The 57,375-nt window shown below is 72.3% G+C and carries 47 protein-coding genes (1 of these 47 only partly in view); 23 read left to right on the top strand and 24 right to left on the bottom strand.

What is annotated here, in order from left to right; translation table 11 throughout:
* Positions 1-561: 561 nt before the first annotated feature.
* Positions 562-1,029 carry an RICIN domain-containing protein gene (locus tag AC061S_RS31370; RefSeq protein WP_478689257.1) on the bottom strand — a complete coding sequence of 156 codons (468 nt, stop codon included), beginning with the start codon at positions 1,027-1,029 and terminating at the stop codon, positions 562-564.
* A gap of 149 nt (positions 1,030-1,178) precedes the next feature.
* Between AC061S_RS31370 and AC061S_RS31375 the strand changes: the two genes are divergently transcribed.
* Positions 1,179-4,964 (top strand): NACHT and WD repeat domain-containing protein, encoded by a 3,786-nt coding sequence (locus AC061S_RS31375; protein WP_478689258.1) that lies wholly within the window; start codon positions 1,179-1,181, stop codon positions 4,962-4,964.
* A 100-nt stretch (positions 4,965-5,064) separates the two neighbouring features.
* Positions 5,065-5,730, top strand: a complete 666-nt coding sequence (locus AC061S_RS31380) for an HAD family hydrolase (protein WP_478689259.1) — start codon at positions 5,065-5,067, stop codon at positions 5,728-5,730.
* Between the two features lie 361 nt (positions 5,731-6,091).
* On the opposite strand, the gene AC061S_RS31385 is transcribed toward AC061S_RS31380, so the two are convergent.
* Positions 6,092-6,406 carry a 4a-hydroxytetrahydrobiopterin dehydratase gene (locus AC061S_RS31385; RefSeq protein ID WP_478689260.1) on the bottom strand — a complete coding sequence of 105 codons (315 nt, stop codon included), beginning with the start codon at positions 6,404-6,406 and terminating at the stop codon, positions 6,092-6,094.
* A gap of 1 nt (position 6,407) precedes the next feature.
* Entirely contained in the window at positions 6,408-7,673 is a 1,266-nt protein-coding gene (locus tag AC061S_RS31390) for a Twin-arginine translocation pathway signal (protein WP_478689261.1), read from the bottom strand.
* A 126-nt stretch (positions 7,674-7,799) separates the two neighbouring features.
* On the opposite strand from AC061S_RS31390, the gene AC061S_RS31395 reads away from it, so the two are divergent.
* A complete protein-coding gene (locus tag AC061S_RS31395) occupies positions 7,800-8,270 on the top strand; it encodes a DUF6415 family natural product biosynthesis protein (RefSeq protein ID WP_478689262.1) in 471 nt (156 codons plus the stop codon).
* 662 nt (positions 8,271-8,932) lie between these two features.
* Here the strand turns inward: AC061S_RS31395 and AC061S_RS31400 are convergent.
* The 5 genes from AC061S_RS31400 to AC061S_RS31420 all read right to left on the bottom strand — a co-directional run bounded on the left by AC061S_RS31400 (position 8,933) and on the right by AC061S_RS31420 (position 14,869).
* Entirely contained in the window at positions 8,933-9,940 is a 1,008-nt protein-coding gene (locus tag AC061S_RS31400) for a LacI family DNA-binding transcriptional regulator (RefSeq protein WP_478689263.1), read from the bottom strand.
* Positions 9,937-11,553, bottom strand: a complete 1,617-nt coding sequence (locus AC061S_RS31405; protein ID WP_478689264.1) for a glycoside hydrolase family 13 protein — start codon at positions 11,551-11,553, stop codon at positions 9,937-9,939. Before AC061S_RS31405 ends, AC061S_RS31400 begins: the two co-directional genes overlap by 4 nt.
* Before the next feature lie 76 nt (positions 11,554-11,629).
* Positions 11,630-12,478 carry a sugar ABC transporter permease gene (locus tag AC061S_RS31410; RefSeq protein ID WP_478689265.1) on the bottom strand — a complete coding sequence of 283 codons (849 nt, stop codon included), beginning with the start codon at positions 12,476-12,478 and terminating at the stop codon, positions 11,630-11,632.
* Between the two features lie 62 nt (positions 12,479-12,540).
* The gene (locus AC061S_RS31415; protein WP_478689266.1) at positions 12,541-13,587 is read right to left on the bottom strand and encodes a carbohydrate ABC transporter permease; all 1,047 of its coding nucleotides are present in this window, start codon (positions 13,585-13,587) and stop codon (positions 12,541-12,543) included.
* A gap of 7 nt (positions 13,588-13,594) precedes the next feature.
* On the bottom strand, positions 13,595-14,869 hold the full coding sequence (locus AC061S_RS31420) for an extracellular solute-binding protein (protein ID WP_478689267.1): 1,275 nt from the start codon (positions 14,867-14,869) through the stop codon (positions 13,595-13,597).
* 220 nt (positions 14,870-15,089) lie between these two features.
* Here AC061S_RS31420 and AC061S_RS31425 point away from each other — a divergent pair, with 220 nt between their 5' ends.
* From AC061S_RS31425 to AC061S_RS31435, 3 genes are all read left to right on the top strand, one after another.
* Positions 15,090-16,712, top strand: a complete 1,623-nt coding sequence (locus AC061S_RS31425) for a glycoside hydrolase family 13 protein (protein WP_478689268.1) — start codon at positions 15,090-15,092, stop codon at positions 16,710-16,712.
* Between the two features lie 26 nt (positions 16,713-16,738).
* Positions 16,739-17,779 carry a LacI family DNA-binding transcriptional regulator gene (locus AC061S_RS31430; RefSeq protein WP_478689269.1) on the top strand — a complete coding sequence of 347 codons (1,041 nt, stop codon included), beginning with the start codon at positions 16,739-16,741 and terminating at the stop codon, positions 17,777-17,779.
* A 212-nt stretch (positions 17,780-17,991) separates the two neighbouring features.
* The gene (locus AC061S_RS31435) at positions 17,992-18,897 is read left to right on the top strand and encodes a phosphatase PAP2 family protein (RefSeq protein ID WP_478689270.1); all 906 of its coding nucleotides are present in this window, start codon (positions 17,992-17,994) and stop codon (positions 18,895-18,897) included.
* 21 nt (positions 18,898-18,918) lie between these two features.
* On the opposite strand, the gene AC061S_RS31440 is transcribed toward AC061S_RS31435, so the two are convergent.
* Positions 18,919-20,520: an amidohydrolase gene (locus AC061S_RS31440; RefSeq protein WP_478689271.1), complete on the bottom strand. Its 1,602-nt coding sequence runs from the start codon at positions 20,518-20,520 to the stop codon at positions 18,919-18,921.
* A 197-nt stretch (positions 20,521-20,717) separates the two neighbouring features.
* Positions 20,718-22,250, bottom strand: coding sequence for an APC family permease (locus AC061S_RS31445; RefSeq protein ID WP_478689272.1), 1,533 nt, complete (start codon positions 22,248-22,250; stop codon positions 20,718-20,720).
* Between the two features lie 121 nt (positions 22,251-22,371).
* On the opposite strand from AC061S_RS31445, the gene AC061S_RS31450 reads away from it, so the two are divergent.
* Together AC061S_RS31450 and AC061S_RS31455 are read left to right on the top strand one after the other, a co-directional pair.
* On the top strand, positions 22,372-23,019 hold the full coding sequence (locus AC061S_RS31450; RefSeq protein ID WP_478689273.1) for a TetR/AcrR family transcriptional regulator: 648 nt from the start codon (positions 22,372-22,374) through the stop codon (positions 23,017-23,019).
* A 198-nt stretch (positions 23,020-23,217) separates the two neighbouring features.
* Complete coding sequence (locus AC061S_RS31455) at positions 23,218-23,958, top strand: PP2C family protein-serine/threonine phosphatase (protein WP_478689300.1); 741 nt, start codon at positions 23,218-23,220, stop codon at positions 23,956-23,958.
* Between the two features lie 15 nt (positions 23,959-23,973).
* On the opposite strand, the gene AC061S_RS31460 is transcribed toward AC061S_RS31455, so the two are convergent.
* Positions 23,974-24,384, bottom strand: a complete 411-nt coding sequence (locus AC061S_RS31460; RefSeq protein WP_478689274.1) for a winged helix-turn-helix transcriptional regulator — start codon at positions 24,382-24,384, stop codon at positions 23,974-23,976.
* Positions 24,385-24,493: 109 nt separating this feature from the next.
* On the opposite strand from AC061S_RS31460, the gene AC061S_RS31465 reads away from it, so the two are divergent.
* The 3 genes from AC061S_RS31465 to AC061S_RS31475 all read left to right on the top strand — a co-directional run bounded on the left by AC061S_RS31465 (position 24,494) and on the right by AC061S_RS31475 (position 27,665).
* Positions 24,494-25,369, top strand: coding sequence for an NAD(P)H-binding protein (locus AC061S_RS31465; RefSeq protein WP_478689275.1), 876 nt, complete (start codon positions 24,494-24,496; stop codon positions 25,367-25,369).
* 186 nt (positions 25,370-25,555) lie between these two features.
* Positions 25,556-27,229, top strand: coding sequence for a ribosomal protection-like ABC-F family protein (abc-f, locus tag AC061S_RS31470; RefSeq protein ID WP_478689276.1), 1,674 nt, complete (start codon positions 25,556-25,558; stop codon positions 27,227-27,229).
* Between the two features lie 151 nt (positions 27,230-27,380).
* Positions 27,381-27,665, top strand: a complete 285-nt coding sequence (locus AC061S_RS31475) for a hypothetical protein (protein WP_478689277.1) — start codon at positions 27,381-27,383, stop codon at positions 27,663-27,665.
* 27 nt (positions 27,666-27,692) lie between these two features.
* On the opposite strand, the gene AC061S_RS31480 is transcribed toward AC061S_RS31475, so the two are convergent.
* The 5 genes from AC061S_RS31480 to AC061S_RS31500 all read right to left on the bottom strand — a co-directional run bounded on the left by AC061S_RS31480 (position 27,693) and on the right by AC061S_RS31500 (position 32,698).
* Positions 27,693-27,977, bottom strand: a complete 285-nt coding sequence (locus AC061S_RS31480; RefSeq protein WP_478689278.1) for a hypothetical protein — start codon at positions 27,975-27,977, stop codon at positions 27,693-27,695.
* 78 nt (positions 27,978-28,055) lie between these two features.
* Complete coding sequence (locus AC061S_RS31485) at positions 28,056-28,475, bottom strand: hypothetical protein (RefSeq protein ID WP_478689279.1); 420 nt, start codon at positions 28,473-28,475, stop codon at positions 28,056-28,058.
* A 96-nt stretch (positions 28,476-28,571) separates the two neighbouring features.
* On the bottom strand, positions 28,572-29,078 hold the full coding sequence (locus tag AC061S_RS31490; protein ID WP_478689280.1) for a helix-turn-helix domain-containing protein: 507 nt from the start codon (positions 29,076-29,078) through the stop codon (positions 28,572-28,574).
* The gene (locus AC061S_RS31495; protein WP_478689281.1) at positions 29,044-29,628 is read right to left on the bottom strand and encodes a cupin domain-containing protein; all 585 of its coding nucleotides are present in this window, start codon (positions 29,626-29,628) and stop codon (positions 29,044-29,046) included. The genes AC061S_RS31490 and AC061S_RS31495 overlap by 35 nt, the downstream gene beginning before the upstream one ends.
* Positions 29,629-29,710: 82 nt before the next feature.
* Positions 29,711-32,698: a bifunctional [glutamine synthetase] adenylyltransferase/[glutamine synthetase]-adenylyl-L-tyrosine phosphorylase gene (locus tag AC061S_RS31500; protein ID WP_478689282.1), complete on the bottom strand. Its 2,988-nt coding sequence runs from the start codon at positions 32,696-32,698 to the stop codon at positions 29,711-29,713.
* Positions 32,699-33,273: 575 nt separating this feature from the next.
* On the opposite strand from AC061S_RS31500, the gene AC061S_RS31505 reads away from it, so the two are divergent.
* On the top strand, positions 33,274-35,367 hold the full coding sequence (locus tag AC061S_RS31505; RefSeq protein WP_478689283.1) for a PIG-L family deacetylase: 2,094 nt from the start codon (positions 33,274-33,276) through the stop codon (positions 35,365-35,367).
* Between the two features lie 22 nt (positions 35,368-35,389).
* Here AC061S_RS31505 and AC061S_RS31510 read toward each other — a convergent pair whose 3' ends face one another.
* Together AC061S_RS31510 and glnA are read right to left on the bottom strand one after the other, a co-directional pair.
* Positions 35,390-36,133, bottom strand: coding sequence for a hypothetical protein (locus AC061S_RS31510; RefSeq protein WP_478689284.1), 744 nt, complete (start codon positions 36,131-36,133; stop codon positions 35,390-35,392).
* A gap of 161 nt (positions 36,134-36,294) precedes the next feature.
* Positions 36,295-37,656: a type I glutamate--ammonia ligase gene (gene glnA / locus AC061S_RS31515; RefSeq protein ID WP_478689285.1), complete on the bottom strand. Its 1,362-nt coding sequence runs from the start codon at positions 37,654-37,656 to the stop codon at positions 36,295-36,297.
* Positions 37,657-37,828: 172 nt separating this feature from the next.
* On the opposite strand from glnA, the gene AC061S_RS31520 reads away from it, so the two are divergent.
* The 4 genes from AC061S_RS31520 (at position 37,829) to AC061S_RS31535 (ending at position 40,443) form a co-directional block, all read left to right on the top strand.
* The gene (locus tag AC061S_RS31520) at positions 37,829-38,230 is read left to right on the top strand and encodes a hypothetical protein (RefSeq protein WP_478689286.1); all 402 of its coding nucleotides are present in this window, start codon (positions 37,829-37,831) and stop codon (positions 38,228-38,230) included.
* 73 nt (positions 38,231-38,303) lie between these two features.
* Entirely contained in the window at positions 38,304-38,957 is a 654-nt protein-coding gene (locus AC061S_RS31525; RefSeq protein WP_478689287.1) for a DUF3105 domain-containing protein, read from the top strand.
* 23 nt (positions 38,958-38,980) lie between these two features.
* Positions 38,981-39,658, top strand: coding sequence for a DUF305 domain-containing protein (locus AC061S_RS31530; RefSeq protein WP_478689288.1), 678 nt, complete (start codon positions 38,981-38,983; stop codon positions 39,656-39,658).
* Between the two features lie 365 nt (positions 39,659-40,023).
* Entirely contained in the window at positions 40,024-40,443 is a 420-nt protein-coding gene (locus AC061S_RS31535; protein ID WP_478689289.1) for a CBS domain-containing protein, read from the top strand.
* Between the two features lie 11 nt (positions 40,444-40,454).
* On the opposite strand, the gene AC061S_RS31540 is transcribed toward AC061S_RS31535, so the two are convergent.
* Together AC061S_RS31540 and AC061S_RS31545 are read right to left on the bottom strand one after the other, a co-directional pair.
* A complete protein-coding gene (locus AC061S_RS31540) occupies positions 40,455-41,270 on the bottom strand; it encodes an alpha/beta fold hydrolase (protein ID WP_478689301.1) in 816 nt (271 codons plus the stop codon).
* A 68-nt stretch (positions 41,271-41,338) separates the two neighbouring features.
* Positions 41,339-41,989: a DUF998 domain-containing protein gene (locus AC061S_RS31545; RefSeq protein ID WP_478689302.1), complete on the bottom strand. Its 651-nt coding sequence runs from the start codon at positions 41,987-41,989 to the stop codon at positions 41,339-41,341.
* Positions 41,990-42,567: 578 nt separating this feature from the next.
* Here AC061S_RS31545 and AC061S_RS31550 point away from each other — a divergent pair.
* Both AC061S_RS31550 and AC061S_RS31555 read left to right on the top strand, forming a co-directional pair.
* Positions 42,568-43,869, top strand: coding sequence for a DUF4352 domain-containing protein (locus tag AC061S_RS31550; RefSeq protein ID WP_478689290.1), 1,302 nt, complete (start codon positions 42,568-42,570; stop codon positions 43,867-43,869).
* A gap of 49 nt (positions 43,870-43,918) precedes the next feature.
* A complete protein-coding gene (locus AC061S_RS31555) occupies positions 43,919-45,673 on the top strand; it encodes an NAD+ synthase (RefSeq protein WP_478689291.1) in 1,755 nt (584 codons plus the stop codon).
* Between the two features lie 101 nt (positions 45,674-45,774).
* Here the strand turns inward: AC061S_RS31555 and AC061S_RS31560 are convergent, their stop codons facing one another.
* Positions 45,775-46,695: a hypothetical protein gene (locus AC061S_RS31560; protein WP_478689292.1), complete on the bottom strand. Its 921-nt coding sequence runs from the start codon at positions 46,693-46,695 to the stop codon at positions 45,775-45,777.
* A 38-nt stretch (positions 46,696-46,733) separates the two neighbouring features.
* A complete protein-coding gene (locus AC061S_RS31565; protein ID WP_478689293.1) occupies positions 46,734-47,762 on the bottom strand; it encodes an endonuclease/exonuclease/phosphatase family protein in 1,029 nt (342 codons plus the stop codon).
* 285 nt (positions 47,763-48,047) lie between these two features.
* Between AC061S_RS31565 and panB the strand changes: the two genes are divergently transcribed.
* From panB to AC061S_RS31580, 3 genes are all read left to right on the top strand, one after another.
* Positions 48,048-48,908, top strand: coding sequence for a 3-methyl-2-oxobutanoate hydroxymethyltransferase (gene panB, locus AC061S_RS31570; protein ID WP_478689294.1), 861 nt, complete (start codon positions 48,048-48,050; stop codon positions 48,906-48,908).
* Between the two features lie 124 nt (positions 48,909-49,032).
* Positions 49,033-50,064 carry an ATP-binding cassette domain-containing protein gene (locus AC061S_RS31575; RefSeq protein ID WP_478689295.1) on the top strand — a complete coding sequence of 344 codons (1,032 nt, stop codon included), beginning with the start codon at positions 49,033-49,035 and terminating at the stop codon, positions 50,062-50,064.
* Entirely contained in the window at positions 50,061-50,912 is an 852-nt protein-coding gene (locus AC061S_RS31580; RefSeq protein ID WP_478689296.1) for an ABC transporter permease, read from the top strand. The genes AC061S_RS31575 and AC061S_RS31580 overlap by 4 nt, the downstream gene beginning before the upstream one ends.
* 64 nt (positions 50,913-50,976) lie before the next feature.
* On the opposite strand, the gene AC061S_RS31585 is transcribed toward AC061S_RS31580, so the two are convergent.
* On the bottom strand, positions 50,977-54,903 hold the full coding sequence (locus AC061S_RS31585; protein ID WP_478689303.1) for an AfsR/SARP family transcriptional regulator: 3,927 nt from the start codon (positions 54,901-54,903) through the stop codon (positions 50,977-50,979).
* A 72-nt stretch (positions 54,904-54,975) separates the two neighbouring features.
* On the opposite strand from AC061S_RS31585, the gene AC061S_RS31590 reads away from it, so the two are divergent.
* On the top strand, positions 54,976-55,800 hold the full coding sequence (locus tag AC061S_RS31590) for a site-2 protease family protein (protein ID WP_478689297.1): 825 nt from the start codon (positions 54,976-54,978) through the stop codon (positions 55,798-55,800).
* Between the two features lie 40 nt (positions 55,801-55,840).
* Here AC061S_RS31590 and AC061S_RS31595 read toward each other — a convergent pair whose 3' ends face one another.
* Positions 55,841-56,035, bottom strand: coding sequence for a hypothetical protein (locus AC061S_RS31595; protein ID WP_478689298.1), 195 nt, complete (start codon positions 56,033-56,035; stop codon positions 55,841-55,843).
* Between the two features lie 182 nt (positions 56,036-56,217).
* Here AC061S_RS31595 and AC061S_RS31600 point away from each other — a divergent pair, with 182 nt between their 5' ends.
* Positions 56,218-57,375 carry the 5' portion of a TerD family protein gene (locus AC061S_RS31600; protein ID WP_478689304.1) on the top strand. Its footprint extends 897 nt past the window's final position, so 1,158 of the gene's 2,055 nt are visible here — the first part of the coding sequence; it begins with the start codon at positions 56,218-56,220; its stop codon lies off the right edge, out of view.

The raw sequence follows: 57,375 nt of genomic DNA on the forward strand, positions 1-57,375 counted from the left end.
GCCGCCGGCCCCCCTTGACGGCCCGTCCCACCACGGAAAAACACAAGACTTCCGGGATCCCCCCGGGGAATGGCCGGGGGGAGGAGTGGGGAGGAGCGGCCTGGTCTGAGATGCGCAGCCCTTCTTCGGCGGCGGTCATCCGCACACGGCCCCGGCAGGACCGGCAGCTCAGCCGGAACGGACGCGCGGGGCGGTCAGAGCATCCAGGGCCAGGCGCCTGGGCACCCTTCCGAGGCCGTCGACCGCCGGTATGGGCGTGCAGACGCCCACCAACCCGTCAGGGTTGGTGGGCGCATCAGATCGCTACGCACTGCCGCTCGGCTCGGCGACTACCGGCCGTCTTTGGCCGGACAGGGGAGAAGCGCCAGTTCGGCTGGTTCTCCAGGGCGTTGGATTCCTTCGCCGAAGCGGGGGCGGTGAACGTGCCCGCCGCCGCCGCTCCGACCAGACCGGCCGTCATACTGAGCGCCCTGGACAGGAACGTCCGCCGGTCCGAACCCTCGGTTCCGGAGTGCGGAGGGGACCCAGTCCGGCACGGGATGTGCCGGACCGGGCCTGCGTTCAGAAGTCCCAGCTCTGGCTGCGTGCGCCGTTGCAGCCCCAGCTCACCAGGAGCTGGCCGTTGTCCGCCCGGCCGGCCAGGATGTCGAGGCACTTTCCGTTCACCCGGTTGCGGATCTCGCTGCCGTTGCGGAACCACTTCTGGTGGCGGCCGCCGTTGCAGTCCCACATGCTCACCGAGCCCTGGTCCTCCATGTGGGGGCCGTAGATCTCCAGGCACTTTCCGTTCAGGTTGGAACGGATCTGCTCGCCGTCCCAGTACCACTGCTGGTTGGAGCCGCCGTGACAGTCATACGTCACGACGGAGGCGCCGTTCTCCTGGTGGTACATGAAGATGTCGGCGCACCTTCCGTTCAGGTTGGACTTGAGGAGGGGCGCCGCGGCAGACGCGGGTGTGCCCGTCAAGGTGGCGCCGGCCAGCAGCCCGGTAGCCGCCAGCAGAAGCGTCAGTCGCCGTACAGGCCTCATGGGTTCTCCTTCGTGTCGCCCTTGCGCAGGTTGCGCTGGGCCATGTCTAGCCGCCGGTTGATGTCCGGTGCCGGAACGGGGATTCCGGACATCAATAGCTGGACAAACACCACCCATCGCGACTGCGCAGAGGCGCAGGAAGGAAGGTCATGCCCCGCCCCGAACGGCCGCTCGACCCGGACGTCAGTCCGCTGACACAGTTCGCCGCCGACCTTCGAAAGCTGCGCGAGGCGGCGGGACGGCCGCCCTATCGGGCGCTGGCCAAGAGGGCGCACTATTCGTCCACGACGCTGTCGGACGCCGCGGGCGGGCACGCGTTTCCGAGCCTGGGTGTCACGCTCGCGTATGTCGAGGCGTGCCAGGGGGACCGGTGCGCTTGGGAAGCCCGATGGCATGCGGTCGCCGCCGAGATCGCCGCGAGCGCGCAGGGGGCCGAGCCCGGGAAAACCAGCGGGCCGGGCGCACCGTACGCGGGCCTGTCGGCGTTCCAGCCGGAGGACGCCGACCGCTTCTTCGGGCGCGAACGGCTGACCGGCGAGGTGCTCGCGAAAGTGCGCGAGCGCCGGTTCCTGGCGGTCTTCGGGCCGTCGGGATCGGGGAAGTCCTCGGTGCTGCGGGCGGGGCTCGTGGCCCGCGCGCGGGCATCGGGGTGGCCGGTGATGCTGTTCACGCCGGGCTCGCGTCCCGTGGAGGAGTGCGCCGTCCAGCTGGCCGCGGAGACGGGCGCGGCTCCCGGCGCGCTGGTGGCCGAGCTGCTGGACGATCCCGGGGCGCTGCACCTGAGGGTCCGGCAGACCGTCATCGACCGCGCACCGGACATCGACGCGCTGATCGTGGTCGACCAGTTCGAAGAGGTCTTCACCCTCTGCGGGGATCCCGCCGAACGGGACGCGTTCATCGCCCTGTTGACCACGGCCGCCACGGCGGCGACCAGCCGGACCCGGGTGGTGATCGGCGTGCGCGCCGATTTCTACGGGCACTGCGTCAAGGACCCCCGGCTGGTCGAGGCGCTGCGTGACGCGCAGATCGCGGTCGGCCCGATGAGCAGCCAGGAGCTGCGCGAGGCCATCACCCGACCGGCCATGCTCGCCGACTGCACGGTGACCGGCCCGCTGCTGGCGGCCGTGATCGCGGACGCGACCGGTCAGCCGGGTGCGTTGCCCCTGGTCTCGCACGCGATGGTCGAGACCTGGCGCCGTCGCAGCGGCAGCCGTCTGACCCTGGACGGGTATCTGGCGGCCGGCGGCATCCAGCACGCGCTCGCGCAGACCGCGGAGGCCGCCTACCGGGGGCTGTCGCCCGTGCAGCAGGACCTCGCCCGGTCACTGTTCCTCCGGCTGACCGCGCTGGGTGACGGTACGGAGGACACCAGGCGCCGCATCACCAGGGACGAGCTGGACCCGAACCCCGACACCGCCTTCGTGCTCGAATCCCTCGCCCGGCAAAGGCTGGTGACGCTGGACGAGGGGTGCGTCGAGATCACCCACGAGGCGATCATCCGGTGCTGGCCGAGGCTGCGCGGCTGGCTGACCGAGGACCGGGACCGGCTGCTCCTGCACCGGCAGCTCACCGACGCGACCGCCGGCTGGGAGCTGCGCGACCGTGACCCGCACGCCCTCTACCGGGGGGCTCGCCTGGCCGCGGCACTGGACCTGGCCGCCGAGGACGGCAGCCGGCTGACCTCCAGGGAACAGCGCTTCCTCGACGCGAGCCGGGAAGCGCAGGCCGGCGAGACGGCGGCGGCCAGGCGGCGGACGGTCCGCCTGCGGCAGCTGGTCACGCTGCTCACGGTGCTGATGATCATCGCGGCGACCGCGGGCGGGCTGGCCGTCGACTCGCGCGACTCCGCCATCCGGCAGCGCAACGTGGCCATCGCGCGGAAGGCCGCCGCGGACGCGGCCGAGGTGCGGCCGCAGGACCCCTCGCTCGCCGCGCAGCTGAACCTGGCCGCGTACCGGCTGGCACCCACCGACGACGTCCGCGACCAGCTCATGAGCGCCTTCGCGACGCCGTACACGAGCCGGCTCACCGGCCACACCTCCGACGTGGTCTCGGTCTCCTTCGCCCCCGGGAGCCGGGTCCTGGCCACCGCGAGCTGGGACCGCACGGTCCGGCTGTGGGACGTCGGGGACGCCCACCACCCCGTTCAGCTGGCCGTCGTGAAGCAGCCGGAGCCGATGTGGTCGGTGGCGTTCGGTGAGGGCGGCCGTGTCCTGGCCACGGTGAGCGAACGCTCGGTGCGGCTGTGGGACGTGGCGAACCGGCGTGCGCCCGCCGAACTGAGCACGCTGCCGGACCAGCGGTCCGGGCCGACGTGGGTGGCGTACGGGCCGGGCGGCGTCCTCGCCACCGGCCACGCCGACGGCGCGGCGCGGCTGTGGAAGGTGAACGATCCCCGCCACCCACGGCTGCTGGCCACCTTGCCGGGCCACAGCGCCGCGGTCACCTCGGTGACCTTCAGCCCGGACGGCCGAACGGTGGCGACCACCGGCGACACCACGGCCAGACTGTGGAATGTCAGCGACCCCGCGAATCCCCTCCTCCTCGACGTCCTGCGCGGACACACCGACACGCTGACCTCGGCCGCGTTCAGCCCGGACGGCCGGATGGTGGCGACCGGGAGCTGGGATCGCACCTCGCGGGTCTGGGACATCGGCAGCAGCCCGCGGACGAAGCCGCCGGCCGTCCTGCTCGGCCATCCCGCGATCGTCTGGTCGGTGGCGTTCAGCCCGGACGGCGGCACGCTCGTCTCGGTAGGGGGGTCCACCCAGTTCTGGGATGTCGCCGTCCCTGCGAAGCCGAAGCGGACCAGCACGATCCAGGGCGGCTTCTACCAGGCCGCGTTCAGCCCGGACGGCCACGTGTTCGCCCACTCCGACCGACTGCTGGACCTGCGGGACCTGTCCCTCGCGACCCACGACGACGTGGTCACGTCCCTGGCGCACGGCCCCGGCGGCCGACTCCTCGCCAGCGCCAGCTGGGACGGCACCGCACGGCTGTGGCAGGTCACCGGCGGCCGGGCCCTGTGGCCGCTGTCGGTCCTGCACGGGCACACCAGGTTCGTCCGGTGCGTGGCGTTCAGTCCGGACGGGCGCACCCTCGTCACGGCGAGCGAGGACGCCACCGTCCGGGTCTGGGACGTGGCCGATCCCCGCAAGCCCCGGCTGAGATCGGTCCTCAGCCCCGGCGCCGGCGAAGTCGGCGGCGTCGCCTTCGGCGCGGGCGGCCGCCTGCTGGCCGTGTGGGCCCTGGGCACGGCTGGACTGTGGGACCTGACCGATCCTGCCCGACCCAGGCGGCTGAGCCGGATCGCGGAGGACGGCCCGGACGTCACGATCGCCTCGTTCCGTCCGGACGGCCGCACGCTGGTGACGAGCAGCGGCGAGTCGGGTTCCCTGCGCTTGTGGGACGTCAGCGATCCCCGCACCCCCCGGGAACTGCCGCCCCCGTTCCGGTCCGAGCCTCTGACCGGCGGCGTTTTCAGCCCCGACAACCGGAGACTGGCCGCCTTCCACCGTACGGACAAGACGGTGTGGCTGATGAACATCGACACCATCGGCCGCCCGACCAAAGTGAGGCGGCTGCCGGCGTCCGGCTCCTGGCTCTACCGGCTGACCTTCGACGCGGACGGCCGCCGCCTGGCGGCCGGTGCCTCGGACGGCAAGGCCCTGCTCTGGGACGTGGCCGGAGCAACGACCCCCACCGTCCTCACCGGCCACGCGAACCCCGTACCGGCCGTGGCGTTCAGCCCGGACGGCACCACCCTGTCCACCGGCGGCAACGACTTCACGATCCGCCTGTGGGACACCGACCTGGCCAGGGTCGGCGCCCGCGTCTGCGACAGCGCGCACCCGCGGATCACCAGAACCCAATGGTCCCGCCACTTCACGGCGGTCGCCTTCAACCCACCGTGCCCCGCCACATCACATCGGTGACCATCCATCACCGTCGGGCTATTTGATGCGGTCGAGGAAGTCGAGCACGCGACGAAGGGGGCGGTTTCGTGCGTCCGTCCACGTGGCTAGGGTGCTCCGCATGACGATTCGCGCTGTGGTTTTCGACGTCGGCGAGTGCCTTGTGGACGAGACCCGGGAGTACGGCACCTGGGCCGACTGGCTGGGTGTACCGCGCCACACCTTCGCGGCGATGTTCGGAGCGGTCGTGGCGCAGAATCGGGACTATCGCGAGGTGTTCCAGGAGTTCCGTCCCGGCTTCGACCTCACTGAACAGCGGGAGGCCCGTGCTGCCGCCGGCCAGCCTGAACACTTCGACGAGTCCGACCTGTACTCAGACGTACGCCCCGCGTTCGCGCAACTCCGCGCCGACGGCCTGTGGCTCGGGATCGCCGGGAACCAGACCGTCCGGGCAGGTGGCCTGCTCCGCGATCTCTTCACGGACGACGTCGACCTGATCGGGACCTCGGACGACTGGGGCGCCAGCAAACCCGACCCTGAGTTCTTCGTCCGTGTGGCCAAGTCCCTTCCATTCGCGCCGGACGAGATCCTCTACGTCGGCGACCGCGTCGACAACGACCTCCGCCCCGGCAAGCAAGCGGGGATGTGCACCGCGCTCGTCCGTCGGGGCCCCTGGGCCACGATCCAGTGGGACACCGTCGAGGCCCGCGAGCTGCCGACGTTCCGCGTAGAGAGCCTCGCCGACCTGTCACCCCTGATCGCCGAGTTCAACAAGCAAGCGCGCTGACCACAGCCCCCCCAGCCGTAGAGCCGGTCATCGAGGTCGCGGACGTACTGCTCGTGCTCCCACGGGCCAAGTGCACGCCGTACCTCCCGGACCCGCTCCAGGCCAGTGGCGTACCAGTGCGTCTCCAATAGCTCCAGTGCGCGGAGGGCGTACTGGGCCGCCTCGTCCGGGCGCCCGGCAGCGGCGCGAACTGCGCCGTCGCGCCTTCCGACGTGGTGTGTCGATCCACAGAAGTTGAGCCAGATCCCATTCTCGTGAACGTGGCCAGCCGAGGCAGCAGTGCGACACGTCGTGGCCGCACAGCGCAACGCCCCCTCTCGGCCCTTCGGAGTCCGGGAGGGGGTCTTCCGTTTGTCCGGCGTCAGTCCAGCGGGAGCGCCTGGTGCGCGGCCACGATGACGTCGATGCGGTGTGCGAGGTCGAAGTCCGCGTGGGTCAGGCGGTGGCCGGCATCATGCGTAGTGATCGACGCGCGCAGGCTGTCGATGCGGAGGTCCAGGTCGGCATGGTGCTGGATGCGCCGGGACCTGTCAGCGATGGTCACGATCGCTGCGACGGCCGCGTGGTAACGGATCTCGTAGGTTCGGGTGATCTCGTCGCCCTTGCGCTCCCACCCCGGCAGCCCCGCCAGGTGCTCGACGATCACCTCGTCGGACAACGGCTTCGGTACACCCATGTCAGCTCCCCTCGTTCACGCGCGCCAGGACCTCCGTGAGGTCCCGGCCTACCGGAGCATCGTGCCACGGCCTCATCTCCCGCTCCAGCGCGTTCAGTTCGCGTAGCATCCGCGCGGACCGGGTCTCTGTCGCGATCTCCACTGCCGCGCGAGCGATCTCTAGCGCCTGCTCCGGTTCCCGGGCTACGGCGGCCGCCGTAGCGTGTCGGGCAAGGTACACGCCACGATCCCTCCGGGCGGTCGCGGGAACCGCGTCGAGGACTTGCGACCACAACAACTCCGCTTCCCGGCCTAGGCCGAGACGGCCGTAGCAGGTGGCTCGCTGCACCTCAAGGTAGCCCGGCGTGCGCCGACAGGCGTTACCCCACGGCAGGTCGTCGTCCACGCGGGCGATGAGTCCGCCCGCAGTGTCGATCAGGCGGTCGACGGCGGTCCGGTCACCCGTGAGACTCGCACCGTGGGCCTGCTGCTGCATCGCCATGACCCGCACTTTGGGGACGATGCGACCGTCATCAAGTACGGCCTCGCACAAGTCGATTACGCCGTGCCCGTCACCGAGGTCGGTGCGAACCTGGGCGAGGTTGACGAGTGAGTACCCGACAAGGTGCGGATCCCGGGCGCGGGCCGCGATCTCCTGCGTTACGCCCCGCCAAAACGCGGCCGCGCCGAGGTCTCCGGCGTCCTGGTAGAGCCAGCCGACGAGCGCGGCGTATGCGGCACCAACGCGAAGAAGTCCGCGGCGAGTCTCGCCCTTCGCACTACGGACGAGCTTGTCGATGAGCTGGAACTGCGCACTGACGGTGCCGACAAGATCGTGAGGGCCAAGAAACATGTCGGCGCGGTAGTGACCTTCCAACTGTTGCTGGAAGTAGTCGATGAGGGCTGGGTCGACATGCTGCGTGGCAACGGGTCCGGGCATGAGCGCGGCCGCCGTGACGGATACGAACGTCCTGCGCTTCACATCGTCCTCTGAGTGGGCTTCAGGTCGGACCCAGCCGACAGGCACTCGGAAACCGAGGTCCTCGGGCCATCGGCCGAGAGCATCGTGCAGCACGGTCGCCGTCTCTTCCGACGGCCAACCGGGGCTGCTGCCTTCCCAGCGCCTCCACGTTCGCGCAGACACCTCGTACGAACGGTCGTCGAGGAAGCTCTGCCCGTGAAGGCTGAGTGCCGCCGCAGCGGTGTCCATGCTGCGCCATCCGACCCGCAGTCGGGCGGCCCTGAGCGCGTCATTTCGGTGGCCCATGGCCCCAGTGTGAGGTGTCATCGCGCGTATCCCCGGCCATGGCCGCCACGTGGCCATCGATGGCCACGCGATGGCCTATCTGCCATCTGAGTGCAGCGACATCATCCACCTACAACCACAGAACGCGCTGACGAACCGAGGTAGCCGGTGACGACACAAGCAGGCAGGAATATCCAGGAGTTGATCGCTGAGGCTCTTGGCCCATATCCGGAGCGCCCGTCCGCTGAGGGCGTGGCACAGCTCATCGATGGCCTCATCACACGCGGTGATCAGCTCCACGATGCCGTGACACGTCTTCCCCAGACCCGGCGGGACCCGCGACTCTCCAATGCGGTCGAGGATTGGGAGTACACCTCAGCGGTCGGCCCACGGACTTCTGAGCCGAACGCGAATTGGAACCATGCCCGCGGGCTGGCCCGAATTGCGCGGGCCTTGACGGCAGTTCTCAGCGACTACGAGCGCCCACCAAAGCGCCTCTGCTGTCACTGCGATCGACCGATCCTGCACGAGGACTATGAGACGATCCCCGGACATTCGATGTCCGGCGCCCGCCCAGACCAACACGCCCACGACTGGACAGATCCGGAGTGCCGGCCGATCCAGGCGCGTGACCGGTGACCGAGCGCCTGCGGCAGATCATCTACGTCCTGATCGTCCTGGGAGTCCTTGCCGTCATTGTCGCCAGCACCTACTGATCTCAGCCCAAGACGGTCCGCATTCGCCAAGCCGAGCGAGAGTGTGTAGCGATCTGACGCGCCCACCGACCCTGAAGACGTTCTCGTCGTCCTCTCGCTCATGCTGGCGGTCGACGTCTCGGGAAGGGTGTTCAGGCGCCCGGCCCTGGATGCTCTGACGGCCCCGCGCGTCCGTACCGGCTGAGGTCACGGTCCTGCCGGGGCCGTGCGCGGATGACCGACCGGAGGGAACCTGGGCATCTCAGACGGGGCCGCTCCTCCTCTTATCCCCTCCCGGCCATTCCCCGGGGGGATCCCGGAAGTCTTGTGGCGTTTCGGGGTGGGTCGGTCGGTCAAGGGTGGCCGAAGGCCATCGCGAAGCGACGCGACCAAAGGGAGCGCTCTTGACGGACCGGCCCGCACCGAAAGGACACTGGACTGCCGGGACGCCCCCCGGAACCCCACGCAGCCACCGCCCCACCCGCAGCACAAGCCCACCCCCGACCCGACCGGCAAGGCGCCGTGGCCGCGCTACACCACCGAGGGGGGCGGGTGGGCAACCACCGGCTGACGGTGGTGGTGAGAGGGGGGGAAGAAGCCCCGCCCCTACCCCCCAGGCCCCTGCCCCGTAGATCCCCGGACCACCAGCTCCGGCTGGAAGACGTACTCCGTGCGTTGGACCGGGGTGCCGGCGACCGCCTCCAGGAGGGCGCCCACCGCCGCCGTGGCCATGGCGCGGACCGGTTGGCGGACCGTCGTCAGCGGGGGGTCCGTGAAGGCGATGAGCGGGGAGTCGTCGAAGCCGACCACCGAGACGTCCTCCGGGACGCGCAGGCCCCGCTCGCGGGCCGCCCGTATGACGCCCAGGGCCATCGGGTCGCTGCCGCAGACGATGCCCGTGCAGCCGCGGTCCAGGAGGGCTCCGCCCGCCGCGTGGCCGCCCTCCACCGTGAACAGGGTGCGCTGGATCAGGCCGTCGGCCGCCGCCGAGGGGAGGGCGGCGACGAAGCCCGCCTCCTTGCGGGCCGACGGGACGTAGCGGGTCGGGCCGATGGCCAGGCCGATCCTGCGGTGGCCCAGGTCCTCCAGGTGGCGGACCGCCATCTCCGCCGCCGCGCGGTCGTCCGGGGAGATGAAGGGGGCCTGGACCTGTTCGTTGAACCCGTTGATGAGGACGAACGGGACCCCCCGGGCCGCGAGCCGCTGGTAGCGGGACGGGTCGGCCGAGGAGTCCGCGTGCAGGCCTGACAGGAACACGATGCCGGTGACCCCGCGCTCCTCCAGCTGCTCCACCAGCTCGTCCTCGGTGGCCCCGCCCGGGGTCTGCGTGCACAGCACCGGGGTGTAGCCGTGGCCCGCCAGGGTCTGCTCGATGACCTGGGCGAACGCCGGGAAGATCGGGTTGGTCAGCTCCGGGGTGAGGAGACCTACCAGGCCGTTGCTGCGCCGGCGCAGCCGGACCGGGCGTTCGTAGCCCAGCAGGTCCATGGCGGCCAGCACCCTGTGCCGGGTGCCGGACGCCACGCCCGCCTTGCCGTTGAGCACGCGGCTGACGGTCGCCTCGCTGACCGCGGCCTGCGCGGCGATGTCCGTCAGCCGCAGCGGGGAGGTCATCCCCGCCACCACACCGCCGTGTCGGCCGGCAGCTCCGACGGGTCGGGCAGGTCCCCGCTCGCCAGCAGGACGGTGCCCGGCGCGGGCATCCGTACCGGCTCGGCCGTGGTGTTGACCGTGCAGGTGAAGTCCCCCCGGCGGAAGGCCAGGACGCCCGCCGGGGCCTCCAGCCACTCCACCGCGTCGCCCGCGCCCAGCTCCGGGTGCGAGCGGCGCAGACGCAGCGCGGCGCGGTACAGCTCCAGGGTGGAGGCCGGGTCGCCGGTCTGCGCGGCCACGCTCAGTCCGGCCCACTCGGCCGGCTGCGGCAGCCAGCTGCCGCCCTCGCCGAAGCCGTACGGGGCTTCGGTGCCGGACCACGGGATCGGGACGCGGCAGCCGTCGCGCAGGCCGTCCTGGCCGGCGCTCCGGGCGAAGGCTGGGTCCTGGCGGACGGAGTCCGGGAGGTCGGTCACCTCGGGCAGGCCGAGCTCCTCGCCCTGGTAGACGTACGCCGAACCGGGCAGGGCCAGCATCAGCAGCGCGGCCGCCCGCGCCCGGGCCAGACCCTCCGCCCCTCCCCCGTAGCGCGTGACGTGGCGTACGACGTCGTGGTTGGACAGCACCCAGGTCGTCGGCGCGCCCACCGGGCGCATCGCGTCCAGGGACTCGTCGATGGTGGCGCGCAGCGCCTGCGCGTCCCACCCGGTGTTCAGGTAGTGGAAGTTGAAGGCCTGGTGCAGTTCGTCGGGCCGCAGGTACATGGCCGTACGGTCGGCGCTGGGCGTCCAGGCTTCGGCCACGCCGATGCGGTCGCCGGCGTACTCGTCGAGGACCCGGCGCCAGGAGCGGTAGATCTCGTGGACGCCGTCCTGGTCGAAGAAGGGCAGCACCTGGTTGCCGAGCAGCTTGAGCTGTTCGCCGCGGCCGAGGTCGGGCAGGCCGGGGGCCTTGACCAGGCCGTGGGCCACGTCGATGCGGAAGCCGTCGGCGCCGAGGTCGAGCCAGAAGCGCAGGATCGAGCGGAACTCGTCCTGGACCGCCGGGTGCTCCCAGTTGAAGTCGGGCTGCTCGGGTGCGAAGAGGTGCAGGTACCACTCCCCGTCGGCGACCCGGGTCCAGGCGGGGCCGCCGAAGATGGACTCCCAGTCGTTGGGCGGCTCCGCGCCGCCGTCGCCCCGCCCCGGGCGGAAGTGGAAGCGTTCGCGCAGCGGGGTCCCGGGGCCTTCGCGCAGTGCCTGCTTGAACCATTCGTGCTGGTCGGAGCAGTGGTTGGGGACCAGGTCCACGATGATCCGCAGGTCCAGCGCGTGGGCTTCGCGGATCACGGCGTCGGCGTCGTGGAGGCTGCCGAACATCGGGTCGATGGCCCGGTAGTCGGCGACGTCGTAGCCCGCGTCGGCCTGCGGGGAGGCGTAGAAGGGGCTGAGCCACACGGCGTCGACGCCGAGTTCCTTGAGGTAGGGCAGTCGGCTGCGGATGCCTTCGAGGTCCCCCATGCCGTCTCCGTTGGAGTCGGCGAAACTGCGCGGATAGACCTGGTAGATCACCGCTTCTCTCCACCAGCCGGGCTGGGTGCCGGTGGAGGTGGGGAGGCCGTCCAGCGAGGGTTCGGCGGCGAGGTGCTGGGTCATGTCGTCCTTGAATGGGTCGGGCCGGGGGTGAGAGGGGGCAGGCACCGGGTGGTCGGCCCGTGCGCGCGGGGGCGGGTCAGCCCTTGGTCGCGCCTGCCGTCATCCCGGCGACGAGGTGACGCTGGGCGAAGAGGAAGAAGAACGCCGCGGGGATGGCGATGAGGATGGAAGCGGCGCTCATCGCACCCCAGTTGGACGTGTATTGGGTGACGAAGGTCTGCAGGCCGCCGGCCAGGGTGAGGTTCTCGTCGCCGACCATGAAGGCGGAGGCGTACGCGACCTCGCCCCAGGCGGTGATGAAGGCGTAGAAGCCGGTGACGGCGAGGCCGGGCTTGGCGAGCGGCAGGATGAGGCGCCAGAAGGTGCCGAAGGGGTTGAGCCCGTCGACGCGGCCGGATTCGTCGATCTCGACCGGGATGGTGTCGAAGAAGCCCTTCATCATCCAGGCGCAGAACGGCACGGCGATGGTGAGGTACGTGATCACCAGGCCGAGCGGCTGGTTCAGCAGCCCCAGGTCTCCCATGAGGTTGTAGAGCGGGACGATGAGGATGGCCATCGGGAACATCTGCGTGATGAGAAGGGTCCACATCAGCGGCTTCATTCCGGGGAACTTGAAGCGGCTGACGGCGTATCCGGTGGTGGCGGCGATGAACACCCCGAGGACGGTGGTGATGCCGGCGACCAGGACGGAGTTGCCGAACCAGGAGAGGAAGGACGTCGACTCCAGCAGGTAGCTGTAGTTGTCGAGGGTCGGTTCCTTGACGAAGTCCGTGGAGATGGCGTGCTTCGCGGGCTTGAGGGAGGTCAGCAGGACCCACAGCACCGGGAAGACGGCGATCACGGCGGCCACGGCCAGGGTGGCGTGCAGGCCGGCGGAGGCGAGCGGGGAGCGCGTGCCGCGCGGGCGGACGGCGGCCGCCTTCACGGAACTCGCTGCACTCGCGGAACTCGCAGAACTCGCAGAACTCGCGGAGTTGGTCGTCACGGTCACCACACCTCTCCCTGCTTGCGCAGCGAGCGCCGGTAGACCAGCGCGAACATCGTGAGCAGCAGGAGGATCAGTACGCCCCAGGTCGCCGAGACCGCGAAGTCGCGCGGGCTCGTCACGAACGCCTCGCGGAAGGCCTGGGTCACCAGGATCTCCGTGGAGTCGCCGGGGCCTCCCCGGGTGAGCAGGAAAATCACCGGGAACATGTTGAAGGTCCAGATGGTGGAGAGCAGGATCACGGTCATGCTGACCGTGCGCAGTCCCGGCAGGGTGATGTGGCGGAACCGCTGCCAGGGGCTGGCCCCGTCCATCTCGGCCGCCTCGTAGAGCTCGCCGGAGATCGACTGCATGCCGCCGAGCAGGGCGACCATCATGAAGGGGACGCCGAGCCAGACGTTGACGGCGATGACCGCGATCTTGGCCCAGGTCGGGTCGTCGAGCCACGGGACGGCGGAGATGCCGCCGCCCTCGAGGATCTTGTTGAGGATGCCGTTGTCGCGGTTGAAGAGGAACCGCCAGGCGAAGACGGAGACGAATCCGGGGACGGCCCAGGGCAGGATGAGTGCCATCCGGTAGGCGGCGCGTCCCTTGAACTCGCGGTTGAGCACGGTGGCGAGGCCCAGGCCGAGCGCGAAGGTGACCGACACGCAGGCGACGGTCCACGTCACCGTCCACACCAGCCGCTGCAGGAACACCGGGTCGGCGAGGACGTCGGCGTAGTTGTCGAGTCCGATGAACTGGTACGTCGACTCGATGTGGTTGGCGCCGATGGTCCTGCCGACGTTGCGCTCGGTGGCGTCGGTCAGCGACAGGTAGACGCCGCGGACGAGCGGCCAGCCGATGATCACGCCGAGCACGAGCACCACGGGGGTGATCATGGCCCAGGCGTACCAGTGGGTGGCGAGGGCCCGCTTCAGCCCGGGGCGGTTCTTCCCGCCGGCGTTGCCGTCAGTCCTGCGGCTCCGGCCGCGGGCGGCGGGACCGGCGTCAGGACCGGTCTCGCTGCCCGCGGCCTTCGCCACCGACTGGCTGGTGTGAGCAGCCATGGTTTCGCTACTTCCAGTCCTTGAGGATCTTGCGGAATTCGGCGCCGGCCGCCTTGGCCGCGTCCTCCGGGCTCGACGCCCCGGTGACCGCCTTGGTGTATTCGACCTTGAGCGGCTCGAAGAGGGCGCCGTTCTCCGGGATCCAGGCGCGCTCGACGGCCTTGTCCACGGCCGGCTTGAAGAACGTGACCATCTCGTTGGACTTGACGTCGGGCTGCTCGTAGGCGGCGGTCCGGGTCGGGAGCAGGCTCAGCTCCTTGGCGGACTGGACCTGTACCTCCTGCGAGGTCATGTAGTCCACGAAGGCGTTCGCGGCGGCGATGTTCTTGGAGCCCGCGTACACGGCGAGGTCGTGGCCGCCCTGCGGGGCGCCCGCCTTGACGGAGCCGGCCGGGACCGCGGCGATGCCGAGGTTGGCCTTGTCCTTGAACTGGTCGCCCGCGTAGGTGTCGGCCACGGCCCAGGGGCCGTTGATCATCATCGCGGCCTCGCCCGTCTTGAAGGCGGTCTGCATGTTGGTCCAGCCGTCGGTGGCGTTGGTGATCGCCGCACCCGAGGTGACCAGGTCGCGGGCGGCCTTGAAGGCCTTGACGCCGGCCGCGTTGTCGACGGTGACCGTCTTGGTCTTCGCGTCGACGAGGTCGCCGCCCTCTCCGTAGATGAGGGGGAGGAACCAGTAGGAGTCGTCGCCGCGCAGGTAGAGGCCGGCCTTGCCGGTCTTGGCCTTGATGGCGGCCGCGGCGGTCTTCAGCTCCTCCAGGGTCTTGGGGGGCTGGACGCCGGCGTCGGCGAGCATCTTCTTGTTGTAGAAGAGGCCCATCGTGTCGATGACCTGCGGGACGCCGTAGGTCTTGCCCTCGTACTTGCCGCTGGCCGCGGCCTGGGGCAGGAACTCGGCGTCGATCTTCTTGGCCGTCTCGGCCGGGACCTCGGCGAGGTAGCCGAGGGAGGCGAAGTCGGCGACCCAGCCCACGTCGGCGCGGATCACGTCGGGGGCCTCGGAGCCGCTGCTGAAGGCGTTCTTGACCTTGTTCTGCGCGTCGCCGTAGGGGACGTTGACGTACTTGACGGTCACCTTGGGGTGCTTGGCCGTGAACGCCTCGGCGAGCTTCTGGAAGGACGCCTTCTCGGCGTCGTTCGAGGTGTCCCACCACGTGACCGTGCCGGAGAGCTCCCCGTCGGCCTTGGCGCCGCCGCTGCCGTCCTTGGTGTCACCGCCGCAAGCCGTCGCCGCGAGCGCCAGAGCCGCGACCAGCGCGGTGGCCGCTATGCCACGCCGCATATGAACTCCTTCGATGATCCCGGCCGCGCCTCGCGGTCCCGAGTTGCCGAGAACGTAACAAGCCTGAAAGCCGACCGAAAGAGCTTGCGGCAATTTTCTGCAAGAAGAGGTGATCGTTACATCCGTGTGTCCGTACGGTTGCCGCAGCTTGCTGTTAGTTCGAACCCTCTTCGACTGTCCGGGCCCGCAACCAGGGGGTGCGTACACGCGTTGACCCGATATGACCCACGAGTTGACCGCCTCCCGGCTTGCAAGCGCTTCCAGCAACGCCACCGCGAGCGGCGGCTGGTGGCGCGATGCCGTCATCTACCAGGTGTACGTACGCTCCTTCGCGGACAGCGACGGCGACGGGATCGGGGACCTGCGCGGGGTCCGCGAGCACCTGCCCCACCTGGCCCGGCTCGGGGTCGACGCGGTGTGGCTGACCCCCTTCTACGTCTCCCCGCAGGCGGACGGCGGCTACGACGTCGCCGACTACCGGGCCGTCGACCCGCTCTTCGGGGACCTCTCCGACGCCGACGACCTCATCCGCGCCGCGCACGCGCTGGGGCTGCGGGTCATCGTGGACGTGGTCCCGAACCACACCTCCGAGGAGCACGCCTGGTTCCGGGCGGCGCTGGCCGGGGAGCCGGGAGCCCGGGCGCGCTACCACTTCCACCCCGGCCGGGGCCCCTCCGGGGAGCTCCCGCCCAACGACTGGGAGTCGGTGTTCGGCGGCCCCGCCTGGAGCCGGACCCCGGACGGCGCCTGGTACCTGCACCTCTTCGCCCCCGAGCAGCCCGACCTGAACTGGGAGAACCCGGAGGTCGCCGAGGAGTTCTCCGCCGTCCTGCGCTTCTGGCTCGACCTCGGCGTCGACGGGTTCCGGGTGGACGTGGCCCACGGCATGGTCAAGGCCCCGGGCCTGCCGGACATCGGCCGCGGCGCGCAGGCCACCCTCATCGGCACCGAGCCGCTCCCCTTCTTCGACCAGGACGGCGTCCACGAGATCCACCGCTCCTGGCGGCGGCTGCTCGATTCCTACGAGGTCCCGCGCATCGGGGTCGCCGAGGCCTGGGCGCCCACCTCCGAGCGGCTCGCCCTGTACGTCCGCCCCGACGAACTGCACCAGGCCTTCAACTTCCGCTTCCTGAACTGCCCGTGGGACACCACCGCGCTGCGGACCGTCATCGACGAGTCCCTGGCCGCCACCGCCTCGGTGGGCGCGCCGACCACCTGGGTGCTGTCCAACCACGACGTCGTACGGCACCGCACCCGCTACGGCAGCCTGGCCCGGGCGCGGGCGGCCGCGCTGCTGATGCTGGCCCTGCCCGGGTCCGCGTACGTCTACCAGGGCGAGGAGCTCGGCCTCCCCGAGGTGACCGACCTCCCGGACTCCGTCCGCCAGGACCCGGCCTTCGCCCGGAGCGCCGGCCAGGACGGGCTGCGCGACGGCTGCCGGGTGCCGATCCCGTGGTCCGGCGAGGAGCCCCCGTACGACTTCGGACCGGCCGGGAGCTGGCTCCCGCAGCCGGCCGGCTGGGGCGGGCTCAGCGTCGCCGCGCAGACCGGCGACCCCCACTCCACCCTGGAGCTCTACCGCGCCGCCCTGGAACTGCGCCGCGCGATGCCGGGCCTCGGGGCGCCGGAGTCGGGGGTCGCGGGGGCCGGGATGCAGTGGCTGCCCGCGCCCGAGGGGGTGCTGCTGTTCACCCGCCCCGGCTTCGCGTGCACGCTCAACACCCGGCCGGTCCCGCTCGAACTTCCCTCGCCCGGACGCCCCGTCCTGTCCAGCGCCCCGGTGGAGACGGACGGCCGCACCGTCCGGCTTCCCCCGGATTCGTGCACGTGGTGGTCATGGTGAACGTCCGACCGGTACAGTCCAATCCCGTGACCGCACGGCTAGCCGACATCGCAGCCCAGGCGGGGGTCAGCGAAGCCACAGTCAGCCGCGTGCTCAACGGCAAGCCCGGTGTGGCCGCAGGCACCCGTGAATCCGTACTGGCCGCCCTCGACGTGCTCGGCTACGAACGCCCCGTACGACTGCGCCAGCGCAGCGCGGGACTCGTCGGCCTGATAACCCCCGAGCTCGACAACCCCATCTTCCCGGCGCTCGCCCAGGTCATCGGCCAGGCGCTGACCCGGCAGGGGTACACCCCGGTGCTGGCCACGCAGACGCCCGGCGGGTCCACCGAGGACGAGCTCGTGGAGATGCTCGTCGAGCGCGGGGTGTCCGGGATCATCTTCGTCTCCGGGCTGCACGCGGACACCACGGCCGACATGGGCCGCTACGACCAACTCCGCGGCCAGGGCGTCCCGTACGTCCTCATCAACGGCTTCTCCGACAAGGTGCAGGCCCCCTTCGTCTCCCCCGACGACCGGGCCGCGATGCAGCTCGCCGTGACCCACCTGACCGCGCTCGGGCACACCCGGATCGGGCTGGCCGTCGGGCCCAAGCGGTTCGTGCCGGTGCTCCGCAAGATCGAGGGCTTCCGCCTCGGCATGAAGGAGCGGCTCGGACTCGGCGAGGACGAGGTCGAGGAGCTGATCCAGCACTCCCTCTACACGCTGGAGGGCGGCCAGGCCGCCGCGGCCGCGCTGATCTCGCGCGGCTGCACGGCGGTGGTGTGCGCGAGCGACATGATGGCGCTCGGCGCGATCCGGGCGGCCCGGCAGCAGGGGCTGAAGGTCCCGCAGGACGTGTCGGTGGTCGGCTTCGACGACTCCCCGCTCATAGCGTTCACGGATCCGCCGCTGACCACCATCCGCCAGCCCGTGCAGGCCATGGGCCAGGCCGCGGTACGGACCCTGCTGGAGGAGATCGGGGGGACGCCGGCCCCGCACAGCGAGTTCGTGTTCCTCCCCGAGCTCGTGGTCCGCGGCTCGACCGCTTCGGGCCCGCAGCAGGGCCGCGGGGGCGCACGCGCCTGAGGCGCGGTAGGGGGTACCGCCGGCCCGGACCCTGCAAAGCTGCGGGTCCAGACTGCCGGGGCTGCCCCGGACCCGTCCCGCCCGGACCGGCGTAGGGGGCCGACCCCCTAGGGGCGCACGGCCTCCGCTCGTCCGGGAGGCGGAGAGGCTGCGGCCAAGACCGTCCCAGGGGATGATCGAAGGCGAGTCCGCGTCTGGCAGACTCTTTCCCTATGGGTGAAGCGAGCGTGAAGACACTGGATACCCGGACGGACGTCTCGTCACCCCCCGTGACCGAGAAGCAGGACCGTCCGGAGTCGTCCGAGCGTGCACTGCTCTCCAGGATGCGTGCCCCCCGGCGGCCCCGGATCTGGTTCGAGGTCCTGCTGATCGCGGTCAGCTACTGGACGTACTCGCTGATCCGCAACGCCGTGCCCGAGCAGAAGGCGGCCGCGCTCGCGAACGCCGACTGGATCTGGAAGGCGGAGCAGGCGCTCGGCATCGCCGTGGAGGAGAAGGTCAACCACGCCGTCAATTCGGTGACCTGGCTCGTGGTGAGCATGAACTATTACTACGCCACGCTGCACTTCGTCATGACCATCGGCGTGCTGGTCTGGATCTACCGTTTTCATCCCGGGCGTTACGCGGCCACGCGGCTCGTCCTCTTCGCCACCACGGGCGTGGCCCTGGTCGGCTACTACTTCTACCCGCTCGCGCCGCCCCGGCTGATGAACGGGCAGAACTTCATCGACACCGTGCTGGTCCACCACACCTGGGGCTCCATGGCCTCGGGCAACCTCAAGCACATGTCGAACCAGTACGCGGCCATGCCGTCCATGCACATAGGGTGGTCGCTCTGGTGCGGGCTGACGATCTTCGCGGTCGCCTCCGCCCCCTGGGCCCGGATCCTGGGCCTGCTCTACCCGACGGCGACACTGGTCGTGATCGTGGCCACCGCCAACCACTTCTGGCTCGACGCCGTCGGCGGCATGATCTGCCTGGCCTTCGGCTACGCCGTCTCCCGCGCCTGGTACGGATCCCTCCCGCACCGGCTGCCGCGCCGGCCCGAGGAAACCGGCCGCCACCCGGTGACGGCCGCCCTCCTGAACCATCCGGCACTGGCCCGCTTCCAGCGCTGAGCCCCGGCCCGTCCCACCCGCTCACCCCTCCCTGTGGGTGATCCGGCCTCCCGACATCGTGAGCCGGACCGGCGCCCCGGCCAGCTCGTCCGCCGCGGCGTCCACCGGGTCCAGGCCGAAGGCGGTCAGGTCCGCCCGGAAGCCGGCCGCGATCCGGCCGGACACCGCTTCCTCCCCCGCCGCCAGCGCGGCGTGCGAGGTCATGCCCTCCAGCGCCATCAGCCCGCTCAGGGCCGCCCCGGTCCAGGCCCCCGTACCGGCCGAGGCCGCGCCGCGCGGGTCGCGGGCGGTGGCCAGGACCTGGCGGGCGTCGTAGTGGGCGATGGGCCAGTCCGAGCCCAGGGCAAGCACGGCGCCGGCCTCGCGCAGGTCCCGGCAGCGCCAGGCGCGGCCGGCCCGCTCCTCCCCCAGCCGCTTGGACCATTCGTCGCTGTGGTCGGCCCTGGTGTACGCGGTGTGCGGCGGCTGCATCGAGGCGATCACCCCGAGCTCCGCGAACCGCTTCAGCTGGCCGTCCGGGACCGTCTCGATGTGCTCGATCCGGTGCCGCATCCGGGCCCGCGGGCCGAGTGACTCCACGGTGTCCAGGACGTGCCGGACGGCCGCGTCTCCGATGGCGTGGGTCGCGGTACGCACCCCGGCCGCGTCGAGGACCCCTACCGCCTCGGCGTAGGCCTGCGGGTCGGGCCAGAAGGCGTCGGTGCCCCGGCCGTGGCAGTCGGCGTGCTCCAGCCAGGCGGTGCCGCCCTCGACGGTGCCGTCCATGAAGAACTTCACCCCGCCGACCTTCCAGTGGCGGCCCATGAGCCGCTGGAGCTCGATCAGCTCGTCCAGGTCCTCGCCGGTGGCTCCCGGCATGCACCAGGGCGAGAGGTTCAGCCGCAGCGGCAGGTCGCCCTCGTACTCGGCGGTCGCGAGCAGCGCGGGTACGTCCCCGTCGCCGAGGTCCATGACGTGGGCGCCGGTCAGGCCGGTGGCGGCCATGTCGGAGAGCAGCCCGGTGAGGCGCTCCCGGCGCTCGGTGTACGTGGGCTTCGGCGCGAGCGAGCCGACCAGGGCCATCGCGGCGTGCTCGACGAGGTGGCCGGTGGGCCGCCCGTCGGGGTCGCAGACGATCTCGGAGCGCTGGGCGAAGGTGCGCGGGCCGGTGATCCCGGCGGCGGCCAGGGCCGCGCCGGAGGCGAGGGCGGAGTGGCCGTCGTAGAGGCGCAGGAAGGCGGGGGCTCCGGCGAGGGCCTCCTCGATCAGGGCCTTGTCGACGGGGCGGCCGCCGAAGGCGTTGTGGTCGAGGCCGAAGCCGGTGACCCAGCCGCCGGGGCCCTGGTCGGCGGTGCGCAGGGCGGCGCGCAGCTGGTCGAGGTCACGGACGGCGGAGAGGTCGGTGCCGGTCGCCATCTCGATGCCCCAGACGGGGTGGCTGTGGGCGTCGGTGAGGCCGGGGGTGAGGGTGGCGCCGCCGAGGTCGACGGTCTCGGTACCGGGGCCGCGCCATTCGCGGACGTCGGCCTCGTCCCCGACGGCGACGATCTCGCCGCCGAGCACGGCTACCGCGCGGGCCTCGGGGCGGGCGGGGTCGAGGGTGCGGACGCGGGCTCCGGTGAGGACGGTGTCGGCAGCGGGCACGGCTCTGCTCCTTGGGGGGCTTCGGGCTGGTCGGGCTCTGCGGGTACTGCGGGTACTGCGGGTACTGCGGGCTCTACGGGTGCTACGGGTGCTACGGGCCATGCGGGCCATGCGGGCCATGCGGGCCATGCGGGCCATGCGGGCCATGCGGGCCATGCGGGCCATGCGGGCCATGCGGGCTATGCGGGCTATGCGGGCTATGCGGACGCTACGGGCGCCTGGGACTCCCCGTGCGCTGCGGGTACTGCGGATGCCTCTGGTGTCGCTGCCCAGGCCGGGTCCTCCGCGAACCGCGCGTAAACCTCGGGTCGGCGGGTCTTCAGGCGCTGGGCGAGGGCGAGCCCGGCGAGGAAGACGGCGGGGACGAGGGCCACGAGGAGGGTGTTGACGGTGGGGGAGGCCATGGTGAAGAGGGCCACCTTGGAGACGACCAGGCAGATCGCGACGGCCAGCAGCACGGCGGCGGCGACGGGCGCGATCAGGGTCCGCCAGAGCCCCTCCTCGTGCCGGATGCGGCGGAAGTAGACGGGTACGGCGATGGCGGCGAGCAGCATCAGGGCCATGAGGCCGATCATGCCGGGGGTGTTCACCCAGAGCAGCAACTGCTGGTACGGGTCGGCTCCGGCGAGGGCGAAGCCGAGGACGATGACGGCGCCGAGGGCGGTCTGCGCCGCGCCCGCGACGTACGGGGAGCCGTGGCGCGGGTGGATCCGGCCGAGGGCGGCGGGCAGGACGCCTTCCTCGGCGAGGGCGAGCGCGTACCGGTTGATGGCGTTGTGGAAGGCGAGGAGGGAGGCGATGACGCTGGTGACGATGAAGACGTGCATCAGGTCGGCCGCCCAGGGGCCCACGTAGGTGGTGATGGCGGTGAAGAAGAGGCCGGCGGGGTCCTCGGCGGCCGCGGCGAGGACTTCCTCGGACCCGAAGGCCTGGATGACGGTCCAGACGATGAAGGCGTAGAAGAGGCCGAGGAAGGCGACGGCGATGTAGGTGGCGCGCGGGATGGTCCGGTCGGGGTCGCGGGCCTCGCGGCGGTAGATGACGGTGGACTCGAAGCCGGTGAACGCGGCGAAGGCGAAGGCCAGGACGGCGGCGGTGCCGGGGACGAGCACCGCGCCGGGGGCGAAGGAGCCGAGGGAGAGGCCGTGGGCGCCGCCCTCCAGCAGCACGCCGCCCGCGAGCAGGACGAGTATCCCGGTCTCGGCGACGAGCAGGACGCCGAGCAGTTTGGCGCCGAATTCGATGGAGCGGAAGCCGCCGTACCAGACGAGGAGGAGGCCGGCGAGGGAGACGGGCAGCCAGGGGATGTCGAGGCCGGCGAGGGCCCGCCCGGTGTCGGCGGTGGTGGTGCCGAGGAGTCCGTAGACGCCGATCTCCATGCCGTTGTAGCCGATGAGGGCGAGCAGGGCGGCGCCGATGCCGACGCGCTTGCCGAGGCCGCGGGCGATGTAGGCGTAGAAGGCGCCGCCGCTGCGGACGTGGCGGCTCATGGTGGTGAAGCCGACGGCGAAGACCGCGAGGGTGAGGCCGGCGAGGAGGTAGCCGGCGGGGGCGCCGACGCCGCCGAGGAGGATCGCCACGGGGGCGACGCCTGCCATGACGGTGAGCGGGGCGGCGGCGGAGACGACGAAGAAGGAGATGTCGGCGGTACCGAGCGCGCCGCGGCGCAGCTCGGTACCGGTGGTTCTCGGCGGCTTCGACGGCTTCGGCGGCTTCGGCGTTTCGGGCATGCGGGAGCACCCTTCTGCGAACGGCAAGCGGCGGGGAGCCAAAAACCTAAAGGCTTTCGGTTTGCGGCAATGTAGCCTCCGGTTTTGGCGTACGGGAAGACCTGACGGCGGGAGAAATACGATGGCGCGGCCACGCACCCCACTGCTCGACCGGGAGCGGATCGGCGCTACGGCCCTGCAACTGCTCGCGGAGCAGGGCGAGTTCAGTGTCCCGCAGGTCGCCCGTGCGCTCGGGGTGCAGACCGGGTCGCTGTATCACCACGTGGACGGCCGGGCCGGGGTGATCGAGCTGATCCGCGAGCGGGTGTGCGCCGGGATCGACGGCGGGACGCTGGACTCGCCGGAGCCCTGGGACCGGGCGCTGGAGGCCTGGGCCCGGTCGTACCGGGCGGCCTTCGCCGCCTATCCGCGGGCCATCCCGCTGCTGATGACCACCCCGGTACGGGCGCCCGCGGTGCTCGCGCAGTACGAACGGGCGGTGGCCCTGCTGCTGCGGGCCGGCTTCGCCGCGGAGCAGGTGATGTCACTGCTCACGGGCCTGGAGAACCTGGTCCTCGGCTCGGCCCTGGACCTCGCAGCCCCGGACGCCATGTGGGAGCCGACCCCCCGCACCCCCCTGCTCGCCCGGGCCCTGGCCGCCCAGGGCCCGGGCCGCGCGGAGGCCGCCTTCGAGGTGGGCCTGACGGCGTTCCTGGCGTACGCGCGGGGGCTGCGGGGCGGGGTGGAGGGGGAGGTGGCAGGGGGGGTCGGGGCTCGCGTAGCCCGCTAGGCAGCGGGGTGCCGCCCTTGGTCGCGTAGACGGAGTCTGCGACTTCGCGGTCGTCCGCCGGTCGGCAGCAGGCCGAGCGGCGCGAGCCGAGCGGCGCGAGCCGAGCGGCGCGAGCCGAGCGGCGCGAGCCGAGCGGCGCGACAATGGTGGCGACGGGATGGGAACGCGTCTGCCGTCGTGGAGAGGCGGGACGTCGTGGTGGCGTACATAGCCGTGACCGCCCTGAGTCATGTCGGGCTGGTCCGCGAGCACAACGAGGACAGCCTCGTCGTCGGGCCGTGGACGCTGTGCGGGACCACTACCCGGAGCCCGCAGACGCTGCTGTTCCCCCTCGGCAGACCGCTCGTCGTCGCGGTCGCCGACGGGCTCGGCGGGCAGCCTGCCGGGGAGGTCGCCAGCGAGCTGGTCGTGCGGGAACTCGCCCTGCTCGGCCCGACGCTGGACGGCGCCGAGGCGGTCGCAGACGCGCTGAACCTCTGCAATCGCGCGGTGCACTCCGCCACCGCGGGCCGTCCGGAGCTGACCGCCATGGGGACCACGATCGCCGGCACCCTGGTCATGGAGGAGTCGCTGCTGTCGTTCAACGTGGGCGACAGCAAGGTGTACCGGGTGGACGCGGACGGGCTTCGCCAGGTCAGCGTGGACGACAGCCCGCCGCCGGAGCCGGGGCAGCGCACCACGTCGGCCGTGACGCAGACCCTCGGCGGAACCCGCGCGGAGCACGTCCTCACCCCCCACGTGGCGACGTTCCCGCTGTCCACGGGCGACCGCTACCTGGTGTGCAGCGACGGGCTGACCGACCCGGTGCCCGACGAGGCCATCGACGAGGTGCTGCGGGTGCACGACGACGGCAAGGCCGCCTTCGAACTCTGGAGGGCCGCCATCGAGGCCGGGGGCCCCGACAACATCACGCTCGCGCTGGTACGCATCGGCGCATGACAGGCCCTAGGGCCGCTAATTCAGGGCCGCCGCCGCCTGGCGCTTCGCCTCGTCGTACGCCTCGCGCGCCCGCTGTACGTCGGCCATGCGGACGCCGGTCCAGTGGGCGAGGGCGCGGACCCGCTCGGCGGCCTCGCGGCCCAGCGGGGTGAGCGAGTAGTCGACGCGGGGCGGGATGACGGGCTTGGCGTCGCGGTGCACGAAGCCGTCGCGCTCCAGCGTCTGAAGGGTCTGGGTCAGCATCTTCTCGCTGACCTTGGCGACGGCGGCGATCTCCCGGCGCAGTTCGCTGAACCGGTACGAGCGGTCGAGCAGGGCGTCCAGTACGAGGACGCCCCAGCGGCTGGTGACGTGCTCCAGGACGAGCCGGTGGGGGCACATGGCCTCGGCCGGGGTCCACTGCTCGCGCATCTCACTTACTCCCATGCCAGTACCTTACTTCAAGGTGGGTACTGCCTTTTCGTTAGCGCCCACCGTACGGTGAGTGCACAGCCCGGAAACGGGGAGCAAGGCCCAGACCAGGAGTGAACCCGCCATGAGCATCGTCGTCACCGGAGCCACCGGAGCCCTCGGCCGTCTCGTCGTCGACGAGCTGCTCGCCCGGGGGATCCCCGCCGGGGAGATCGCCGCCGTCGTCCGCGACAAGGAGAAGGCCGCCCCGCTCGCCGCTCTGGGCGTCGAACTGCGCATCGCCGACTACAACGCGCCCGAAACCCTCGCCGGGGCCTTCCGGTCCGGCGACCGCGTCCTGATGATCTCCGGCAGCGAGGTCGGGCAGCGGGTGGCCCAGCACTCCGCCGCGATCGACGCGGCGAAGGCGGCCGGAGTGGCGCAGTTCGCGTACACCGGCATCCTGGGCGGACCGGAAGCGGACTTCGACCTCGCCGCCGAGCACCGGGCGACCGAGGAGCTGATCCTCGCCTCGGGCCTGCCGTACACCCTCCTGCGCAACGGCTGGTACACCGAGAACCACACCGCCAACCTGGCCCCGGTGCTCGCGCACGGGGCGGTCCTCTCCAACGCGGGCGAGGGCCGGGTCGCCTCGGCGGCGCGGGCCGACTACGCGGCGGCGGCCGCGGCCGCGGTGACCGGGGAGGGCCACCTCGGCCGGGCGTACGAGCTGAGCGGCGACGTGGCGTGGTCCTTCGCGGAGTACGCGGCGGCGGTGGCGGAGGCCGCGGGGCGGGAGATCGCGTACAACGCCGTGACCCCCGAGGCCCACCACGCGGTCCTCACCGGCGCAGGAGTGCCGGCGCAGTTCGCCGAGATCCTGGTCGACGTGGACCTCGCCATCGAGCGCGGCCGCCTGGCCGGCACCTCCGGCGACCTCGCCCGGCTGATCGGCCGCCCCACGACGCCGATGGCGCGGACGGTCGCGGAGGCCGTGGCCTCGGCCGGCAGCGCGGGCTGAAATCCGCGAGACGGAACGACTCGGCTCGCAGTAGCCTGGCTCCATGGGTTCGTACTCGTACTACTTCTTCCGCTGAGCAGCGGCGCGGACGCGGCGTGAGGGCCTTGCCCCTCCGCCGCGTGTCCGCGCTGCCCGCACCCAGAAGGAGAACGTGGAAGAAGACCGAGTACCCCGAGGGGATCCCCCATGCGCTCGCGCGCCCAGCAGCACCAGAAATCCCAGCAGTCCCAGCAGTCCCAGCTCGCGCTGTCCGACGTCACCAAGGCCTACGGCGACCGGGTCGTGCTCGACCAGGTCTCGCTGACCGTACGGCCCGGTGAGAAGGCCGCCGTCATCGGCGAGAACGGCTCCGGCAAGTCCACCCTGCTCCGGCTGCTCGCCGGGGCCGAGAAGCCGGACGGCGGCGAGGTCACCGCCGTCTTCCCCGGCGGCACCGGACACCTCGCCCAGACCCTCGACCTCGCGCCCGGACGGACCGTCCAGGACGCCGTCGACCTCGCCCTCGCCGACCTGCGGGAGCTGGCGGCCCGGATCCGCGACGCCGAGTCCGCCCTCGGCTCCGGCGGCGAACCGGATCCCGCGGCCCTCGACGCGTACGGCGAACTCCTGACCGCCTACGAGGAGCGCGGAGGCTACGAGGCCGACGCCCGCACCGACGCCGCGCTGCACGGGCTCGGCCTCGCCCACCTCACCCGGGACCGCACCATCGGCTCGCTCTCCGGCGGCGAGGCCTGCCGGCTCGCGCTGGCCTGCGTCCTGGCCGCCGCGCCCGAACTCCTGCTCCTGGACGAGCCCACCAACCACCTGGACCGCCGGGCCGTCGACTGGCTCGCGGAGCGGCTGCGCGCCCACCGGGGCACGCTCGTCGTCGTCACGCACGACCGGGACTTCCTGGAACGGATCACCAGCACGGTCCTGGAGGTCGACCGGGACCTGCGCACGGTCGTGCGGTACGGGGACGGCTGGGCGGGGTACCTCGCGGCGAAGGCCGCCGCACGCGGCCGCTGGGCGCAGCGGTACGCGGAGTGGCGGGAGGACCTGGCACGCACCGAGGCCCTGGTCGCGGCGGCGGGCCAGCGGCTCGACCGCACCGGCAAGGACCCCGGGCAGGGCTTCGGCAAGCACCGCCGCTCCTCCGAGGCCAAGCTGTCCGGGCAGGTCAGGGCGGCCCGCCGGCACCTCGAACGGCTGCGCGCCGAGCCGGTGGCGCCGCCGCCGGTGCCGCTGCGCTTCGGCGCCGGGATCGCCGCTCCCGAGCGGGACCGCGCCACCCCCGAGGGGCCGCTCCTCGAACTCTCCGGGATCCGGGTCGGCGACCGGCTCCGGCTCCCCGCCCTGAGCGTGCGGCCGGGGCAGCGGCTGCTGGTGTCGGGGCCGAACGGGGCCGGGAAGACCACCCTGCTACGGGTCCTCGCCGGCGATCTGGCCCCGGACACGGGCACGGTCCGCCGCGCGGAGCACGTACGACTCGGGTACCTGGCACAGGAGTTGCCCCACTCCCCCGTCCGGCTCCCGCTGCTCTCAGCGTTCGCGGCGGGACTGCCCGGGCTGCCCGCGGAGCACGCGGAGGAGCTGCTGGCGCTCGGGCTGTTCCGCGAGGAGGACCTGCCGGTACCGGTCGCGGCCCTGTCCGCCGGGCAGCGGCGGCGCCTCGAACTGGCCCGCCTGGTGACCCGGCCCGCCGACGTCCTCGTCCTGGACGAGCCGACCAACCACGTGTCCCTCGCGCTGGTCGAGGAGGTCGAGCAGGCACTCGCCGGCTACCCGGGAGCGGTGGTCGCGGTCTCCCACGACCCCCGCTTCCGCGCCGCGTTCGCCGGCGACCGGCTGGAGCTGCGGGACGGGGCGCCTCAGCGATGAGCCGGAGGGCGGCGTCGCGCAACGTGGCTCGATGAGGACTACCGGGCGGGCACTCGCACTGATGCCCCCTTGACGGTCCGTCAGTACGCCGACAGCATCTGCTCTCGCAGTACGACCCGGACATTCCACTGAACTCGACGAAGAGGCCATCATGGGCTTAGAGAACGGTCATTCGGGAGCATCCAGCCGGCGCACGTTACTCGGCCGCGCCGCCGGAGCGGGGGCGGGCATCATCGCCGTCGCGGCCGCCGGAGCCGTGGGGGGAATCTCGTCCGCCACGGCCGCCCCCACGGGCGCGCAGGGCAATCAGAGCGACTGGCGCTTCTGCCAGAAGTGCTACTCGATGTTCTTCTGGGGGTACCCGACCGACGGGGTCTGCCCGTCCGGGGGTGCGCACAGCGCCCAGGGCTTCAACTTCGTCCTCCCCCACACGTAGGCCGCGGGCCTCCGGGGCAGTCGGTCATCACACGAGGTTGAAGCCGCGGGACTTGTCGTAGACGTCCACCTCGATGACGACCACGAAGAAGCGCGTCACCACGTAGTTGACCATGACGCCGCCCTCCCACGCCTCGCGCGTCACCTCGTCGTCCTTGAAGGGCTGGAAGCTGCCGGCGCCTTCGGGATCGGCCGCGATCCTGGCGACGAGACGCAGGAAGTCCGTCCGGTCGTCCGACGGCATGTAGTCGCGGAACCGGGCCACCTGTTCGGTGAATTGCACGCGCTTCTTCGTCGAGTTCGTCGAGTTCATCGGGACGGGATCCTAAGGACGCCGCGATGGTTCCCGCCGGGAATTTCGGCAGGGACCGTCGCGGGCGCGGTGGATCGATCAGAAGTGCGGGTCGAGCAGCGAGCCGAAGGTGTACGTGTCCGCCGGCCAGTGGTACTCGATCGGGTCGTTGAGGTAAGCGGTCGCCGAACCGGACTTGGACAGGCTGGACGTCTGCTTGTAGTGGCGGTAATAGGGGACGATGCAGTCCTTCCACGTGTAGGTGCCCGCGGCCAGGTAGATGTCGCGGCTCGGCACACGGTTGCCTTGGAAGATCTGGGTCCACGTGTAGGTACCGCTGGCCAGATACAGGCTCCTGGTGGTGCACGCGTCTGCGTTCCCCGCGTTCGGGTTGCCGTCCAGCCACACGCTCCGCGTGTTGTACGCCGTGTCCGCCGCGCTCGCGGGCGCCCCTGCCAGTGCGACGACCGCCGTCGCCACGGCCGCCACGGCCGCGGCCTTGCCGAACATTCCAGACATGTGGTGTCTCCCCTTGGTGAAGTGATACCCATCGGCACGCACACCACGAGTAGCCGTCGGTCGCCCTGCTCGGGGCGGGCGACCGGCCTCCCCCACTCATGCCGTGGCGCTGTCTCCAGCGGAGAATTTAGGCTCGGGCAGCGCGCGGTGGTGTGCTTGGCGTGCCAGGTTCCCGTGCTCTGCATGCCGTGGGGCGGCCTGCCGTGGGGCGGCCTCAGAGAGCGCACGGTGTTCGGTGGGGCTGACCCCGTAGGCTTCGCGAAAGGCCCGGCTGAACCCGGTGGCGCTGGAGAAACCCCAGCGAGCCGCGATCGCCTGAACGGGCTGACCGCTCGTTCTCCCGCGGGCGAGGTCGGTGTGGGCGCGCTCCAGGCGGCTTCGACGGATGTGTGCCGCGAGGGTCAGGGGCTGGTCGCCGAACAGGCGGTGGAGACCCCGCAGGGACATGTTGTGCCGATCGGCGATCACCTCAGGGGTCAGGCCCGGGTCGCCGAGATTGCTCTCGATGAACCGGTAGATCCGCTGCAGCGTCTCCTGCGCACGGGCCTCGGCGGGTGCCTCACCGGGGTCACCGAGCTGCCGCGCGAGAAACGCGGTGGCCAAAGTCGAGGGTGACGGCCCCCATCCCGTGCAGCTCATCCGTGCTGCATTGCCGGCCCCGTGTGAGCAGCATCCTCAGGAAGTCGGCGAAGACCGCCCCCGACCCCCGGTCCGCGGCCAGACTCTGTGCGAGGAGGCCGTCCACCCGGTCCGAGCTCAGCGCCAGGGCCTGACGGGGAATCTGCACGACGACCGCCTCGCCCTGGCCGCCCATGCTCTCCCCCTCGCTCGGTCGTGAGGTGTCGGTGAGCACGAGTCCCCCCGCGACCACTGCTTCGTTGCCCCGCTGGGAGATCCTGAAAGCGCCTTGCGTGATGAGCGCCAGCTGCACGTGCTCGGGATCGCCACGACGGACGTGGGTCGGGGTGCGGCGCGAGAGCACCGGCGAGCAGGCCAAGCCGGTCAGCCGCACCACGCCGAGATCCAGGTCCGTGATGCTCGCCCGGAAGCCGGCCGCATGGGGGGTGCTGATCGTGACGGGCATCAGCTCACTGGACACCGTCTCGCAGAACCAGTCGAACCCGTCCCCGCCCGCCCCGACGGCATCCGACACAGCCGGTAACCCCATGTGGTCCCCCCACCTCGATGTGACCCTGACACTGACGACCTCGTTGCCCGGATGTCGCGACGACGTTCTACCCCCCGTAGAACAGCTCGTCCACCACGCCCCGCGCGCGCCGGGTGATGCGGCGGTAGTCCTCCAGCATGTCGCCGACCGTGCCCTCCGCGTAGCCGAGGTAGCGGCCGACCGCCGCCAGTTCACGGGCGTCCGAGGGGAAGGTGTCGCCCGCGCGGCCGCGGACCAGCATCACGGCGTTGCGCACCCGGGTGGCCAGTACCCAGGCCTCGTCCAGGATCTGCGCCTCCTCGGTCGGGATCAGGCCGGCCGCGTGGGCGGCGGCCAGGGCCTCGCGGGTGCGGGTGGTGCGCAGGCCCGGTTCCGCCCAGGCGTGCCGCATCTGGATCAGCTGGACGGTCCACTCGACGTCGCTGAGGCCGCCGCGGCCGAGTTTGGTGTGCAGGGTGGGGTCGGCGCCCCTGGGCAGGCGTTCGGTTTCCATCCGGGCCTTCAGGCGCCGGATCTCGCGGACGGCGTCCTCCCCGAGGCCTTCCACCGGGTAGCGCAGCGGGTCGATCAGGTCGATGAAGCGCTGACCGAGTTCGAGGTCGCCGGCCACGGGTTCGGCGCGCAGCAGGGCCTGGGATTCCCAGGTCAGGGACCAGCGGCGGTAGTAGGCGGCGTAGGAGGGCAGGGTGCGGACCAGGGGTCCGGAGCGGCCTTCGGGGCGCAGGTCCGCGTCGATGAGCAGCGGCGGGTCCGTGGTGGGGAGCTGGAGGAGCCTGCGCATCTCGGCGATGACGTTCTGGGCGGCCTTGGCGGCCACCTGTTCGTCGACGCCCTCGCGCGGCTCGTGGACGAAGAGGACGTCGGCGTCGGAGCCGTAGCCGAGCTCGTGGCCGCCGAAGCGGCCCACGCCGATGATCGCGAAGTGGGTGGGCAGGGTGTCGCCCCAGTGGGCCTGGACGGCGGCGCGCAGGGCTCCGGCGACGGTGGCGGCGGTGAGTTCGGAGACGGCGCGGCCGACCCGGTCGACCAGGGCCCCGTGGTCCTCCTCGGCCGGGCTGTCCTCCGTGCCGTAGGAGCCGATGATGTCGGCGGCGGTGGTGCGGAACAGCTCGCGGCGGCGGACTCCGCGGGCGGCGGCGACGGCGGCTTCCGGGTTCTCGGCGCGGCCGACGGCGGCGAGCACCTCCTGTTCCAGGGCCTCGTGGGTACGGGGAACCAGGCCTTCGGGGTCGCCCAGCAGGGCCACCGCCTCGGGGGCGCGCAGGAGGAGGTCGGGGGCGAGGCGTCCGGCGGAGAGCACCCGGGCGAGGTTCTCCGCGGCGGCGCCCTCGTCGCGCAGGAGGCGCAGGTACCAGGGGGTCCGGCCGAGGGCGTCGGAGACCTTGCGGAAGTTCAGCAGGCCCGCGTCCGGGTCGGCGGAGTCGGCGAACCAGCCGAGGAGCACGGGCAGCAGGGTGCGCTGGATGGCGGCGGCGCGGGTGACTCCGGAGGCGAGGGCCTCGAGGTGGCGCAGGGCGGCGGCCGGGTCGGCGTACCCGAGGGCTTCGAGGCGCTGGCCGGCGGCGCGCGGGGAGAGCCGGGTCTCACCGGGGGCGAGCTGGGCCACGGCGTCGAGGAGCGGCCGGTAGAAGATCTTCTCGTGCAGGCGTCGGACGACTGAGGCGTGCCGGCGCCAGGCCTTGTTGAGTTCGGCGACGGGTTCGGTGCGCAGGCCCAGCGAGCGGCCCAGGCGCCGCAGGTCCGCCTCGTCCTCGGGGACGAGGTGGGTGCGGCGCAGCCGGTAGAGCTGGATGCGGTGCTCCATGGCCCGCAGGAAGCGGTACGCGTCGTGCAGTTGGGCGGCGTCGGCGCGCCCGACGTAGCCGCCGGCGGCGAGGGCCTGGAGCGCGTCGAGGGTGGTGCCGGAGCGCAGGGTGGCGTCCGAGCGGCCGTGCACGAGCTGGAGGAGCTGGACGGCGAACTCGACGTCGCGCAAGCCCCCGGGGCCGAGCTTCAGCTCGCGCTCGACCTGGGCGGCGGGGATGTTGTCGACGACCCGGCGGCGCATCTTCTGGACGTCGGGGACGAAGTTCTCGCGCTCGGCGGCCTGCCATACGAGGGGAGTTATGGCGGCGATGTACTCGGCGCCGAGCGCCTCGTCGCCCGCGACGGCGCGGGCCTTGAGCAGGGCCTGGAACTCCCAGGTCTTGGCCCAGCGCTGGTAGTAGGCGAGGTGGGAGGCGAGGGTGCGGACGAGCGGACCGTTTCTGCCCTCGGGTCGGAGGTTGGCGTCGACGGGCCAGATGGTGCCCTCGACGGTGGTCTCGGAGCAGATCCGCATGAGGTGGGAGGCGAGTCGGGCGGCGGCCTGGACGGCCTTGCCCTCGTCCGCTCCGGGGGCCGCGTCGCCGACGAAGATGACGTCCACGTCGGAGACGTAGTTCAGCTCGTTGCCGCCGCACTTGCCCATGGCGATGACGGCGAGCCGGCAGACGGCCGCGTCCTCGGGGGCGGCGGCCGTCGCGATGCGCAGGGCCGCGCGGAGCGTGGCGGTGGCCAGGTCGGCGAGCTCGGCGGCGGTCTGGGCTACGTCTATGGTCCCGCAGACGTCGCGGGCGGCGATGGAGAGCAGGCAGCGGCGGTAGTCGACGCGCAGGGTGACGGGGTCGGCCGCGCCGGCCAGTCCGTTCTCGAACTCGGGCAGCCCGGGGTGCAGATCGGCCGCCTCGTAGGTGACGAGGGCCTGCCAGTCCCGCGGGTGGCGGGCCAGGTGGTCGCCGAGGGCCTCGGAGGCGCCGAGTACGCCGAGGAGGCGGTCGCGCAGGGGTTTGGCGCTGACGAGGGTATCGAGGAGGACGGGCAGTTCCTCGGGGGCCTGCGCCTCGGCGATCCGGACCAGCCCGAGGAGCGCGAGGTCGGGATCGGCGGTGGCCCCGAGGGCGTCGAGGAGCACCGGATCGGCGCGTACGGCGGCCAGCGCGTCGGTGTCGAGCAGCCGGGCGGCGGCCGAGGGGTCGGTGAACCCGCTGCGCAGCAGCCGACTGAAGGTACTGCTCCTGCGTCCCGGGACTGTCATCCCGCCGCCTCCCGCGTACGTCGGCCTGCCCTTGCCGCTGCCCTGGCCGGGCGGTTGCGCGGGGTGCCGCCTTCGGCGGGTGTCGCCGTCGGCAGGATCCGTGCTTCCGCCCGGGGAGAGCCTAGCCGGAGCAGGCGTTCGACTCACCGCGCACAGGATGGGATGGATTGTCCGATTAAGCCCGCGCGGGTTCCCCCGTAGGCCTCGGGCGCGGGACGTCAAGGCCGTCGGGTTCTGCGCGGCGGCCGCCGCCGAACGGCTCGCCCTGGCCGCCCGGTCGAGGTCGGCGAGAGGTCGACGGGAGGTCGACGGGAGGTCGACGGGAGGTCGACGGGAACCGGTCAACGCCCCCGCGGGGGCGTTTCTCGTGGGCGCGCGCAGGCGTCCGGCAGCGGCCGCGTGCCGTGACCGCGGACACGTACGAAGCGCCCACACGATCCGTTCCCGGGCGGCTATTTCCACGAATCGGAAGTCATCGGCGAACCGGGTGAACCAAGTCGCCCGGAATGAACTCTCAATGACAGACCGACAGCTTCACGCGGTTCTTCCTGCCGGAACGACCCAAGGCGTAGCCGATGCCCGTATCCCGCCGACGTTTCCTCCTCGCGACCGTGGTCCCGATGCTGACCATCGGGGTCACCGGCGCGCTCGCCGTTGCCTCCGGCCAGCAGACCGCGGCCGAGGCCGTCCCGGGAACCGATGCATCGGCCGTCCTCCCGGCGAGCGCCACCGCCGGTTCGGTCGTCCAGATCGTCGCCCACCCGGACGACGACCTGTTCTTCATGAACCCGGACGTCAGCCGCTCCCTAGCGGCCGGCACCCCGCTCACCACCCTGTACCTCACCTCGGGCGAGGCCGACGGCCGCAACCAGGCCAACGGCCGTGCGGCCAAGGACCCCGAGCAGCCCCACGACCGCGGCCACTACGCGGAAGCCCGCCAGAACGGCATACGCTCCGCCTACGCGCACATGGCCACCGGCGACCGCACCAGCCCGTGGCGCCGTACGGTCATACCCACCGCGGGCGGCGGCGACGCCGAGCTCGACGTCCTCGTGGCGAAGCCCCACATCAACCTGGTCTGGCTGCAGCTGCGCGAGGCCCGTGCCCCCGTCGCCGACAACCCGGACAGCCTGCGCGGCCTGTGGAACGGTCGGATACCGGCGCTCGCCCCGCAGCTCGCCGCCGGCACTCCGGTCGCGCAGCCGCCCACGTACACCAAGGACCAGGTGATAGCGGCGATATCGGGGGTCCTGGAGCGGTACAAGCCGACGACGATACGGATGCAGGACCCGACGCCGGGCCGGTACCTCGACTCCGGCAGGCTCACCGACCATCAGGACCACATGTACGCGGCCCGGTTCGCGCAGGCCGGCGCCGCTTCGTACGCCGCGCGGGTCCCGGTCGGCCAGCGGCCGCACTTCACGGTCCAGAACTACTTGGGCTACCTCAACGGCGCCCTGCCGCACACGCTGGACCCGCAGACGGCCGAGAAGAAGATCGGCTATCTGAAGACGTACGGCTGGCACGACAAGCAGAACTACTGCGGCTCGCCCTCCGGCTGCGGCGACCGCAAGGTGGCGGGCAGCCCGAGCGGCGGCAACTGGGCCTATTCACTGCGCTACGTGCGCGGCGACCACTCCTCCTGGCTGGCGCAGGGCACGACCGGCCGGCTGTACGCCTTCGCCGTCCTCGACGGCCAGATGGCCGTCTGGAACCGCGGGGCGGGGACCGGCCCCGGCGCCGCCTGGCAGGGCCCGGTACTGCTGCCGGGGACCGGCATCGACCCGGGCGCGACCACCGCCCGCCTCCCCGACGGGAGGGTCGCCGTCCTCGCCACCCGCACCGTCTTCGGCGACCGGCCGGAGGACTACCGGCGCGAGATCGTCTACGCCGCCCAGTCCGTGCCCGGCGGTCCGTTCGGGGCGTGGGTCCCGCTCGGCACCCCGGAGCCCGGCGACGAGCCCGGCACCTCCTCGATCAGCGCGCCCTCGGCCGTCTCCGACCCGGACGGGCGGCTGACCGTGTACGTCCGCGACTCCCGGCGCGCCCTGCTCGCCCGTACCCAGGAACCCTCGGGCGCCTTCGGCGGCTGGCAGCACCTGGGGGGCGCCGACCTCCAGTCCGACCCGGTGGCGGCCACCGACTCCGCCGGGCGCCGCCACGTCTACGCCGCCACCACCCAGTCCGTGGCGGTCTGGATCCAGCCCGCCCCGGGCGCACCACTGGCCGGCCCCTTCCCGACCGGGCTCCCGGCCACCACCGTCCCGCTCACCGCGGTCCCGGAGGCGGCGGGCGTCCGCCTCTACTTCCGGCGCCCGGACTCGGGGGTCGTACGCACCGCCCTGGTCACGGCGGCGGCCGGCGCCGCGAAGCCGGCGGTCTCCAGCGTCACGGAGGCCGGCGGCCGGGCGGGCTACGGCGCGGTGGGCGTGGCGGGCCGCCTCATAGCGGGCCGCGCCGACTCGGGCACCGTCAGCACGACGGGCCTCGGCGGCCCGCCGGCGTGGAACGAGTCCCACATGCTCTACGCGGGCGCCCCGGCAGGCATCCAGGAACCGGGCGGCACCTTGACGGCGGTGGTCCTGGGCCTGGACGCGGAGCTCCACGTAGCCACCTCCCTCCCCACCCCGACCCGCACCACATGGCACCGCGCGGTGCCGCCGGCGTAGGCCCTGCGCGGGGGACGGCAGGTCACACGTTGACACGGGTCCTCGTGTCCAGGACGAACCCCGCCGCGTACAGCTCGCTCAGACCATCGAGCTCCAACCCGCACGCCGTGCAGTCGAACTGTCCGGGGACCGAGTCGATCTCGTCGTCGGTCTCGCACACGATGACGTCACCGCGCAGGACCCCGGTGTCCGTGGTGCATGCCGGGCACCACACTCCGAGCTCAGCCATCGGCGGTTCCTCAGCCACCCACGGGCGGATCGCCACAACGCCCCCTGCCCGCTGGGCCGCGGGGCGCATCTTGACGGCGTATGCGATCTTGGCCGACACGATCCTCACCGTCACCTCCTCTTCCCGCTCGAACTCCTCAAGCTGCTTGTCCAGCCAGCCGGCGCGCCGCTCGTGGTCGGCGGCCATCTGGGCTTCGACGACACCAAGGCGTACCTGGGTCAGATCACCCCGGGCGGCTTCGTACTCGCCCCAGAAGTCGGCGGTCGAGACGGAGAGCTCGGCCACCAGCGCGTCGATGAGCCGTACGCTCCGCTCCAGCAGCGGCTGGGCGGTGTCCACGTTGGCGAAAGCCCAGTGCGCCGCCGCGTTCCTCGCGTGGAGCAGATCCACGAATTCCTGAACGTCGATCGGGAGCCGGATGTAGGAACTGACGCGCTTGAACGCCTCACGGGCCTCCACGGTCTTGGCGAACTCCTCCGCCGGCGTGTCCGGAGTGGTGGTTCCCGTGGCGTGCTGCAGTCCGACGAAGCCGTCCACTGCCAGAGCGGGATTCAGCTGAACCAGAACCGCCTTCAACAGGTGCTCGCAGGCAATGCCGACCGACAACGGTCCGGGCACTCCGAGACGACCCCGGGCCGACGGTCATCGACCGTCGGCCCGGGGTGTAAGAAAATTCTGACGGTGCTGCTGACCTGGGGTTACAGGACCGGCATCATCTTGCGGAGTTCGAAGGCCGTGACCTCCGAGCGGTACTCCTCCCACTCCTGCTTCTTGTTGCGGAGGAAGAAGTCGAAGACGTGTTCGCCGAGGGTTTCGGCGACCAGTTCGCTGCGTTCCATCAGGGCGATGGCCTCGCCGAGGTTCTGCGGGAGGGGTTCGATGCCCATCGCGCGGCGTTCCGCGTCGGAGAGGGCCCAGACGTCGTCGTCGGCGCCGGCCGGGAGTTCGTAGCCCTCCTCGATGCCCTTGAGGCCCGCGGCCAGGAGGACGGCGTACGTGAGGTAGGGGTTGGCGCCCGAGTCGATCGAGCGGACCTCCACGCGGGAGGAGCCCGTCTTGCCCGGCTTGTACATCGGGACGCGGATCAGGGCCGAGCGGTTGTTGTGGCCCCAGCAGATGTACGAGGGGGCCTCGCCGCCGGAGCCGGCGGTGCGGGAGGAGCCGCCCCAGATGCGCTTGTAGGAGTTGACCCACTGGTTGGTGACCGCCGCCGTTTCGGCCGCGTGCTTCAGGAGGCCCGCGATGAAGGAGCGGCCGACCTTCGAGAGCTGGTACTCGGCGCCCGACTCGTAGAAGGCGTTGCGGTCGCCCTCGAAGAGGGAGAGGTGGGTGTGCATGCCCGAACCGGGGTACTCCGAGAAGGGCTTCGGCATGAAGGTGGCCTGGACGCCCTGCTCCAGGGCGACCTGCTTCATGACCAGGCGGAAGGTCATGATGTTGTCGGCCGTCGAGAGGGCGTCGGCGTAGCGCAGGTCGATCTCCTGCTGGCCGGGGGCGCCCTCGTGGTGGCTGAACTCGACCGAGATGCCCATGGATTCGAGCATCGTGATCGCCTGGCGGCGGAAGTCCATGCCGACGTTCTGCGGGGTGTGGTCGAAATAGCCCGAGTTGTCGGCCGGGGTGGGCCGGGTGCCGTCCAGCGGCCTGTCCTTCAGCAGGAAGAACTCGATCTCCGGGTGGGTGTAGAAGGTGAAGCCCAGGTCGGAGGTCTTGTTCAGGATGCGCTTGAGGACGTACCGCGGGTCCGCGTAGGAGGGCGAGCCGTCCGGCATCAGGATGTCGCAGAACATCCGAGCCGTTCCGGGGGCCTCCGCGCGCCACGGCAGTATCTGGAAGGTGCTCGGGTCCGGCTTGGCGATCATGTCGGACTCGTAGACCCGGGCGAACCCCTCGATCGCCGAGCCGTCGAATCCGATGCCCTCGTCAAAGGCCTGTTCCAGCTCCGCCGGCGCGACCGCTACGGACTTCAGGAAGCCCAGTACGTCGGTGAACCACAGGCGCACGAAGCGGATGTCGCGCTCCTCGAGCGTCCGGAGGACGAATTCCTGCTGCTTGTCCATGGCTTCATCCTCGCAGTTCAGGCGGCCTGAGCACCACCGCCGCGGGGGCGTGGGCACAGTCGGGCCGGCCCAGTATCGCCAGCGGTGGTTTCCGCCAGATTACGCACCCCGGAAAGCCGGTGGCACCCCCGCACTGACCTTGGGTCGGTCATGAGCATTACCATCGGCGCCCATGGGGGGCCATGCGCGGGACGAGCAGGGACGTCGGAGACGTCCGCTGCTCCGGCATGCCGTCCTCCTGATGGCCTTCGGGGTGTTGGCCGGCGCGGCGTTCCTGTGCCGGACGGCCGGGGCCGGGCAGCCGGCCGCCGCGGGGACGGTCGCCCGGGCCGGGCACACCGCCCACGCTCCCGGCCTGCAGCGCTTCGTCTGCGCGGCGCCGCACGACCGGCCCGGCTGCTCCCCGCTCTCGCACGTCCTCCCCGGACTGCTGCCCCCGGCGCCGCCCGCGGCCCTGGCGGCCGGCGGGACGCCCGTGCCCGCCGTGGGCCCCGCGCCCGCGGCGTGGATCCGGCCCCCCTCGGCGCTCGCGCGCGGCCCCGACCTGTACGCCCTCCAGGTGCTGCGGACCTGACAGGTCCCGGTCCGGCGGCGCTCAGGCAGCGCGTTCTCCACTCCACCCCCCTCAGCAAGAAGGATTCAGGGCCATGGCCAGCAGGAAGTCCGAAACCAACAACTCCCGCCAGACGCGGATAGCCGAGATGCGCCGCGCCGACCAGGCGCGCGACCGGCGCAACAAGGCCATCGCGATCACCACGTCGGCCGCCATCGTCACCGCGCTCATCGGCTTCGGCGCATGGGTGATGATCGCCCAGCAGAACAAGAAGGAAGCCGAGGAGGCCGCCGCCAAGGCGCCGGTCGCCGGCGAGCAGACCTGGGACGCCAAGAAGCTCGGCCGCAATCACGTCGAGACCCCGGTGAAGTACGAGATGAACCCGCCGGTCGGCGGGGACCACCACCCGCGCTGGATGAACTGCAACGGCGACGTCTACACGAACCCGATCCCCGAGACCAACGCCGTCCACTCGCTGGAGCACGGCGCCGTGTGGGTGACGTACAACGACAAGGCCGACAAGGCCGACGTCGAGAAGCTCGCCGCCAAGGTGGCCAAGACCCCGTACACGCTGATGAGCCCCGCCAAGGAGCAGTCCGGCGCGATCATGCTCAGCGCGTGGGGCAAGCAGCTGACCGTGGACAAGGCGGACGACGCCCGGGTGGCGGCCTTCCTCACCAAGTACGTGCAGGGCGCGCAGACCCCCGAGCCGGGCGCCGCGTGCACGAGCGGGCTGGCCGACAAGTGACCCGTACGTCCGGTCGCGGCTCCGTGACCCGTACGTACTGGGCCGCGGGCTCGGCCGTCGGCCTGGCGCTGCTCTTCGCGGTGGGGGCCACGGTCGCCACCGCGGGGGGAGCCGATTCCGCGCCCGCGTCCTCCCGTACGCCGGGGCTCTACTCCGCCGACGCGGGCTTCGCCCGGGACATGGCCGTGCACCACCAGCAGGCGGTGGAGATGTCCTTCATCGTGCGCGACCGCACGAAGGACGAGGCGGTACGGAGCCTCGCCTACGACATCGCCAACACCCAGGCCAACCAGCGCGGCATGCTCCACGGCTGGCTGGACATGTGGGGACTGCCGAAGACCGTGGCCGACGAGCCGCCCATGTCCTGGATGGGGGCCGAGGGCGGCACGCACGGCACGGCGGGCCACGGCATGGGCGGGGCCGTCACCAAGCCCGGCGCGCTGATGCCCGGCATGGCCACCAAGGAGGACCTGGCACAGCTCGGCTCCGCCGAGGGCAGGGACGCCGAGGTGCTCTACCTGCGGCTGATGACCGACCACCACAAGGGCGGCGTCGCGATGGCCCAGGGGTGTGCCGACCAGTGCGGCAACCCGGCCGAGCAGGCCCTGGCCCAGGGCATGGTGGACGCCCAGCAGGCGGAGCTCCAGCTGATGGCCGACATGCTGAAGCAGCGCGGGGCGGAGCCGCCGGCCGCGGGGTGACCCGTTGTCCACGTGCGGCGCCGTTGCCTGGGGGCTCCGCCCCCGGACCCCGCGCCTCAAACGCCGGCGGGGCTGGATTTTCCAGCCCCGCCGGCGTTCGCGTGCGGGTCGGTGCCGGCCAATTCCAGCCTCGCCGGCGTTTGAGGCACGGGGTCCGGGGGCGCAGCCCCGGGAACGGAGGAAGGGTGGGTAGGGGACAGACCCCTGCAGGGCCCCGCACCGCGTAGCCGCACCCCCGGATTCACCCGTACGGCCCACGCTCACCCGTCTGGAGTCGCGGGGGCCGAACGGGCGACCGAAGATGAGGACGCCGAGGCCGGCGCACCCGCGCCCGGCCGCTACGGCGTGCTCAGGAGGTTTACTCGATGACCACCGCCGGAGAGATCATGCACCCCGGGGCCCAGTGGATCCCCGCCACCGAGACCCTGGACCGGGCCGCTCAGCTGATGAGCCGGCTCAACGTGGGTGCGCTGCCCATCAGCGACGAGAACGAACGGCTCTGCGGGATCCTGACCGACCGCGACATCGTCATCGGCTGTGTGGCCAAGGGGCACGACCCGTCGAAGACCACGGCCGGCGACATGGCCCAGGGCACCCCGCGCTGGATCGACGCGGGCGCGGACGTCTCCGAGGTGCTGGAGGAGATGCAGAGCCACCAGATCCGCCGGCTCCCCGTCATCGACAACAAGCGGCTCGTCGGGATGATCAGCGAGGCCGACCTGGCCAAGCACCTGTCGGAGCAGCAGATAGCCGGCTGGGCCGAGAAGGTCTACGCCCGCAGCTAGACCGGCTCCGATCACCCCGCGTACAGGACCGCCCGCGCCACTTGGTGCGGGCGGTCCAGCATGACCAGGTGCCCGGCCGGTTCCGCGACCACGAAGCGGGCGCCCAGCGCGTCGGCCAGCGCCGCCTGGCGGCCCAGCCAGCGCAGGTCCGGGCGGCGCGCCCCGGGGTCGTGGCCGGCCAGCACGGTGGCGGGCGCGGTCAACGGCAGCTCCGCGCGCAGCGCCAGCACCTCGGCGGCCGTGTCGGGGTAGCGGGAGTTCTCCAGCAGGGCTCCGCGCCAGACCCGGCCGGTCCGGTAGCAGCGCCATACGAGGTCCCGCGCGGCCGGGTCCGCACCGCCCGCGCGGGACGCCCGTACGGCGGTCCGCCGGGCCCAGGGGCCCAGCGCGGCCGGCAGCCCGGCGGCGGTCACGGCCCGCCCGAGCACCCGGGCGGCGCCGGTGCGCACCCCGGCGGGCAGGACCGTACGGGGCCGCTCCTCCACGCTGCTGTCGACCAGCACCAGGGCTGCGGTGCGCCCGGGGTACAGCCGGGCGAAGGCCTCGGCGTGGAAGCCGGCGATGGAGTGCCCTGCCACGGTGACGCGCTCGGCGCCCAGGCCCAGCGCGTCCAGCAGCCCGGCGATCCGGTGCGCCTCCCCGGCGGCGCACGGCGGACGCACGGCGGGGGCGCTGAGTCCGTGCCCGGGGCGGTCGAAGCGGATGACGGTACGGCCGGCGGCGACGAGCAGCTCGGCCACCGGGTCCCAGTCGAACCAGGCCATGGCGAGCCCGGCGCTGAGGACGACTGGAGGGCCGGAGCCCTCCACGAGGACGTGCAGGGGCACCCCGTCAGCGGCGGGGCCGGATGAGGGGCGTACGAACCTCCCGGGGGCCGCCCCGGATCCGGATCCGCTCACGTACGGCGCTCCCGGTGGACGGAGTACGCGAGCAGGCCCAGCCAGACGGCCACGAACAGCACCTGGAGCCGCTGCCCGGCGCCGAGCGCCCAGGTGCCGTGCCCGGCGGTGAACAGGGCGATGGAGACCAGGGTCCAGGCCGTGGCGAGCAGTTCGAGTACGACGAGCGCGGGCCCGAAGCGCGCGAGCGGGGCGAGGCGGCCGTAGCGGCGGGCGGCCAGCGTGAGGGCCACGATCCCGACGAGCGCCCCCGTCATGGCGAGACTGCTGCTGACGGCGTGCGCCTGGTGGGTGGCGGGGACCAGCCCGGCGGTCTCCCGCGCCGCGCATTCGGGGTCCACGGTCGGCGTGCAGCTCAGCGGCAGCCAGGCGTCCGCCGCGGTGGAGGCGCCGAAGACGGTGATCCCGGACCAGCCGGCGACGGACCAGAGGCGCCTCGGTTCGACGCGTCTCGCGAGGCGGACCAGGGCGAGGAGGCCGCCGAGGAAGACCAGGAGGCCGGCGGTGAAGTCGGTGGCCCGGAACAGACCGCCGAGCGGCTGGTCCTGGGCCGCGAGCTCGCTGACGTACGTCTCGATGGGGTTGAGGCCCGTGGAGAGGACCACTTCGAGGACCCACGCGGTGTAGGCGGCGGCGCCGAGCCCCATGAGGAGGGCGACGGAGCGGGCAGCGGTCCCGGCCGTGGGGGCGGGACCCGTCGCGGCGGAGGGGGTGTTCACGGATCTCCAGGATCTCCGGGAGTTCACGGGCTTCAAGTGCTTGAGCGGGTCCCCGGGGTCCCGGGGATTCACAGGATTCAGCGGCGCGCCATTTATGGACATAGTGTGACTAATCCTAAACGCGGCCGGGCTCGGTCCTGCGATCGGATACCCACCCCGGGTAGGGTTCCGGGCATCGCGGGCATCGCGGGCATCGCGGGGCATGCGCACGCCGGGCCGTCCGACGCGACCCCACGCCATGGAGGACGTGCCGTCGGCCCGTTTCGTTCCCCGGGCCGCCCTACGCCGTCCGGGTCGCCGCACGGCGGCCGCCCGCCAGGACGCGCCGTACCGCGCCGCTCGGGGGCGCGGTACGCGCGCCGGGGCCGGCCCCGGGGTGCCGCAGGGGTGCCGCCGGGGCCCTGGGGTGCCGCAGGGGGGCCTAAATGCCCGACGGGCCCGCCGAATTCCATGACAGGCTGGTGATCGTCACGCGCCGATTGCGACCTGAAGGACTTCCCGCCGGTATGAGCACCCCGCCGAACCCGCCCAGCACCCCGTCCGGCCCGCAGGCGGAGCCCGCGGACACCCCCGCACCCGAGGCGGCTCCCATACCGGCACCCGCGCAGCCCCTGTCCCTCGACAAGCCCCCCGCCCTGACGCCGCCCCAGCCCCTGACACCGGTCCCGGCCCTGACCGACACCCCGGCAGAGGCCCTGGCGGAGGCCCCGGCGCCGCCCTCGGACGCGGTTCCGGCGGCCGTCCCGGCCGAGCCGGCGGACGCGGTTCCGGCGGGCGTCGGAGCCGGCATACCGGCAGCGGCCCCGGCCGGGCAGCCCGCGGAGGCGGCCCCCGCCCCCGGTTCCTTCGCTCCGGTCACCCCCGCCCCGGCGGCCGCCACCGCTCCCCCGGCGCCCGCGTGGGGAGCCCCGTACGGCGCCCCCGGCGCACCCGTCCCCGGCGACCCCTGGGCCACGCCCGCGGGCGGTTACGCCGGCGGCTATCCCGGCGGCCCGCAGGCGCCCGGCTTCCCGCCGCCGCCCGCCGCCGCGAACGGCCTGGCCCTCGCCGCCCTGCTCCTCGGGCTGTTCGGCATCTTCGTCGGCCTGGTCCCCTTCTTCTTCTGGGCCGGCGCCATCCTCGCCCTCATCGGCGTCGGCGTCGGCATCGCGGCCGTACTCAAGTCCCGCCGCGGCGCCCCCCGCGCCACCATGGCCGCGGTCGGCACCGCCCTCAGCCTCCTCGGCCTCGGCGCCTCCGTCGGCGGCTGGTTCATCACCACGAACGTCGTCGACAGGATCGACAAGAACATCGCCGACAACCGCTCGCGTGACAGCCACGACTACGAGTACAACTACGACTCGCCCACCCCGAGCTTCCCGGCTACCCCGACCCCAACCCCGAAGCCCTCACCCTCCGACGTCCCCGGCATGACCTCAGCCCTGGGCTGGGGCAAGACCTTCGCCTACGAGGACGGCGTCCAGGTCACCGTGGACAGCCCAGTGCGGTTCAAGCCCTCCTCGACGGCCGCCCCGGCCGAGGCGCGGGGTGCCGACGCGGTGAAGCTGACGGTGAAGATCGTCAACACCACGGGCGCCGCGATCGACGTCACCCTGGCCATGCCGCACGCCCGCGACGCCCAGGGCACCGAGGCCTCGATGGTCTTCGACCGCAACGTGCCGAAGATGTTCAAGGGGTCGGTCATGCCGGGCGAGTCGATGACCGGCGTCTACGCCTTCGTCGTCCCCAAGGGCATCGAGAACCTCCACTTCGAGATCGCCCCCGGCATCGAGTACGACGACGCCATCTGGAGCGGCCCGATCGGCTGAACCGGCGACTCCCAGGACATCGCGTCAGAAAGACGATTAGACTGGCCGCGTGCCTCAACTACGCCTCGCTCTGAATCAGATCGACTCGCAGGTCGGCAACATCGCCGCCAACGCCGACTCGGTCGTCCACTGGACCCGGCACTCCGCCGAACAGGGCGCCCACCTGGTGGCGTTTCCGGAGATGGTGCTGACCGGGTACCCCGTCGAGGACCTCGCCCTGCGCGGCTCCTTCGTCGAGGCCTCCCGTACGGCGCTGCTCGAACTCGCGCGGCGGCTGGCGGCCGAGGGCTTCGGGGACCTCCCCGTCGTCGTCGGCTACCTCGATCGCACGGAGAAGGCCGCGCCCCGGCTCGGCCGCCCGGCGGGGTCCCCCGAGAACGCGGCCGCCGTGCTGTACGGCGGGCAGGTCGTCCTGCGCTTCGCCAAGCACCACCTCCCCAACTACGGTGTCTTCGACGAGTTCCGGTACTTCGTGCCGGGCGACACCCAGCCGGTGATCCGGGTGCGGGGCGTGGACGTGGCCCTGGCCATCTGCGAGGACCTCTGGCAGGAGGGCGGGCGCGTCCCGGCCACCCGCTCCGCCGGGGCCGGGCTGCTGATCTCGATCAACGCCTCCCCGTACGAGCGCAACAAGGACGACCTCCGCCTGGAACTGGTGCGCAAACGCGCCCAGGAGGCCGGCTGCACCCTCGCCTACCTGGCGATGATCGGCGGTCAGGACGAGCTGGTCTTCGACGGGGACTCGATCGTCGTCGACTCCGCCGGCGAGGTCATCGCGCGCGCCCCGCAGTTCTCCGAGGGCTGCGTGCTGGTCGACCTGGACCTGCCGGCCGCCTCGGCCGCCCCCGTCGAGGGCACCGTCGACGACGGCCTGCGCATCGACCGCGTGATCCTCACCGAGGAGCCGGTGGAGCCCTACGAGCCCGTCGTGACGGGCGGGTACGCCGACCGGCTGGACGACGACGAGGAGATCTACGACGCGCTGGTCGTGGGTCTGCGCGCGTACGTACGGAAGAACGGGTTCCGGTCGGTCCTGATCGGCCTCTCCGGCGGCATCGACTCCGCGCTCGTCGCCGCGATCGCCTGCGACGCGATCGGCGCGCAGAACGTGTACGGCGTCTCGATGCCGTCCAAGTACTCCTCGGAGCACTCCCGGGGCGACGCGGCCGAGCTGGCGAAACGGACCGGCCTGAACTTCCGGACCGTGCCGATCGAGCCGATGTTCGACGCGTACATGAGCGCGCTGGGCCTGACCGGGCTCGCCGAGGAGAACCTCCAGTCCCGGCTGCGCGGCACCCTGCTGATGGCGCTCTCCAACCAGGAGGGCCACATCGTGCTGGCCCCGGGCAACAAGTCGGAGCTGGCCGTCGGCTACTCCACCCTGTACGGGGACTCGGTGGGCGCGTACGCCCCGATCAAGGACGTCTACAAGACGGACGTCTTCCGCCTCGCCGAGTACCGCAACCGCGCGGCGGCCGAGCGCGGCGAGACCCCGCCGATCCCGGAGAACTCCATCGTGAAGCCGCCGAGCGCCGAACTGCGCCCCGGGCAGGTGGACACGGACTCGCTGCCGGACTACCCCGTGCTGGACGGGATCCTGGAGCTGTACGTGGACCGCGACCAGGGCCTGGAGGCGGTCGTCGCGGCCGGCTACGACCGCGAGCTCGTCGCGAAGACCCTGCGGATGGTGGACACCGCCGAGTACAAGCGCCGGCAGTACCCGCCGGGCACGAAGATCTCCGCGAAGGGCTTCGGCAAGGACCGCCGGCTGCCCATCACGAACGGCTGGCGCGAGCAGGCGTAACCCGGCCGGTACGCACGCCGGGCCCCGGTCGCCCCTCGGAGCGGCCGGGGCCCGGCGTGCGTACGGCGCCCTCGGGACGGGCGTCACCCCGGCGGCTCGGCCTACGGCGTGCGACTGCTCCGCAGGAGAGCGACCACCAGCGGGACCAAGGCCGTCAGCAGCAGCACCAGCCCCCCGATCGGCGAGGCCATCGGAGTCCAGTCCACCGCACCGGTCGACAGCCGCTGAAGTCCGAGGACCACCGCCGTCGCCACTGCGGCGAGCACGGACTGCGGCACCGGCCGCCACGCCGGCCGGTGCAGTACGGAAGCGCCCGCCATCACCGCGAACGGCAACACGACGGCCGGGAAGAGCAGCGCGGCCGCGCCCAGCCATCCCCAGGAAGTCACGGTCCACCCCCAACGGTCGTTCAGATACTTCGACACGCCGCCGCCCGGGTCCACCACCCCGCCGAGCTCCGGTGCCGTCGGCGCCCAGAGCACCTGGTACGCCTTACCGGGGCGCGGTTCCCCGCGGGTCTCGACCTCCCGGGCGGTGACCCTGCTCCCGTCCGGGGTCTGGAGCAGCATCGTCGACTCGTATCCGTGCGGCTTCTTCCGCTGGTAGCGGGTGCGCACCTCGGTCACCTCGACCACGGTCCCGGTGGTGACCGCCGCCCCGGCCTCCTTCACGGCCCGGACGGTGCCCTCGCCGCCGACCGTGCCGAGCATGGTCAGCGCCGCCGCCGCCACGATCAGCACGGTCAGCGAAGCCGCCTGGCGCCGCCACACCACGGCCGTGCCCGGGAAGTCGGCCGGTCCCGGCGCTTCGGCCGCCCGACCGACCCCCGGCCGGAGCGACCACAACGTCAGCGCCCGCCCCCAGAGGGCGGCCACACCGATCCAGCCGAGCACCAGCACGCCCGTGTACGGCGGCAGCGCACCGCGGTGCAGCCCTAGCGCCCAGATCCCGGCCGCCATGAAGGCCAGCCAGGCGAGCACGGTGAACGAACGAACCGCCCAGCTCAGCACTACGACTCCCACCCCTACACGATCGTCAGGGGAGTATCGCAGTGGCGGTCTTACGGCTTCACGGTGACCCGGGCGGCGATCGGCAGGTGGTCGCTGCCCGTGCGGGGCAGGGTCCAGGAGGCCTCGGGGGTGACCCCGCGGACCAGGATCTGGTCGATCCGGGCCATCGGGAACTGCGCGGGCCAGCTGAAGCCGAAGCCGTCGCCCGACGCGCCCTGGGTGGAACGCAGCTGTGAGGTGACCTCGGACAGGGCCCGGTCGTTGACGGTTCCGTTGAGGTCGCCGAGCAGGATGACCCGTCGCAGCGGTTCCGCGGCGAGCGCGGCGCCGAGGGCGTCGGCGCTGTTGTCGCGCTGGTTGGCGGTGAAGCCGGCGTTGAGCTTGACGCGGACCGAGGGGAGGTGGGCCACGAAGGCGGCCACTTCTCCGTAGGGGGTGTGGACCGTGGCGCGCATGGCCCGGGTCCAGCCCATCTTGATGTCCACGGGCTGGCTCGCGACCAGCGGGTACTTGCTCCAGATTCCGACGGTGCCTTCGACGGAGTGGTACTTGTACGTGCCCTTGAGGGCCTTCTCGTAGACGGGGACGACGCTGCCCTTGAGCTCGGTCAGGGCCAGTACGTCGGCTCCTGCCCCGGCGACCGAGGCGGCGGTGCCGGCGGGGTCGGCGTTGTCGGCGTCGACGTTGTGGGTGGCGACCGTGAGGTTGCCGCCGGTCTGCGCCTTGTCGGTGACCAGGCCGCCGAAGAGGTTCACCCAGACCGCGGCGGTCAGCAGTATCGCGATCAGCGCGGTCGCGGACTTGCGGAAGAGCGCGGCGGCGAACAGCACCGGGACGGCCAGGCCGAACCAGGGCAGGAAGGTCTCGGTGAGGCTGCCGAGGTTGCCGATGTCGTTGGGCAGCTCGGCGTGGAAGATCATGACCAGCGAGATCAGTACGGCGAGCGCGGCGAGCACGATGCCGCGGCGCCAGATGCCCGGATCCCGCCGCAGCTCGGCCAGCCGGCGCCGGAGACCCGTTCGGGAGGGCTGGGGCTCCGAGCCGTCGCTCCCCGTCTCCGTCATGTACGCCTGTGCCATGCCACTGCCCTCGCTGCCGTGCTCGCGCTCCGTCCCCGCCTCTTGACCCTAGGCGATATACGGACCGTTCCGCGCCGATTGTGTCGGCCGTACGTCCGGGAGGACGAACGCCCTGGCGCCCGGGGTTCCGCTTGTCACCAAACGCGCACATTGGCCCGTACGCCGGGCGCCGCGGCGAACCGGGCCTCGTGCCACTTCCCGCTGGGGCCCCGACAGTGCCACCATGGTGGTGAGTCCGGGGACGCCGTAAGGGCGCCTCGAGATGAACATCAAGGAGCAGTTGCAATGACGCATGCCGTTTCGCCTGCCCGCGAAGCCGCCTCCGCCACCCTGTACGGAGGCTCGGGCACCCGGCGCATCACCGTCCGCGACCTCACCCTCGCCAAGGAACGCGGCGAGAAGTGGCCCATGCTCACCGCCTACGACGCCATGACCGCGTCCGTGTTCGACGAGGCCGGCATCCCGGTCATGCTCGTCGGCGACTCGATGGGCAACTGTCATCTCGGCTACGAGACCACCGTCCCGGTGACGATGGACGAGATGACCCTGCTGTCGGCGGCCGTCGTACGCGGCACCAGCCGGGCCCTGATCATCGGCGACCTCCCCTTCGGCTCCTACCAGGAGGGACCCGTGCAGGCGCTGCGCAGCGCCACCCGGCTGGTCAAGGAGGCCGGGGTCGGAGCGGTGAAGCTGGAGGGCGGCGAGCGCTCGCTGCGCCAGACCGAGCTGATCGTGCAGTCGGGCATCCCGGTCATGTCCCACCTGGGCCTGACCCCGCAGTCCGTGAACGCCATGGGCTACCGGGTGCAGGGCCGCGGCGACGAGGCGGCGCACCAGCTCCTGCGCGACGCGAAGGCGGCGCAGGACGCGGGCGCCTTCGCGGTGGTGCTGGAGCTGGTCCCGGCCGAGCTGGCCGCCGAGGTGACCCGGTCCCTGCACATTCCGACGGTCGGCATCGGCGCGGGCGCGGAGTGCGACGCGCAGGTGCTGGTGTGGACGGACATGATGGGGCTGACCGGCGGCAAGATGCCGAAGTTCGTCAAGCAGTACGCGAACCTCCGCGCGACCATGGGCGACGCGGCGAAGGCCTTCGCCGAGGACGTGGTCGGCGGAACGTTCCCGCAGGAAGAGCACGCCTTCCACTAGTCCGACGACCGCCAGAGGTCCGCCGGCCCGACGCCGGCCGGCGGACCTCTGCCGGACCTCTGTCGGTGCTCTGTGGGCCGGCTGTCGGTGGGATGTCGGTGGGATGTCAGTGCCGTCTGGTCCCATGGTGGACATGACGCGAAACGACAAGAATCCCCTGAACGGCTCGCACGCCGTAGAGGTCCGGGGGCTGGTCAAGCACTACGGCGAGACCAAAGCCCTCGACGGTGTGGACCTCGACGTCCGCGAGGGAACCGTCCTCGGGGTCCTCGGCCCCAACGGCGCGGGCAAGACCACCCTGGTACGCATCCTCTCCACCCTGATCACCCCCGACGCCGGCACCGCCCGGGTCGCCGGCTTCGACGTGGTCCGCCAGCCCCGGCAGCTGCGCCGGACCATAGGCCTGACCGGCCAGTACGCCTCGGTCGACGAGAAGCTCTCCGGCTGGGAGAACCTCTACATGATCGGCCGGCTGCTGGACCTGTCCCGCAAGGACTCCCGGAGCCGCGCCGACGAGCTGCTGGAGCGTTTCTCCCTCACGGACGCCGCCAAGAAGGCCGTGATGACCTACTCCGGCGGCATGCGGCGCCGGCTCGACCTGGCCGCCTCGATGATCGGCAGCCCGGCCGTGCTGTACCTGGACGAGCCGACCACCGGTCTGGACCCCCGTACCCGCAACGAGGTGTGGGACGAGGTGCAGCGGATGGTCGCCGAGGGGGCCACCGTCCTGCTCACCACCCAGTACATGGAGGAGGCCGAGCAGCTCGCGAACGAGCTGACGGTCATCGACAAGGGCAAGGTCATCGCCAACGGCAAGGTCGACGAGCTGAAGGCCCGCGTCGGCGGCCGGACCCTGCGGATCCGCCCCACCGACCCGGCCGACCTGCCGGGCATGGCCCGCTCGCTGGCCGGGGCCGGTCTGGACGGGGTGGCCGGTTCCCAGGCCGTGCCGGACGAGGGCGCCCTGCTGGTGCCGATCCTGGCCGACGAGCAGCTGACCGCCGTGGTGGGCCTGCTGGCGGCCCGCGGGTACGGGATCTCCGACATCAGCACCTACCTGCCCAGCCTGGACGAGGTGTTCCTGTCCATCACCGGACAGAAGCCCACCGTCGAGGACTCCATCCCCATCCAGCAGACCGAGGAGGTCGCGGCATGAGCACCGTAACCACGACGAAGCCCAGCCCCACCGCGGCCGCCCCGGCCGGCGGGCCCGTCCCGGCGGACGAGGGCCGGATCGGGCTGCGGGGCAACCTGCGTCACATCGGCGCGCTGGCACGGCGCAACGTCCTGCAGATCAAGCAGGACCCGGAGTCGATGTTCGACGTCCTGTTCATGCCGATCATCTTCACGCTGCTGTTCGTCTTCGTCTTCGGCGGCGCGATCTCCGGCAAGGGCAACCAGGACGAGTACGTCAACTACGTGGTCCCGGGCCTGATGGCGATGATGGGCATGAACATCGCCATGGGTGTGGGCACCGGGGTCAACGACGACTTCAAGAAGGGCGTGATGGACCGCTTCCGGTCCATGCCGATCGCCCGCTCCTCGGTGCTCATCGCCAAGATCGTGGTCGAGCTCGGCCGGATGATGGTGGCCATCGCGATCCTGCTCGGCATGGGCTTCCTGCTCGGCCTGTCGATCAAGTCCTCGGTGCTCGACCTGTTCCTCGCCATCGGGCTGTCGGCGGTCTTCGGCGCCTCGCTGATGTGGATCTTCATTCTGCTGGGTCTCACCATGAAGACCCCCCAGGCGGTCCAGGGCGTGGCGATGCTGGTCCTGATGCCGCTGCAGTTCGGCAGCTCGATCTTCGCCCCGCCGACGACGATGCCCGGCTGGCTGCAGAGCTTCACCGACGTCAACCCGCTGTCCAACCTGGCCGACGCGGCCCGCTCCCTGATCAACGACACCCCGCTCGGCAACTCCGTGTGGATCACGCTGGCCTGGTCGGTCGGCATCACGCTGGTGACCATGCCGCTCGCCGTGCGGAAGTTCCGCCAGAAGACCTGATCCGCGGACCGGTCCGTTCCGGATCGCGTCCCGGACGGACCCCGTCTCCGATGAGGCGACCGGGTCAGACGAGGGCGGTGGCCTCCTCCAGGGTGAGGCCGCCGCCTTCGGCGTACGCCGCCTCGTACGCGGCGTCGCCGAGCGCGGCCCGGGCCAGGCGCTCGGCCAGCTCGGCGTCCGCGCGCTCGACGGTGACCGGGAAGTGGGCGGGCGGCAGCAGCGCGCGGTAGGCGCCGATGAGCCGCGCGGCGTCGTACTCCCGGTCCCGGCCGCCGAGCTGGACGAGGGAGCGGGCCCCGGTGATCAGGTACGCGGCCGGGAGGTGGGGGGCGAACATCATGGAGAGCGGGTCCCGGACGGCTTCCATCGCCTGGCGGAGCCGGGCGAGGGCGTCCTCGTACCGGCCCTCCTCGTTGTCGATCCAGGCCAGCAGGCCGAGCAGGAAGCCGTCGAACATGGCGAACGCGCCGACGGCGAACTCCTCGCGCAGGGACTGGAGCTGGGTGCGGGCCTCGGGGAGGCGGCCGGTGCGGCCGTAGATGCAGGCGAGGAACATCTGGGCGGCGGGCACGGCCTCGTTGCCGAACTGGTGGACGGCACCGGCGAGGAGGCCGGTGAGGAGCTCCTCGGCCTCCTCCAGGTGGCCGTCCTCGGCGAGGGTGCCGGCCATCCGCACCTGCAACACCGTGACCTGGGCCTTGGCCCCGAGCCGCCGGGCGTACTCGATCGCGGCGCGGTAGTCCTGGGCGGCCAGGGCGTACTCCCCGCGCTTCTCCCGGGCCTCGGCGCGGGCGGAGAGGGCTTCGGCGCAGCCCCAGTCGTCGCCGAGGGACGCGTAGAGGGCGAGGCTCTCCTCGGCGTCGCGCGACGCGTTGCCGGCCCCGTCGGCGCGGTTGGCGAGGATGTTGGCCCGGAGCTGGAGGGCGGAGGCCAGCTCCCAGCGGTAGCCGAGCGCGCGGGCCGTCTCGACGGTCTCCTCGGCGGCGCGGTGGAGCAGTTCGGGGTCCCCGGAGATCATGACGGCGTAGATCCACAGGAAGGAAGGGGCCCGGCAGGTCTGTGGCAGCCCCGGGCGGTAGGCGGCGACCACGCCCTCGGCCTGGGCGCGGACCTCGGGGGTGGACCAGGTGGAGCTGATCTGGTCGCGGGCGACCAGACACATCAGCTGGATGCCGCGCCAGGCCTCGGTGAGCAGTTCGCCCTCGTAGGGCGGGGGCGTGTCGACGATCTGCCGGTACACGGGCTGGGCGGGGACGACGGGCGCGGCGAAGGGGTCCGGGCCGAGGGCTGCGGCGGCACCCGCCCAGTGGCGGGTCTCGGCGCGCAGATCGTGCATGTGCCAGTACCAGCCGAGGGAATGCACGAGGCAGAGCACCTCGCCCACGTCCTTGGCGGCGACGGCGCGGCGCAGGGCGGTGCGCAGGTTCTCGTACTCGGTGGCCAGCCGGTCGGCGGCGGCACGCTGGCCGTGGCCGCGCAGCAGCGGCTCGGTGGTGCGGGCGAGTTCGCGGTAGTGGGTGAGGTGGCGGAGCTCGGTCTGCGCCCGGTCCTCGCCGGCCTCGGCGAGGCGGTCGGCCGCGTACTCGGCGACGGTCTCCAGGAGGCGGAAGCGCATCCCGGCGGGGCCGTCGGGGGCGGCGACGACGAGGGACTTGTCCACGAGGGATCCGAGCAGGTCGGCGACGTCCGCGCCATCGAGGTATCCCCCGTCCGCGCAGACGGCCTCGGCGGCGTCGAGGTCGCAGCCGCCGGCGAAGACGGACAGCCGGCGCAGCACGGCCCGTTCGGGCTCGTCGAGGAGGTCCCAGGACCAGTCGACCACCGCGCGCAGGGTCTGCTGGCGGGGCAGGTGGGTGCGCGAGCCGCCGGTCAGCAGCCTGAACCGGTCGTCCAGCCGGTCGGCGATCTGGCGGGGGGTGAGCAGCCGCAGCCGGGCGGCGGCCAGCTCGATGGCGAGCGGCATCCCGTCGAGCCGACGGCAGATCTCCACGGCGGCGGCCGGGTCCTCGTCCACGGTGAACCCCGCCCGGGCGGCGGCCCCGCGGTCGTCGAGCAGCCGGAGCGCGACGGGGTCGGGCAGCGGCTCCACCGGGCGCAGCGTCTCGCCGGGCACGCCGAGGGGTTCACGGCTGGTGGCCAGGATCTGTACGCCGGGGCAGCGTGCGAGCACCTCCTCGGCGAGGCGGGCGGCGGCGTCGACGACGTGCTCGCAGTTGTCGAGGATCAGCAGCATCCGGCGCCGCGCGCAATGTTCTGCGAGGCGGTCGAGCGGGTGGTCCCCGCCGCGCTCGGTCAGTACCCGCATCTCTTCGGCGGAGCCGCCGCGCAGCTTGGTCTCCCGCGCCCCGAGCGCCGCGAGCACGGCCTCGGCGACGTCCTCCGGATCGTCCACGGGAGCCAACTCCACGAACCACACCCCGTCGGCCCAGGCGGGGGCGGATCCTCCCGGGAGCGTGCCGACGGCGGGGGGTGCGTCCGGCGTGCCGCGGCCGGCCCGAGCGTGTGCCTCGGCGGCCTCCTGCGACAGCCGGGTCTTGCCGGCGCCGCCGGGGCCGAGCAGGGTGACGAGCCGCGACCGGGCGAGGTCGTCCCCGATGACCCGGATGTCCTCCTCCCGCCCGACGAAGGTGGTCAGCCGCATCCGCAGGTTGCCCGCGCCCGGGCCGGGCGGCACCTGACCGTCCCCGGCCACCGCGGCGGCCCCGTAGGGGTCCCCGCTCACCGGCCCGGCCGCGTACGGGTTCGCGCTTTCCGGCCCGGCCGCGTAGGGGTCCCCGCTTTCCGGCGCTCCCGGACCGGAGCCACCCGGCCCGGCGGTACGGCCGGAGATGGATCCGGCAGGTCCGGCCGGGGAGCCGGAGCCCGATCCCGCAGGTCCGGCCGGGGAGCCGGAGCCGGCTCCGTCAGGTGCGGCCGTGGAGCCGGAGCCCGCCCGGTCGGGACCACCGGTCCCGGACGGCGCCGAGGAGGGTCGGTGCGGCTCGGCCGGGGTGCCGGGCCGGCCGTCATGGCCGGGGCCCGGCACGGGCCCGCCGGGTCCGGCCGGGGCGGCCGAGGAGCCCTGCACGGTCCCGGCGGGCACGCCGGACCCGGCCGGCTTCGTCCGGCCTGTCGAGTCTTCGGCGGGGTGGCCGGGCCCCCGGTCGGGAGCGGATCCGCCCTGCCCCGTCCGGGCGGGCTGGTCGGTCCGGCCGGTCCCGGCCGTCGGCGCCGGAGGAAGCGGCCCGGGTCCGGCCGCGGGGTCGGAGTGGCCCTGTACGGCCGGCGTCCCGGGAAGCGGTCCGGGGCCCGCCGTCGGGTCGGTCAGCAGGGCCGTGTGGAGGGCGCGGAGGGTGGGGCCGGGGGTGGTGCCCAGGCGGGTGGCGAGGTCCCGGCGGACTTCGTCGTAAGCGGCCAGCGCCTCCGCCGGGCGGCCCGCGTCGCGCAGCGCGCGGATGCGCAGGGCCTGCAGGGGTTCGTCCAGCGGCAGCCCCGCGCACAGCGCGGTCAGCTCCGGCAGGACCCGCTCCGCCTCCCCCAGCGCCAGCGCCGCGTCCAGGCGGCCCCGGCGCGCGTCCAGCCGTAGCGCCTCCCAGCGGGCGGCCTCCGGCCCGGAACCCGGCAGCGAGCTGAGCGGCTCGCCCCGCCACAGGGCGAGGGCCTCGTCGTAGAGGGCGGCCGCCTCCGCCGGGGAGGCCTGCGCCGCCGCCCGCGCCAGCCGCTCGAAGCGGTACAGGTCGATGTCGTCCCGCTCCGCGACGAGCCAGTAGCCGCCCGCCCCGGACCCCACCGCCTCGCGCCCCAGCACCCTCCGCAACCGCCCCACCAGCGCCTGGAGCGCCGCGGGGCCGTCCGCCGGCGGGTCCCCGTCCCACACCTCGTCGATGAGCGAGGCCGTCGGCACCGCCCGCCCCGGCCGCAGGGCGAGCGCGGTCAGGAGCGCGCGCAGCCGCGCCCCGCCGACGGGTACGGTGCTCCCGTCGTCGCGGATGGCCTGGGTGGTGCCGAGCATCGCGTAACGCACCGGCCCATTGTCTCCGGCCCGGAGCTCCCCCGGGCGCCGCCTGCGGGATAGGTTCCCCGTATGGGTCCCCAGGGCAGTCGCAACCGTAGCCACCACCGCAGTCACGACCGCGGCGACCGGCAGATCAGTCCCGTGTTCCTCGGCATCTTCGCCGTCATGGCGGTCACCGGGTGGGCCGTGTGGACGGGGTACTCGACCAGCACCGGGCTGGCCGTCTTCCTCTTCGTCACGGCGGCCTGGATCGTCTCCCTGTGCCTGCACGAGTACGCGCACGCCCGCACCGCCCTGCACAGCGGAGACCTCAGCGTCGGCGCGAAGGGCTACCTGACGCTGAACCCCCTCAAGTACACGCACGCGCTGCTCAGCATCATCCTGCCGGTGCTCTTCGTGATCATGGGCGGACTGGGTCTCCCCGGCGGCGCGGTCTACATCGAGCGCGACCGGATCGAGGGCCGCTGGCGGCACAGCCTCATCTCGGCGGCCGGCCCGCTGACGAACGTCGCCTTCGCGGCCGTCTGCACGGCCCCGTTCTGGCTGAACGCGCTGGACGGGGTCCCGATGCCGTTCCGCTTCGCGCTCGCCTTCCTGGCCCTGCTCCAGGTCTCGGCGGCGATCCTGAACTTCCTGCCGGTCCCCGGCCTGGACGGCTACGGCATCATCGAGCCCTGGCTCTCCCACGGCGTACGCCGCCAGGTGGCGCCGCTGGCGCCCTTCGGCCTGCTGGCCGTCTTCGCGCTGCTGTGGATCCCGGAGATCAACGCGTACTTCTTCGACACGGTGTACGGGCTGCTGTCGGCGCTGGGCGTGAGCGAGCTGGAGGCGTACTGCGGCCGCGACCTCTACCAGTTCTGGCAGGACACCAGCGGCTTCTGCCAGGCGCCGTAGACCGCGGCCGGGCCTCGATCCGCCCGCGGTCAGCCCGCGATCAGCCCGCGGTGCGGGCCGCTGCCGCGGCCTTCTCGATCTTCGCCTTGCGCACGTAGAACCACGCCATGTTCGACGTGATGCCCGCCATCAGCACCCACACGATCCCGAGCAGGCTGCCCTCGATGAAGGAGACCACGGCGGCGGCAGTGGCGAGGACGCAGAGAACGACGGCGAACACGGCAAGGCGGGGCATGACGGGGGCTCCTCGGGGGCACTGAAGCGGTTCAAGCCCTTCCAGTGTCCCCCATGCCCCGGCGTGCTCCCGTCGGGCCGATTTCCGCCATCCCGTGATCTTTTCCTCCTCCCGCCGCTACGGTTCGCCCGAGACGCACCGCGCAGGGGGTGCGGAAGGACCGGGGGGAACACGTGCAGGAGATCCCGAAGGGCGCGAACGTCAGTCTGACCGCCCTCAGTGAGGACGCCGGGGCGGTCGTCGTGAGTTTGGGCTGGAGCAGCGCTTCGGGGGCGGGTGACGCCGACGTCTCGGTGCTGCTGCTGGACGAGAACGGCAAGGTCCGCGACGAGAACGACTTCTACTTCTACAACAACCCGGCGGCCGCCGACGGGAGCGTGCAGCTGCTGGGCAAGGTGCCGACGGACAACGGCGACGAGGACCGCATCAGCGTGGACCTGACGGCGGTCCCGGAGGGGGTCGCGCGGATCGTCGTGGCGGCCAGCCGGTACGCCGGCGCGCGCTTCGGAGACCTCGACGACCTGCGGATGACCGTCGCGGACCGCACCGGGGAACCGCTGGTCGGCTACTCCATCGACGACGCGGGCGTGGAGACCGCCTTCATCTTCGGCGAGCTGTACCGGCGGGGCGAGGAATGGAAGTTCCGCGCGGTGGGCCAGGGGTACGAAACCGGCCTCGCGGGACTGGCCACGGACTTCGGCATCCCGGTGCTGGAGGAATCCGAGGAACCCGAAGAGGCCGAGCGGGAGCCGGAGGAGGTCGCCGCCGTGCCCGTCGCCGACGCTGTCGCCGAACCCGTCGCCGAACCCGCGCCCGAGCCCGAACCCGCGCCCGGGCCCCCCGAGGCGGCCGCGCCCGTCGCCGTACCGGCGCAGAGCCGCGGCCGGGGCCCCCGTACCACCAGGAAGAAGGTCACCCTGCCCAAGGTGGCCAAGAAGTCCCTCGCCGAGAACGACTCCTGGAGCCAGGCCCGCCTGTTCCCCGTCCCCTCCCTCAAGAGCGACAGGGAGCGGGAGGTGCGCGCCACCTCGGTCCTGCTGTCGGTCATGGCGCAGGTGCCAGAGTTCGGCCGTCGCCTCACCGCGGGGTTCGGCGCGCCCGCCGGCCGGATGCAGACCTTCACGGAGGTCTCCCTCCCCCACGGGGACACGCCGCGGCGCCCGGACGGGGTGATCCGGGTGGAGCGCGCGGGGAAGCTGTGGACGGCGCTCGTGGAGACGAAGACGAACGGCAACCCGCTCAAGGCGGAGCAGGTCCAGGCGTACATGGACATCGCCGCGCGCCGCGGTTACGAGGCCGTGATCACCCTCTCCAACGACGTGGCCCTGGAGGGCCGCCCC

This window comes from Streptomyces sp. CA189, from assembly GCF_056428985.1.

Excerpts from the sequence above, each read along its gene's own strand:
- AC061S_RS31445 (WP_478689272.1), bottom strand. The coding sequence starts at position 22,250 with ATGCCCGAAACGCCGAAGCCGCCGAAGCCGTCGAAGCCGCCGAGAACC.
- AC061S_RS31480 (WP_478689278.1), bottom strand. The coding sequence starts at position 27,977 with ATGAACTCGACGAACTCGACGAAGAAGCGCGTGCAATTCACCGAACAG.
- AC061S_RS31375 (WP_478689258.1), top strand. The coding sequence starts at position 1,179 with ATGCCCCGCCCCGAACGGCCGCTCGACCCGGACGTCAGTCCGCTGACA.
- AC061S_RS31525 (WP_478689287.1), top strand. The coding sequence starts at position 38,304 with ATGGCCAGCAGGAAGTCCGAAACCAACAACTCCCGCCAGACGCGGATA.
- AC061S_RS31415 (WP_478689266.1), bottom strand. The coding sequence starts at position 13,587 with ATGGCTGCTCACACCAGCCAGTCGGTGGCGAAGGCCGCGGGCAGCGAG.
- AC061S_RS31550 (WP_478689290.1), top strand. The coding sequence starts at position 42,568 with ATGAGCACCCCGCCGAACCCGCCCAGCACCCCGTCCGGCCCGCAGGCG.
- AC061S_RS31380 (WP_478689259.1), top strand. The coding sequence starts at position 5,065 with ATGACGATTCGCGCTGTGGTTTTCGACGTCGGCGAGTGCCTTGTGGAC.
- AC061S_RS31405 (WP_478689264.1), bottom strand. The coding sequence starts at position 11,553 with ATGACCCAGCACCTCGCCGCCGAACCCTCGCTGGACGGCCTCCCCACC.
- AC061S_RS31520 (WP_478689286.1), top strand. The coding sequence starts at position 37,829 with ATGGGGGGCCATGCGCGGGACGAGCAGGGACGTCGGAGACGTCCGCTG.
- AC061S_RS31400 (WP_478689263.1), bottom strand. The coding sequence starts at position 9,940 with ATGACCTCCCCGCTGCGGCTGACGGACATCGCCGCGCAGGCCGCGGTC.
- AC061S_RS31435 (WP_478689270.1), top strand. The coding sequence starts at position 17,992 with ATGGGTGAAGCGAGCGTGAAGACACTGGATACCCGGACGGACGTCTCG.
- AC061S_RS31545 (WP_478689302.1), bottom strand. The coding sequence starts at position 41,989 with ATGGGGCTCGGCGCCGCCGCCTACACCGCGTGGGTCCTCGAAGTGGTC.
- AC061S_RS31475 (WP_478689277.1), top strand. The coding sequence starts at position 27,381 with ATGGGCTTAGAGAACGGTCATTCGGGAGCATCCAGCCGGCGCACGTTA.
- AC061S_RS31425 (WP_478689268.1), top strand. The coding sequence starts at position 15,090 with ATGACCCACGAGTTGACCGCCTCCCGGCTTGCAAGCGCTTCCAGCAAC.
- AC061S_RS31500 (WP_478689282.1), bottom strand. The coding sequence starts at position 32,698 with ATGACAGTCCCGGGACGCAGGAGCAGTACCTTCAGTCGGCTGCTGCGC.
- AC061S_RS31585 (WP_478689303.1), bottom strand. The coding sequence starts at position 54,903 with ATGCTCGGCACCACCCAGGCCATCCGCGACGACGGGAGCACCGTACCC.
- AC061S_RS31420 (WP_478689267.1), bottom strand. The coding sequence starts at position 14,869 with ATGCGGCGTGGCATAGCGGCCACCGCGCTGGTCGCGGCTCTGGCGCTC.
- AC061S_RS31460 (WP_478689274.1), bottom strand. The coding sequence starts at position 24,384 with ATGGGAGTAAGTGAGATGCGCGAGCAGTGGACCCCGGCCGAGGCCATG.
- panB (WP_478689294.1), top strand. The coding sequence starts at position 48,048 with ATGACGCATGCCGTTTCGCCTGCCCGCGAAGCCGCCTCCGCCACCCTG.
- AC061S_RS31465 (WP_478689275.1), top strand. The coding sequence starts at position 24,494 with ATGAGCATCGTCGTCACCGGAGCCACCGGAGCCCTCGGCCGTCTCGTC.
- AC061S_RS31580 (WP_478689296.1), top strand. The coding sequence starts at position 50,061 with ATGAGCACCGTAACCACGACGAAGCCCAGCCCCACCGCGGCCGCCCCG.
- AC061S_RS31450 (WP_478689273.1), top strand. The coding sequence starts at position 22,372 with ATGGCGCGGCCACGCACCCCACTGCTCGACCGGGAGCGGATCGGCGCT.
- AC061S_RS31595 (WP_478689298.1), bottom strand. The coding sequence starts at position 56,035 with ATGCCCCGCCTTGCCGTGTTCGCCGTCGTTCTCTGCGTCCTCGCCACT.
- abc-f (WP_478689276.1), top strand. The coding sequence starts at position 25,556 with ATGCGCTCGCGCGCCCAGCAGCACCAGAAATCCCAGCAGTCCCAGCAG.
- glnA (WP_478689285.1), bottom strand. The coding sequence starts at position 37,656 with ATGGACAAGCAGCAGGAATTCGTCCTCCGGACGCTCGAGGAGCGCGAC.
- AC061S_RS31575 (WP_478689295.1), top strand. The coding sequence starts at position 49,033 with ATGGTGGACATGACGCGAAACGACAAGAATCCCCTGAACGGCTCGCAC.
- AC061S_RS31505 (WP_478689283.1), top strand. The coding sequence starts at position 33,274 with ATGCCCGTATCCCGCCGACGTTTCCTCCTCGCGACCGTGGTCCCGATG.
- AC061S_RS31370 (WP_478689257.1), bottom strand. The coding sequence starts at position 1,029 with ATGAGGCCTGTACGGCGACTGACGCTTCTGCTGGCGGCTACCGGGCTG.
- AC061S_RS31565 (WP_478689293.1), bottom strand. The coding sequence starts at position 47,762 with ATGGCACAGGCGTACATGACGGAGACGGGGAGCGACGGCTCGGAGCCC.
- AC061S_RS31485 (WP_478689279.1), bottom strand. The coding sequence starts at position 28,475 with ATGTCTGGAATGTTCGGCAAGGCCGCGGCCGTGGCGGCCGTGGCGACG.
- AC061S_RS31535 (WP_478689289.1), top strand. The coding sequence starts at position 40,024 with ATGACCACCGCCGGAGAGATCATGCACCCCGGGGCCCAGTGGATCCCC.
- AC061S_RS31390 (WP_478689261.1), bottom strand. The coding sequence starts at position 7,673 with ATGACACCTCACACTGGGGCCATGGGCCACCGAAATGACGCGCTCAGG.
- AC061S_RS31385 (WP_478689260.1), bottom strand. The coding sequence starts at position 6,406 with ATGGGTGTACCGAAGCCGTTGTCCGACGAGGTGATCGTCGAGCACCTG.
- AC061S_RS31590 (WP_478689297.1), top strand. The coding sequence starts at position 54,976 with ATGGGTCCCCAGGGCAGTCGCAACCGTAGCCACCACCGCAGTCACGAC.